This is a genomic window from Pseudolysinimonas kribbensis (genome assembly GCF_039531715.1).
GTDB lineage: Bacteria > Actinomycetota > Actinomycetes > Actinomycetales > Microbacteriaceae > Pseudolysinimonas > Pseudolysinimonas kribbensis.
Window position 1 is genome coordinate 461,978 of sequence record NZ_BAAAQO010000004.1, and the last position, 57,671, is coordinate 519,648.

The following is a 57,671-nucleotide window of genomic DNA, read 5'->3' on the forward strand; positions in this document are numbered from 1 at the left end:
GCGGCGTCGACCTGCAGTCGGTGGTGCGCGCGGCCATCGGCCAGCTGGCGCACACCTCCACGAGCGGCGCGTCGACGATCACGATGCAGCTGGTGCGGCAGCTCCGCTTCCAGGCCGCGGCGAACGAGGTCGGGGTCAGCGACGACCAGCGCCGCGCCGACATCCGGGCCGCCGTCTATCCGGATCTCGGCCGCAAGGTCGAGGAGATGAAGTTCGCCATCGGCCTGGAGAAGAAGTACAGCAAGCCCCAGATCCTCGACGCCTACCTCAACATCGTCGGGATGGGCGGCAACACCTACGGCGTCGAGGCCGCCGCCGAGCAGTACTTCAGCACCACCGCCGACAAGGTGACGATCGCGCAGGCGGCGAGCCTCATCGCGATCGTGCAGAACCCGAGCAAGAACAGCCTCGGCGACCCGCACAACTACGCCGACAACCAGGCGCGGCGCAACGTGATCCTCGGGTTCATGGAGGCGGCCGGCTACATCACGCACGCGCGGTACCTCGAGGCGAAGGCGCAGAAGGTCGACGCCAAGTACGTCAAGCTCTCGGCGCCGAAGCGGGGATGCCTCTATGCGACGCCCGGCTACCAGTTCATCTGCGATCTCGCGGATCGCACGATCAGGCTCGGCGAGGTGCCCTCCATCGGCGACACCCCCGAGACCGCGGTGCAGGGCCTGAAGCAGGGCGGCTACAAGATCTACGTCTCGGTGCAGCCGGCGATGCAGGATGCCGGCAACGCGGCGATCAAGCACTTCGCGCCCGCGAACGAGACCCGCTTCGCGCTCGGCGCGGCCGCGGCCACCGTGCAGCCGGGCACCGGCCGCATCCTCATGGAGGTGCAGAACAAGGACTTCAGCAACCTGCCGACCGACCCGAAGCTGAGCCCCTACGACCGGTCGCGCACGCAGACCACGACCGCCATCAACCTCGCGGAGGACGCCGCGCACGGCGGCGGCAGTGGCTACCAGCCCGGTTCGAGCTACAAGCCGTACACGCTGCTGTCCTTCCTCGCCGCCGGGCACACCCTCGGCGAGACGTTCAACGCGAGCGTCACGCAGTTCCAGCCGAGCAAGTACCCGGCATCCTGCGCCCCGAACGGCGGCCCGGTGTACAAGGTCACCAACGACGAGGCCAACGAGGTCGGCCCGATGACCGTCACCCAGGGCACGGCCCGGTCGGTGAACACGATCTTCATGCAGATGGGCGAGAAGGTCGACCAGTGCAAGACGGTGGCGATCGCGAAGTCGCTGGGCGTGCACAACTCGAGCGACACACCCGACCACCCGGACCCGCTGGGGACCCTCCCGAGCTGCGTCATCGGCGCCTGCCAGACCATCGCCCCGATCACCCAGGCCGCCGCCTACGCGGCCCTGGCCGACGGCGGCACCTTCTGCGAGCCGATCATCGTCGACAAGGTGGTGGATGCCGAGGGCAACGTGCTCGCCGGCCAGGACGGGGCGTGCGCGCCGTCGCCGCTTCTGACCCCCGACGTCGTGAACACCGCGGTGTACGCGATGCAGCAGGTCTTCGTCGGCCGGGGCACCGCGATCCTGGCGAACCCCAAGGACGGCACGACCTACATGGGCAAGACCGGAACCACCGACTTCTCGCACCAGACCTGGACGGTCGGCTCCTCCCGCTTCGCCTCGACAGCGCTCTGGGTCGGCAACATCATCGGCCCCCCGGGCGACCCGGCTGCCGAACAGCAGCTGCGCAAGATCTGGGTCGGAGGCATCCAGGCGGCCAGCCTGCGCAACAACATCTTCAAGGCGATCGCGCAGGCGATCGACGCGCAACCGGGCTTCAGCGGCGGCAGCTTCCCGCCGCCGGCGCCGGACCTGCTCGGCCATCGCACCGCGCCGCCCAGCGACGGCGGGGGCACCCCTGCTCCGGGCGGAGGCGGCGGCACGCCCGGCGGTGGCGGCGGCCACGGAGGTGGCGGCGGACCCGGTGGTGGCGGCGGCGGACCGGGCGGTGGCGGACCGGGCGGTGGCGGCGGCGGACCGACCGGCGACCCGACCCCGCCTCCCCCGCCGGACGGCGGAGGCGGCTAGGACCGACGGAAGCAGCTTGTTTCCGCTACCTCACCGTACGAGCCCCGTGTCGTTCACAGCGGGAGCGCATGCTTGAACGGCGTATCCCGCAAGACGCCTCCGTCAACACGGAGCGGATAGCGTTCCTCGAAGAAGCGGAACCCCGCACCGTACTCGTCATCACGCGATCGCGTGTACGCGGCCTCCCGCCTTGCGAAGTCGACCTCATTCGTCGCGTACGAATACTGCACCATCGCCCAGGACGCCATGCCTTCGTAAATGAGGCCGTGATTGCCTGGGCCGTACTTCGCCTCGATCGCCTGCTCGTTCCAGTTGCGGTACTGCCAGATGTGCGTGAGTTCATGCGCGATCGTCTGAATGCTGGGCAGCTTCGGCGATCCGTTCTCGATGTGCAGCTCGTATCCACCGGTGGTCTGGGAGGCGAAGCCGAGCACCCGCGCATCGAACCCCGGCGTCGGCTGGTACGTCTCGTTGGTTCCGCGAGCGATGGCCTTCGCGTTTTCCATGCGCACCGTGATCCCGACACTGAAATGGATGTCGAAGACGATCTCGAGGTTGCGCCGGACTTCCTGATAGATCGCGACGAAGCCCTCATTCGTCGTGACGACCGTGCGGGAGCAAGAGATGCAGCGCTCGCGACCGTCCTGTAAAAGGTCGTATTCTCCGCCCATCAGGGGCCGTGCGCAGAAGTCGCAGTAGTTCGCCGTGCCGGGCTCGAAGGCGAGTTCTTCGCCGGCACGGCGCTTGACAGCGGCTCGGGACTGTTCGAGGTAGTTTTCGCCGAACCCCTTCGGCTGCAGGTAGGCGAGAGCGGCGGTGCCATCGAGAGAGCGGGCCGGCTCAATGCCGCCGTACTCCAGATAACGCTTCGGATCGATTTTCACGGTCATGCGTCGGATCCTTCACTCGGGGCGGCCGATGCAGGCGGGCGCGCCCTCCTCGTCCGACGAACGACGGGCGCATCGTCGGGTGCCGCCGCCTCGGCCACCGGCTCGGGGCTCGCCACAGGCTCCGGCACAGGTTCCGGCACAGGCTCGTGGTCCACAAGCTCCGGCCCCGGCACAGGCTCCTGGTCCACGGGTTCCGGCTCGCCGATCGACCCCTCCGCGCCCCGACCGCCGAACAGCCGACGCAGCAGCCGCCCGAGCGCGGTGAACGGCCACAGGAGCGCCCGGAGGAACCGCCCCCGCCGCCGACTCGGTGGCGCCGGCCGATCCACTCGGGGAAGCACCGGCTCGGCGTCGCCCGACGGCTCGGGCTCGGGCGGCACCGGAGTGTCTCGCCACAGTAGATAGTCCGTCACGATCTCGAGCAGCCGACGCCAATTCCGTTCGACGGCGACGACGAGGCCGAGGTCGACGAGGCTGTCCTCGACGATGAAGATCGAATCCGACCGCCCGTCGACCACGACGTCGTCGAGCAGGTCTCCGCTCTCGTCCTCCGGGTCCGGGGTCAGCGCGGTGACGTACTCGTGGGCGTTCGGGAAGACCGACACGAAGATCTCATTCAGCACCGTGACGATCGTTCGCCGGGTCGTCGGGTCGATATCCGGCAGGCGAACCTCGAGCACCTCCTTGTGGTGGTACTCCCGAATCGGCACGTCATCGACGCCGATCCGATGCGCATCCGCGAGCGCCGACCTGCTCGGCATCTCGAGATAGCCAGTCGTCGCCACCGTGATCGTCGCGAATGAGCGGATCAACTCCACGCGGCTGGTGTGCAGCTGCCCCTCGGCGTGCGGGCGCTCCTCCACCCGGTCGACCGTCAGACGCGATCCGGCGATCGGATTGACCTCGAAGTCGCCGAGCGTGAAGGTGCGGATCTGCTTGTACACCCGGCGGTCCCGGATGTGGTCCGCCGCACGACGGAGGACGACACCGTCTCGATGACCCGCGTTGCCGATGGACTGGACCTCGTAGTACTTGCCACCGTGCGTGAGGAACTGCCCGGGCAGCATCGCCTGATGGACGTGCCCATAGAGCAGCGCCCCGATGTACGACGAGTTCTCCCGCTCGTCCTCGACGAAGAAGTACGCGGCGCGAAGGTGCTGCAGGATGCCGTCCAACTCCGACGACGGCTCCACCCGGAATCGAGTGATGACCCGATCGTCGTCGACCGCCTCCCGTTCGGAGAGAATCCGGATGTCGTCGACCCCTGTGTGCTTGGCGACGAGGGTTCTGAAGAGGTCGACGGGCGACTGCTGGTCATTCGTGGGATCGACCTTCGCGTCGTCTCCCTCCTCTTGGCCCGAGACGATCACACCGAGGATCTGCAACTGCTTCGCGAGCTCAGACTCGTCGACGTCGAACACGAGCATCGCGAGCAGGAGCCGCAGGATGCCGTTGCGCTCCGTGCGCGCAAAGTCGGGGACGATCGACGGGATCGCCTTCGGGTCTGCAGCGAAGATCTCACGGTTGGCGACCATGTAGTCGCGCAGCAGGTAGTCGCCGGAGACGAGGTTGACGAACCCCTCGGTGCGGGCGCGTGTGCCGTAGAGCCGCAGCGACTCGAAGACGTTGTTGATGTCGTCTTCGACCACGAGGAACTGCCGGTCGGCCCGCTCGACGCTCCAGGGGCTCGCCACCGGGATGATCGCCTCTTCGAGCGCCGCCTGGGTCAGGTCCAGCTCGGCGAAGGCGTTGATGGTGGCGTAGTACTGGCCGGCGAGCCACATCATGTCCCGGACGGGGAAGCGGTCCGCGCCGACCCACGCCACCCGCTCGACCTGGTACTTGAGCGCGACCGCGGCGATCTCCGTCCCGACCCCCAGGTATCGGGTGATGGCGGGGAGGATCGCTGTGTGCATGCTCGGGCCGTCGGCCTGCCAGACCATTTCACTCGTCGCACCGGTCGGCAGAGCCGACGCGACCACGTCGGCGAGTTCGACCCGGAGAAGGTGGCTCAACGCGTCGACGAGACCGTCATGATTCCGATCGAATGCCGCGAAGACCACGTCGCCGCGCCGACCGACGCGTTGCAGCACGAGTCCGAGGCCGAGCTGTCCCGTGGCGAGCAGCCGCGACGGCTCGGCAAGGATGACGTACTCGACCTGCCCGAGGAAGCCGTCGTGAGCCTTCAGCAGCTCGACATTGTGCAGGTCCGCGAAGCGAAGCACACCGACGTCGAGGTCGTCCCGCGGGGTGCCGCCGAGCACCTCGACCGCCCACAGGTCGGTGATGCCGGTGATCGATTCGAGCCCCGACGCAATCCAATCGCGATAGTCATCGGTCGCCGCCTCGCGCCCGGCGACGATCAGGACCTTGCGATGCTGCAGCAGGTGATAGTGCGCCGGGAATGTCAGGTATGCGGTCAGGTCACCGTGGAACGGGTTCGCGATGACGACGCTGCGTTTACGCAGCAGGGCGATCGAGGCATCCAGGAGGTTCACGTCGAGCTCCTGGCCGTTCGCCCTGAGCCGCTGGAAGTAGGCGCCCGCGAGCATTTCCATTTCGCCGGCCGGCTCGTCGAGGAGGCGGTCGATCCTCGAACGCGAACGGGTCGCATCCAGGGTCGACAGGCTCAGCTCCTCGGCAAGAACCCGGTCGCCGAACGCGGCGTCGAGGACACGGCGCAGCTGTCCATAGTTTCCGACTCGAGTGGCGTGGTCCTCCTCACCCAGGATGTCGGTGACGTATTCGTCCTTCGTCACTCCGGAAAGGAACCAGACGAGCTCCGCGATCACAAGCGTCACGACCGCCGGGTACGCGATGGCTCGCGAACCGGGCCACGTCGGAAACGTCGTGATGAGAGCCGTATAGGCGACGGTGACGACGATGGCCCCGGCGAGAAAACCCCGGTAGAGGCCTCGCAGGTTCGCGGCGGACGACCGGACGAACCACAGGTCGTAGTCGGCGTCCCAGGCGTAGACGCCCTCGACCACGCGGCGACCCAGGAATCCGGGGTCGCGGAGCACTCGGGCGATGACGGGCTTGAGCCCGAGCTTCAGCACGAGGAACACCAGGATCACGAGCAGGTTCTCGAGGAAGTACAGCCACACCGACGAGTACCAGTCGCGGATGCCTGGGATCAGCCGCATCAGCCACGCGAGCCATCCGTCGAGCCAGTCGTTGGCGCGATAGAGGACGATCATCGCGATCACCGCGTAGACGACGGCGACCGCGGGCATCGGGAACTGCCGAACCCTCGCGGCCTTCGCCTGGTTGCCTGCCCTCAGCGCGAGCAGGGCGACCAGGAGCGGCAGCGAGGCGAACAAGTGCTCGAGGAACAGGATGAGCGTCACTCGGTGACCTCGTTCGTCGACTCGTCGGGATCGGCGCGCTCGAACAGCGGCACGCGTTTGACGACAACGCGCGCGATGAAGTCATACGGGGCCCTGACCAGCTCGCCTGAGGTGTTGAACGGCACGGTGATTCCTGCCGGCAGGGGCAGCTGCAGGAGGCGGCGCATCCTGTACCGATTTCCGAGATCGAAGGTGCTGAGGTCGCCGTCCACCTTCTGCACGACGGGGGTCGCCCCGAGGGAGGTGATCAGGCCGCGCTCGAACTCCATCGCGCGATTGATCCGCAGCTTGAGTTGCTCGAGGTCCTGCAGCCGGGCACGCTCCTGATGCTCTCTGACGGCGGAGCCGATCAGGAGGGCACGCGCGCGCATGTAGGTGGAGAGGTCGGTGAGATATCGGCCGAAGATCGCCGCGCCGCCGTGCACCTGCGTACGCACGCCCTTGAGATCCCGGTTGAGGTCCCGGATCTGCGCGACCAGCCGGGCGCGCTGCACGACGAGGGCGCCGACGCCTCCGGCGAGCAGGACAACGAGACTGAACAGGGCGACGAGGGCAGCATCGCGCAGCGCGGCGGAGGTACGGCTCGTGGCCGTGCCGATGAGGTACGGCAGCAGGCCGATCACCCAGGCGGCGAGGACGACGCCGACCGCGACGCCGATGGTCTTGGCGTGAAGGCGGTTGCCGATCGTGCGGAGGATCGTGCGATGGTGCCGCTCCATCATCCGTCGCACGGCCTTCTGGTCGAGCAGGTCCGCGGTCGCGGGCGAGGCCAGAGCGGTGACGCGTCGGGAGAGGTCGTCCTCCAGGTCTTCCCGCTCGTAGCGGGTGAGCTCGACCCCGTTCGCGGGGACGACCTGCGCCTTGAGTCGAGCGTCGTACACGGCGGCACCGAGCACGCGGCGCGGCTTGCGCAGCAGAATCTCGGTTCGGCTCACGACCTGGGTGTAATCCGCCCACCAACGCGAGGACTCGCTGAAGGGCACATCGGTAGCCAGTGAGTAGCCGTCCACGGGGGCGGCGGTCGACTCCCCCAGCGAGTCGAACTCGACCGGGATCTCCTGCTCGACGAGGAGGGTCGCGATGTCGGTGCTCGGACGCCGCCCCGGCCTCCTGAAGAGGCCATCGATGCGATCGCGCACGCTGCCGAGTCGGCTGAGGTGCTCGTTGATCGTCGTGATCAGAGCGTCTCGGTCGACCTCGATGTCGAGCCGGTAGACGTGGTCGGCCTGGAAGGCGCTCGGCGGCAGGTCGTTGACCGACACGCTGAGCACCGAGAGCCAGAAGCGCATGAGGCTCTGCTCGTAGTCGGAATGCTCCTCGTCGACGAGGTCGTAGACCGCAAAGCGCGTGCCCGACGGATAGTCGTTCCGCGCCACGAACTGCGACGGCACCTGACCGAGGTCCGTCGACCACGCCGCGCGGAGCTGCGCGTGAGGATCACCCTCCGGCGGCCGGCGGGTCGAGACGAAGATCACCTCGGCGGGCCGGTTGCCGCGGAAGTCGTACGCCGCCTTGAGTTCCTCGTGCTGCGCCCGCTCATCCGGCGAGTATTCGACCTCCCGGTAGTGGATCTTCAGGTCATGCACGCCGGCAAGCATCGTGCGGACCTCGGAGGGCGCCGGGGGCGGCTCACCCGGCCCGGCGAAGTCACTGGCACGGCGCTCGATGCGGGCGCCGGTCGGCGCATCCGGGTCCTTGTACGAGTAGACGGCCTCGAAGTCCTTCGCGCCCATGGGCGGATATCCGAGCAGCATGTGCGCAAGGCGGACGAGCCGGTGGGGTGATTCCTGGAGCGACAGACGCACCGGCCTCAGCTCGTTGTCGAGGTAGTCGAACGGGTTGTCCGGCTGGGCCGCCTCGACGCCGTCCTCTTCCGGGCTCTCGACGACGACGACCCGCCACTCTCTCCGGCCCTTGATGATGCGGCGGATTCCGGGGAGGACGTCATCGACGGCGCGCGCACGCGGCGACTCGTTCCAGTCGGCGAACGCGAGCAGTCGCTCCTCTTCGAACGGCTCGAACAGAGTCTTCGCCTGCGCGAAGATCCGTTTGGCCCCTCCCCGGAGCAGGATGACGGTGAACACGGTGCGGCGGCGCCCCGTCAGTCCGCGGCGAGCAGTTGCTTGTCGATGGCCCTCACGTCGGAGCGCAGCTCCGGTAGCGGCAGGTCGATCAGCAGGTCGCCCAGCGCACCGATGATGATGCGCAGCTTGCGGTTGAAGTAGCTTCCGCCCTTCTCGGTGAACGCCGCCATGTGCGAAGTGAACTGCTCGAGCTGCTGCCGCAGGACCGTCTCGAGCACCGCGTACCGCTGGTCGCCGTCCTCGAGCCGGAACACCTCCTCCTGGATAAGGAGCAGGAAGTTCCGACTCATCGCTGCGAGGTACTCCTCCTGGAAGTCGTCTTTCGGCACCGAGACGGCCCAGAAGGCGGCGATGTCGAAGATCGTGACGGGAGCATCCGGGAACGACGGGACGATCTGCCGCAGCTCGGTCAGATCGACGCCCGCCGCGAGGTCCTGCCCGAACGGGCTGCTGGCGTAGTCCACCGCCGACGTCACTGCCAGCGTGGCCTCGAGCATGCGGTCCACCGCCTCCGTCAGCCGGGTGACGGCGACCGGATCGATGGTGAGCGCATCGACGACCTCGTAGAACTGGTCGCAGGGCGTTCCGTTCGAGACGATGAAGTCCTGCTCCGGACCGGTCAGCGGCTTGTAGCGGTAGATCGTCCCGCTGCCGACGGACTTCTCCCGGATGATGTGGCCGTGCACCAGGCCCTTGAGCAGAGCACGGTGGATCTCGGTGAGCTGCCGCGCCTGGCTCCCCTCGTCGAGGTCCGGCATGGCGGCGATCGTGTGCCAGCGGCGATCGATGTGCGGCGTGATCACCTTCGTCTCGTCGACGGACGGGCGGATCTGACTGACCAGCCGGAAGTACGCCGTGAAGTACTCGCCGGCCGCGAGATTCTCCGTCTGATTGACGCGCGCAGGCGAGAACTTGGAGAGATCACGGGCCCGGATGCCGTAGATCGCGTTGTAGAAGAGGATCTCCTGCTTCGAGATCTCATCGTCCGGCTGGCCGCCGTAGTTGGACAGGTGCTCGTTGATGAGCGCCTCGCGCTTCGAGCCGGCGTCGAGCTTGATCGCCGGATTGAATGCGCACGCGAAGATCGGGTGCCGGTCCTCGCCGAGCGGCGACTCGATGAACGGCGCCGCGAGCGCCTTCACGGCGTTGATCTCCCGGATGACGTAGTGGCGGATGTTGTCCTCCTCCACGTTCCGGGTGTGGGCTCGGTACTCCCGGTCGAGCGCCTCGATGATGTCGATGTCCAGGGTCGCGGCGCCCTGCTCCCGGAACTTCTTCACGAAGTGCTGAACGATCGTGCCCGTGTACAGGTCCTGGAAGAAGTTCTCGTCCTTCTCGTCCGTGATCGCCGCGTACTCGCGCACCTTGCTGAAGATCGCCTGCGACAGGTCCGCGTCGGCGTTCGCACTACCGCCCTTGTACAGCACCGACTTGCCGATGTGGTCGAGGCTCTTCGAATCCGCGTACACGAAGCGCGTCGTCGAGCCCTTCGTGTTGTCGTAGGCGGTGTGGAGCCGATCGATGTCGCTGCCGAGCCGGTCGAGATTCTGTCGCAGGTTGTCGAACAGTTTCTCGAACGCGTCGGAGAGGCCCTTGATGTAGCCGATGGCATCCCGCAGCACCTCGGAGAGCACTTCGGCGTTTCCGAGATCGCCGACCTTCTTGAGGTAGGTGGCGAACTTGTCGGTGAGATCCCGCTGCCATCCGTCCTGCCGGTTGGTCACCCGCGAGACGAACCCTCGCTGCCGCGCGAGCAGCGACTCCGGTCCTTCGATCTCGTCGGTCGACGGATCGTCGAAGGCCTGCTTCTCGAAGTCGCGGAAATAGCCGTGCAGCTCGTTGAGCTCGATGTCGACCGTGGCCTTCTGCTTCTCGAGCAGGTCGAGGAGGTTGTAGAGGAAGTAACGGGCGGAGACGGGGTGGATGAAGCCGTCGCCGCGCTGGTTCTTCAGGTAGGTCTCCAGCGCGAACGGCTGACCAACGTTGGCGCCGCGGGTGTCGGTTCCGAATAGCGAGTACGCCGTGATACCCGCGTTCTCCTGGGCGTGCCGCTCCACGAGGTCGTGGTACTTCTTCAGGTCGAGATAGCGCTCGTAGTACTCGGCGGCATCCGCGCCGAGCTCGGCGATGTTGGCCGAGAGCTGCGCCTTCAGCTGATCGTCGGCGTCGTTCTTCGACCGTGTCTCGAGGTAGCCCATGAGCCCGCTGAGGTACATGAACCACTTCTTGCCGATCTCGGTGACGCCCTCTGGGTCCTTGAGGACGGCCTGATCCTTGATCGACCGCGCGAACGGGTCCTTCTCGCCGTCGGCCTTGGTGTCGACCGTCTGCGGGAAGACCTTCTCCAGCTTCAGATCCGCAACGCTGAAGCCCTTGTCCTGCTGATCGCGCACGCCGGCGAGCTGGCCCTGGAATGCCTCATCGAACTTGAGCCAGTCGCGGCTGACCGCGGTACGCAGCCAGGTGTACGCGAAGTACTTCTCGACGTGACGCGCAGGGTAGACGAGCCGGGAGGCGCCGGCGCCCGCGTAGCGGTTCCGGCCGTTGTTCTTGATCACCTCGCGCAGGGTGTTGTCTTCGGAGGAGTTCGAACGCTTCGACATCGGGCCGATCGACTGCGTGTAGATGCAGGTCGCGGCGTGGTCGAGCAGGTCGCCGAACGAGGTGAGGCTGCCGCTCGTGCCCTGTGCGTCGAACAGGAAGCAGAAGTCATAAGGCATGGCGTTGATCGGCTCAACGCCGTCGCCGCCGATGGTGGGGAACTCGAACTTGAGGCCGCGATACTGCGGCGGCAGCGTGTTGTCGCCCTTCATGAGGAAGGCGTCGAGCTCGCGGATCGTCGCGTAGGCGTTCACCTTGAGGTTCTGCTGCTCCTCGGCACCCGGGATGACGTCGTAGAACACGTCGGGCTGGAGGAAGAAGCCGCGGGTGATGGCACGCAGGTGCGGGAACTTCGCCTTGAGGTAGCTCGACAGGTACATCGCGACCGAGAGGATGAGCCCGGAGCCGGTCCCGCCTGCCAGCGACGACGTGATGATCACGCGAAGGGCCTGCTCCTGGTTGTCCTTGTCGACGCGGAACAGGGTGTCGATGGCGTCGCGCAGCGGCGCGAGTTTGCCGCTCTTCAACGTCGTGTCGAACGCCAGGCGCGAGATCGCGCGAACCTGGGCCGCGCCCTCGGTGAGCGTCTTCCGGTTGAGCATCTCATTCACGGGGAACCAGTTGTCACGAGCGTTGGTGTTGACGGTGAGGTAGTCGCCGACGGTGTTCACCGTCGAGGTCTGCACCGTGAAGACGCCCGGGTTCTTGTCCTTGATCTCCCGGAGCTCGTTGATGTCGGTGTCGAACACGACGTAGGCGATCCGGCTCTCCTGCGGAGACGCGGATTCCCGGACCTTGTCGGCGACCCTGGCGACGATCTTGGATCCGGTACCGCCGAGACCGAGGATCAGCGTGGGAGCGATGGGCATCTTGGTTCCTCTTTCATTGGGCCTCGCGCATCACGCGTTCGGCGCGCATTCGTACTTCATGTCCGTGGTCTGTGCGGTGATGAGGCTGCCTGCGCCGAGGCGCGGCGAACGGGTCATGTCCTTGTCGAAGCGCGTGCCGTTGACCTCGACGGATTTCTCGGGGCGGTGGGCACTCGCCAGAGCCTTCCAGTTGGTGACCTCCCCGGCGCCCCGGCCGACGGCCTTGAGCTTGAGCCGAGGGAATCCGGCGGTTCCCGGCGCGTAGCGGAACGTCGCGCGATCGGCGACAAACGGCAGCAGCCGATGACCGAGGCTCTTCTTGAACTCTCCGCGGCTCTGGCCGGACGGCATCCCGAACGTTCTCGGGCGCGCGTTGATGTGCGGAGACGACTTGAACCGGCGCGAGAAGCGCTTCTTGAAGATGTAGCCGGCCAGGATGATCAGGCCGAGCCCGATGAGGATCCACTTCCAGCCGTCCTGGGAAAGCCAGTGCAGCATCCGGTCCCAGAGCGAGAGATCGTCGACCAGCCGCACGTCGGCCGTTCCGGTGGCCCGCTTGACACCTTCGTCGTACGTGTAGTCGGCGACGAGGCTCAGATGCACGGGCTGTGAGGTGTTCACCGAGTACGTGTCGCCATTCGACGGGACCGGCGTGAGGGTCAGCGCTCCGGGGGTCGCGCCCTTCTTGACGGTCCACCGGATGCCGGCCGCGGGGGTCGCGTGCACCTGGAAGGACTTCGGGTCGATCGCGGCCCATTCCTGCGGCGTGACCGCCTTGCCTCCCGCATGCGAATAGGTGGCGGTGATCTTGGCACCCGACCCGAGGGAACTGACCGTCAGCTTGCGGGCGTCGATCGCGATGGTGCCTTGCTCCGGCGCCGGGTAGATGTGCTGCTTGATCTCCGCGTGGGCGGCAACGTCGCCGAGGTACGTTCCGTCGACGGTGACCGTCGTGTCACCCGCCGAGAGTTCGTACTCCGCTCCGCTGTCGAGCGTGGGCTGAATCACGTCGCCGTCCTCGCTCATGCTGGCGTGAACCGCATGACGGCCCAGGAGATCGGTGTGCTCCTCGGGAATGATGTTGCAGTCGGCGTCCATGAAGCCGTACTCGATCTTGTACTTGCCCGCGACGATGGCCTTGCCCTTCGGGATCGGCTTATTGGTCGACGGGTCGATCCAGCTGACGCCAAACTGCACGCGGGGTATGTAGTAGAACGTCGTCTGCGAGGCGCCGCCGACGTCGAAGTACGTCTGATCGGCGGGAACCTTCCCGACGGTCGCGACCTGACCCGTCAGGCCGGCGGCCGGCTTCGCAGTGACGGTCGCGTTGTCGGCGCTCACCGGGGGGTTGGACGGCTGCGGGATCGTCACGGGCTCGGCGAGCAGATCGAGTGGCTGATCCTGGTCCTTGCCGCTTTCCGGAGTGCCAATCTTGGCATTCCCCTGCGCGAGCACCAGCACGGTCTCGAGTTCGATGTCCGGATCGATCGTCGTGCCGCTTCCGCCCATCGGTTTGAGCTGGGCGCGACCGAAGATCTGGTTCGCGAGGTCTGCGGTCTTGCCGAGGATCTCGCTGATGTTGTCCGACGCCTTCGCCGGGTGGAACCCCGGTGCCGAGGCGAGCGTCGGCGCCCCGGCTCCGGCCCCGAGATACCCGACGTCGAAGGTGTGGCCTGCCGTGCCGAGCGACTTCGACCAATTCGAGAATTCTCCGCTGGTCGCCGTGTGATGGTCGAAGGCCCCGTCCGAGAGCAGCACGAGCCAGCGACTCTGGGCCTTGCTCCGGGCGAGGTCGTCGCGAGCCGCCGGCACGGCATCCCACGGCGTCCCGCCGCCGTGCATCTGGATCGCATTGATCGCGTCGACGTTCGCCTGGCTCGGCCCCGACTTGGTGCCCTGGATCGTCTTGGCGACGGCGCCCTTCTGCGACAGAAGCAACACCTTCATCTCGTCGGTGGGGCCGAGCATCGCGGCGAACACCATGAGCGCGTATTTGACGTACGACCACCGCTGCGGGCTCGGTGCGATGAACATCGATCCGGAGTCGTCGAGCACGACGTCGATCTCGTGCGACTTGGACACCGTCGCGGGGACGCTCGAGCAGATCTTCGCCGCCTTGTTCGCGACCGATCCCGCCGCCCCGAGAGCCGGATGCGGAGACAACGCGGTCGCATTGGCGGGCACCGCGACGCTGGAGGCGATCAGTCCGAACGCCACCACAACAACGCCGACGGCCCGTATCAAGCGGGCGCCGACGGCGGGCACTCCACTCACGGGTTCCACCACTCGGTGTATGCGCCCATGTCGTAGCGACGAGCGCTACTCGGGAAACACGGGCTGGCGAGACGCTATACCTTTGCCATGAAACGAAGCAAGCGGAGCGGAGGCGACGATGAACCGGGGAGGCGGGCTCTGGACCCTCTCCGCGCGCGGCTGGTTCGGCGTGTTCGCCGCCGTCATCGCGGCCCTGCTTATCTGGGTCTGCGTCAGTACGGCGCAGCCCAGCGCCTCCGCGGTCGGCAGCCCTGGCGCCCAGGTTCCGGCAGCTCCGGGCACCTCCGGCTCAGGCACCGACCCAACCGATTCCTCGCCATCCCCCGCGCCCACGCCATCCGGTCTCTCCATCGTCGAGCCGCCTCGTTTGGGCAAGACCGCCGTCCAGGTGCTCGCCCTTCTGCCGGTGCGCAGCCTCGACTCCGGCGCCGGCTACCAGCGCACCCAGAAGTTCGGCGAGGCCTGGATGGATGTCGACGGCAACGGATGCGACACCCGCGACGACATCCTGAAGCGCGACCTGAAGGACATCGTGCTGAACGCGTGCAAGGTGATGTCGGGTGCGTTCATCGACCCGTACACGGGCAAGCCGATGACGTTCACCCGCGGCAATGACACGTCAGCGTTCGTGCAGATCGACCACATGGTGGCACTGCTGGACGCCTGGACGACCGGTGCGCAGGAGCTCAGCCAGGACCAGCGCCAGCGCTTGGCGAACGACCCGACCAACCTTCTCGCGGTGAGCGACCGCACCAACCAGCAGAAGAGCGCCGCCGACGCCGCCTCCTGGCTGCCGCCGTTCGCGGCGATCCACTGCGAGTACGCGGCGCGGCAGATCAGCGTGAAATACGCGTATGGCCTATGGGTGACCAGGGCTGAGCACAACGCCCTGGCCGCCGTGCTCCGGTCGTGCCCCGACCAGCCTGCGTACCGCTCGTCGCTGGGCACGTCGGTCACCTCGAGGACGCCCACCCCGACCGCATCGCCGACCAACGTGCGGGGACTCGTCGGCGGCGGCACCGGAACGGCTCCCTACTACGACAACTGCTCCGCCGCCTACGCAGCGGGCGTCAGCCGGATTGCGCGAGGTGCGCCCGGATATCGCGCCGAGCTCGATCGCGACGACGACGGGATCGCCTGCGAGGGGTAGGCGCGGTTCCCATTGGAGCGCTCGTTGCCACGACGCGCGAGGAGCGTCATAGAACGACTGACGCCGTGTTGGCCCTCGCGGTGATTGCCGCAACGCCACGATGCGCTCGGTGACGGGTCGCGAGTTGGCCGAGGCAACCCGCCAGATCAGACGCGCCGATAGCATTCGTCGGGTGTCGTCGCTCATCGCGTGGCTGGACGCTTCGTCGGAGGAGCAGCGGCGAATGCGCGAGATCGTGCACTTCTTCACGGACCGCGAGAGCAGGGATGAACTCGGGCTCGGCCAGATCCGCGATGCCATCTCGGATGGGCTGTTCCCCGGCACGTCGACGCTGCTGACCCGCGCGCGCTATCTGCTCTTCGTCCCCTGGTGCTTTCAGCTCGCCGCCGGCAAGGTTGATCCCGCGACGGCTGCGGACAAGTTCGAGCGGCGCCTCATCGATGAGCTGCGCGACTCGGATGACTTCGCCGGCCTGCTCGGACTCCAGCGTGGAACGGCGCTCAAGACGCTACCGTCGGTCGTCTACTGGACAACTATCCGCGCCTACGGGGTCACCCGAGATGGAGTGGCCAGCCGCGATGAAGCTCTCGAGTGGCGCTCGGATCAGGCGGTCGGCGACGACGACACCGCGACGACCACCTCGCCTTGGTCGAGCACCCTTCCTGCCATGCCGGAAGGCTTCCCGACCAACCTGACCCGTGGATTTCGGCTCACCCGCGACGAAGCAGGCTGGCTGCGGGACCGCATCCTCGAACGAGCGCCCGGAACCTTGATGTCCCACCTCGCCGAACAGCGTCCGGACTCCGCGAGCTCAGCCCCGTGGTTCGACGAGGCCGCTCTCCGCGTCACGGGTGAACCCACTGCGCTGCTCCACCAGGCGCGCGCGTTTTCGACCACGATGCACGGCGCCGCGCTCCTCTACAACCTGCTGCTCGCCGAAGAGTATGAGGCGGCCGGATTCACGTCGGTGACTGGCGCGGTTGACGACTACCGCGCCGCTTTGCTCAGTTGGGAAGAGCAAGCCGCGGCGGCGCGCATCGCCGACTGGCGCGTCGACGAGCTGTGGAACTGGATGGCGGGAGCCGCCCACGTGCACGTCGTGCCACGCACCCGGCGATTCGTCGACGAATGGGCGCAGCTCGTACGCAGTCAAGGTTTGCGCGGAACCGCGGACGACGCCGATGCTCGCACGTTCATCCGCGAGCGCGAGCGTGCGCACAAGGGCTCGGGGCAGGCGCGTCTCGGCAACCGCGAGCGCCTCGCGCTGTGGCAGGGCAGCTCCGGTGCCGGAGCGCTCGTGTTCCGGTGGCCGCAGGTGCGACGCATCCTGATCGACATCCACGATGGGCTCGAGTCGGATGCTTGAGCCGCAGTCCCGCGCGACGCTTACCGACCAGCTGCGACCTCCTGCCGGCTTCGCCCTTGAGCACGCCGTCGGCACGACCTTCACGCTGAGCCTCGACTCTGCACTCGCCATCCCGTTGGCATTCGCCGCACAACGACTCGCCGTCGACGATCCGATCGGGGTTCTCGACGCGGTCCGCCGCGCGGCATCCAGGATCGACATCTTCGCCCAAGCAGGGCAGGTGTCGATCGCCACACCGGCGACCGACCTCGTGGCGTTCCTCGAACCGATGGTGCATCCGGTCGGAGTGCGAACGGGGATCTTCCATCCCAAGATCTGGTTCCTGGAGTACTCACGCGGGGAGGAGCGCGCGTACCGATTCGTGTGCTCGAGCCGCAACCTCACCGCCGATCGCAGCTGGGACACGGTCGTCACACTCGACGGGGTTGCCGGAGGCGGCGGGGAGGCGCGTACGCGAAATCTGCCGCTGTCCCGCTTGCTCCGTGCCATGCCCGACCTTGCGGTGATCCCACTCACCTCGACGCGGCTCGCCCGCATCGAAGCGCTCGCCACTCAATGGGAAACCATCGAGTGGGAGATGCCCGATGATGTCAAAGATGTCGCCTTCCACGTCTGGGGCAACGGCCGGCGACCCGAGCTCGACGTGAGCGGCAAGCGTGCGCTGTTGATCTCCCCCTTTGTGTCCGACGCGGGCCTCGCCGAGCTTCGCCGCGGTACTCGTACCGACTCCCATCTGGTCTCACGCGCCGAAACACTGAACGTGCTGACCGAACAGCCGAAGCTCGAGACCTGGGTGCTCGACGAGGCGGCGGATCCGCTCGACGACCAGCCCGCCCAGGCAGAGGCGCTGCACGGGTTGCACGCGAAGGTGTTCGTCTTCGATCGCTGGGATGGCGCCCACGTGTTCATGGGTTCGCTCAACGCGACCGACGCTGCCCTGCGTCAGAACGTCGAGGTGCTCGTCGAATTGACCGGCAACCTCAACAGGCTCGGTGTCGAAGCGACGCGGACAGCCCTGGGTTCGCTCATCACGCCTCACATCCGAACCGCCCCCGACGACACCGCCGATGACCAGGTCGCCCTCCGACTCGAGGGCGCACTGCGACGAGTCGCCACGATCCCGTTCCACGCTCGAGTGCGCGCCGGCGATGCGTACTCCGTCGAAGTCTGGACCGAGGCACCGCCCAAGATGCCCGACGAGATCGACGTGTCGTGGCACCTCTTGACGAGGCCGGCCACCGTCATTCCGGGTCTCCCCGGTAGCCCGGAACAGCCGAGCGTCGTAACGAGGCTGGAACTCGCCGACGTGACGCCGTACGTCATCGTCACGGCGCGCCAGGGCGACGTCCGCCGGACGACCGTGGTGCTCGCCTCTCTCGAGGGCGACCCCGACGATCGTCGCGAAGCCGTGCTTGCCCGACACCTCAGCACCCCCGGCGCGCTCCTCCGCCTCCTCATGCTGATGCTCGAGCTCGCGGGCGTCTCGATCGACGCCCCGGGGGGCGGCGTCGGCTGGAGCCGTCTGGGTGCCGGCGCGGATGGCTCGGGCCTGTTCGAGGCATTGACACGGGCCGTCGCCTCTGAGCACTCTGCGCTTCCGGATGTCCAACGCATCGTGAGATACGTCAGCGAGCACAAGCAGGAGGCGCTTCCCGACGGCTTCGCCGAGCTGTGGCGCGTGGTCTGGGCCGCGTACAAAGCACGCGCCGGGGTATCGAATGGTTGACGTCGATGTGGCGGAGGTGCTGTCGGGGCTGAAGGGCTTCCAGCGCGACGCCGTCGAGCACGTCATCGACCGGTTCTACCGCGCGCCCGACGGTGAAGGCGCTCGCCGGTATCTGATCGCCGACGAGACCGGACTCGGCAAGAGCATCGTCGCGCGGGGCGTGATCGCTCGCGCGATCGAGCACTTGGAGACCGTCGACGACATCGACCGAATCGACATCGTCTACGTGTGCTCGAACAGTGACCTCGCGTCGCAGAACTTGCGGCGCCTGAACGTCACCAAAGACTCCACCCTGCCCACGTCAACTCGTCTCACCATGCTCGCGCGCGACGCGCGGAGGCTCCGGGCACCGCACACGGGCACCGGCAAGAAGGTCAACCTCGTGTCGTTCACGCCCGCCACGTCGTTTGAGACTGGAGGAGGGTGGCGCACCGGCAACCGCGAGGAGCGCGCCCTGATCGCACTGATCCTCGACCGGCTCCTCCCCGGAGGCAAGCCGGAGGCACGCGCGACACGCATGCTGTTGCAGCGACCCGTGCGCACGCTGGAGAGCTTCGTTTGGACGGTCGAACGCCTCCAGGCAGAACTCGGCGGCGAGATCGACGAGGCGATCCTCGCCGGCTTCGAGAGGCTGGCGAGAGACGATCTGCTCCCGCGCTTTCAGGAACTTCGAGACGGGATGCGCGGCAAACGTCGCGTGTCGGACGAAATCCGCGAACAGATGCTCGACCTGACCGCAAGCATGCGACAAACCCTGGCGCAGGCGAGCGTGGACACGCTGGAGCCAGACCTCGTGATCCTCGACGAGTTCCAGCGCTTCCGCGATCTGTTGGATCCGCAGACCGGGCCGGCCGCGGAGCTTGCTCAAGTGCTCTTCGACCATCGGGACGCGAGGGTCCTGCTATTGTCGGCCACCCCTTACAAGCCGTTTACCGGGGGCGACGAGAGCGGTGACGACCACTGGCGCGACTTCTTGGCGACGATCCGATTCCTCGCCGGCCGCGACGAGTCGGCCGTTGACGACGTCCGTTCGGCGCTCGACGGGTACCGGAATGCGCTCCTGACCGGCGGTGATGTTCACGCCGCCGCCAGCGAGGCTCGGCGTGCGCTGCTTCCGATGATGTCCAGATCTGAGCGACCCCTCGTGCAGAACTCGTTTCGGGAACGTGACTTGGACGTCTCGACGCCGACGGTCGAAGATCTCATCGAATTCGCCCGCCTGCAGGCGTTCGGCTCGGAGATCGAGGCGCCGATCGACATCGAGTACTGGAAGTCGATCCCGTACTTCGCGAACTTCATGGACGGGTACAAGCCGGGAGAACGCACGCGTGAGCGCTTCGGTACGCCCGAGGGAATCCGAGCGGAGGAGCTGCTCGCCGGCGCTCGCTCCCTCGACCAGACCACGGTGGCGAGCTTCGGGGAGTTGGACTTGGGGAACGGCTATCTGCGCGCGCTGGCCAAGGAGACGGTCGGTCGCGGATGGTGGCGAATGCTCTGGATGCCACCGTCCATGCCGTACCTCCAACCCGGTCCCATCTACGAGTCGCTTCGTGATGTGACCAAGCGCGTCGTGTTCTCGGCCTGGTCGGGCGTTCCGACGTCTGTTGCCTCATTGCTGTCGTACTGGGCTGAGAGCCAGGTGGCCCGGGAGTCGGCGGGCCTCTTCAGCGAGAACACACCCGCCGCGCGTCAGGCGGTGAGTGAACGCCTCGTCTACCCCGTCACCGCGGGAGAGGTCGGCGCCCTTTCGACCCTGTCGCTGTTCTGGCCGCATCCGGGTCTCGCAGCCATCGGCGACCCTCTTGCCGCCGCACGGGACGCCGGAAGAACCGTGAGCGCATCTGAGCTGGAAACCCGTGCTGCGACACTTCTCGCGGGCGCCGAAGCTTCGCAACCGTGGGATGCCTTCTTCTCTCACCCCGCCGCGTTTCCAGTCGGCGGAGACCCTCGAGCTCTCGTCGCCGATGCGATCGGTGCCGGCGACGACGCTGAGGTTGGCCTGATCCGTCACATCGAGAGCGCACTCGAACGGATGGCCGGTGCCTCGCAGGTGAGGTCACACCCCGATCTCGCCCGGCTCGCCGCTCACGCTCCCGGTGTGATCGCCTACCGGGCTCTTGCGCGGGTGGCCGGCACCGACGTCTCCCCCACAGCGCTCTGGGCCGCCGCATTCTCGATGGCCAACTCGCTGCGCCGGCTGTTCAACCGAACGGAGTCGATTGCGCTCCTCGTTGGCATCTACGGACAGGACCAGCCCTATTGGGACGCGGTGCTGAAGTACTGCGCCGACGGGAATCTGCAGGCGGTGCTAGATGAGTACGTCTTCCAGCTGAAGAGCGAGATGGGTCGCGACGAGGTCGAGGACGCGTCACTTCAGGTCATTGCCGAGAGGTGCGGGAGCGCGTTACGGCTCCGCACCGTGAACTACGACGCCCACGACACGACATCGGAGCGTCAGGTCATCCGGTTCACGACGCGATTCGCGCTGCGTTATGGCGGACGGAACGCGGAGACCGACGAGAAGTCGGGCGTGCGGCAGGGAGAGGTCCGAGCAGCGTTCAACAGCCCGTTCGCGCCGTTCGTGCTGGTCTCCACGAGCGTCGGCCAGGAGGGCATCGACTTCCACTGGTGGAGCCACGCGGTGCTGCACTGGAACCTTCCCTCCAACCCCGTCGACTTCGAGCAGCGCGAGGGCCGCGTCAACAGGTTCGCCGGTCACGCGATCCGTAAGAACGTCGCGAAAGCGCATTGGGCCGATGTGCTCGCCTCAGACCATCGCGATTCGTGGAACGCGGCGTTCTCGGCCGCCACCAGGTCACCGGCCGCACGCGAAAACGGCGAGTTCGCGCCGTGGTGGGTTTATCCGGGCGGCGCATCGATCGAACGCATCATCGCGAAATACCCGCTCAGCCGGGAGTACTCGCGCATGGAGCGCCTCCGCGAGTCGCTTGCCCTCTACCGACTGACCCTCGGTCAGCCGCGGCAGGAGGATCTCATCGCCCTGCTCGAACAGCGCGGAGTGGATGGCGCGTCCGCTCCTACGATCGACTTGCGCCCGCCTGTTCGCGATACCTAGCCTCGGCCGTGCCGCTCGTAAAAGTCCCGCGCCAGCAGAGCGAGGATGCCTTTCTGGACCGCCGCGCTGCCCAACACCTGAGCACTCATGCTGCTGAAATTGGCGTCCGAATCAATGACGGCGTCCAAGAACGCCGTCGACAGGTCGGGGCTCGCGATGAACTGCTCGAACGTATTCACCCGTGCCTGCTCGCGCAGCGTCGAGCTCTCGTCGAACTTGCCGCCCAGGTAGCCCGAGAATCCGACCATGTCGGCGTCGGTCAGGCCGTCACCTTCGAAGAGCGTGTTCATCGTGTCGATGAGTTCGCCCAGCCGCACGAACTCCGGGTCACGGGCCGATCCCGAACCCGCCGCCGTGAAGGCGGCCAGCGGCTCACCCTCGCCCGACAGTTGCAGGTCTTCTGCCTCCTCGGGCCGCAGGTTGTAGTGCGTCAGGGCCACGCCGTCGAGGTCGATCGAGGTGTTCACGATGCCGTCACTGATCAGCGGCGCCAGCAGCCGGTAGAAGATCGACCGCTTCTCCAGCCCTGTGTCGTGGTAGTCGATCAGCTGCCCGAGAAAGTCGTATGCGCGGATGTAGCTGTTCAGGTCGCGGCGAAACAGGTCCAGTTGCTCGATGCGCGAAGCGTCGCCCGCCTCGACCGCCGCCGTGTACTGGCCGGCGAAGCGCTGCTTGGCCGGCGTCATCCATTTGGTGAGGATGCTGTTGTCTTCTTCGCGCACGAACGCTGCGGCCGCGCCCTCCACCTCCGACTCTTCGTAGATGAGCGCCTGGTCGAGCTTGTTGCGCAGGTCGTGGATCACGTTCGGGTCCGACACCTCGGCCAGCGTCGCGACCCGGTAGTAGGGCTGGAAGTCGGCAAGGATGAGCGCCGGATCGTTGACGAAGTCGAGCACGAAGGTCTGATCCTTGCCGGTCGCGACCCGGTTCAGGCGCGACAGAGTCTGCACGGTGGTCACGCCCGAGAGCTTCTTGTCGACGTACATCGCCACGAGCAGCGGCTGGTCGAATCCGGTCTGGAACTTGTTGGCGACGATCATCACCTGGTAGTCGTCAGACGCGAACGCCGCAGGCAGACGACGCCCGCGCAGCCCGGGGTTCATCGAGGTCTCGTTGAACGGGCCCGGCCCCGACTGGGGGTCGGTCACATCGCCCGAGAACGCCACCAGGGCATGCAGCCCCACATACTTCTTCGCCGCGATGTACTTGTCGAACGCGAGCTTGTACCGCACCGCCTCGACACGGCTGGCCGTGACCACCATCGCCTTTGCCTGCCCGTTCAGCCGCCAGGCGACGTTGTCGCGGTAGTGCTCGACGATCAGCGCCACCTTCTGCGCGATGTTGTATTCGTGCAGCCGCACCCACCGCATCAGCGCTTTGGATGCCTCCGACCGGTTGACGATCGGGTCGTCGCTGTCGTACTCCACCCCGGTGTTGAGCTTGAACGCGAGCTTGTATGGCGTGTAGTTCTGCAGCACATCGAGGATGAACCGCTCTTCGATCGCCTGCTGCATCGTGTAGAGGTGGAACGGCTTCGGCAGCCCATCCGACCCGGGTCGCCCGAACAGCTCGAGCGTCTTCGCCTTCGGGGTGGCGGTGTATGCGAAATAGCTGACATTCTTTGCGTCGGCCTTCTCTGCCATCTCGGCGGCGAGGATCGCCTCGATGTCGATCTCGCCGCCATCTTCCAACGACGCCAGCTCGTCGGGCGACAGCACCTGCTTGAGCTTCGCCGAGGTGGTGCCGGTCTGCGAGGAGTGCGCCTCATCCGCGATGATCGCGAAGCTGCGTCCGACCAGCGCGCCCGATTTCCGAATCTCGCTAAGCGCGAACGGGAAGGTCTGAATCGTCACGATGATGATCTGCCGACCCTCGGCCAGCGCGGCCTTCAGCTGCGCAGATTTCGAGTCGCCCGTGCCGCGGGTGATCGGCACGACCACGCCGGACTTGTGGTCGATCTGGTAGATGGCATCCTGCAGCTGGTCGTCGAGCACGGTGCGGTCGGTGACCACGATCACCGAGTCGAACACCTTCTTGCCGGTGTCGTCGTGCAGCGTGCTGAGCTGGTGAGCGGTCCAGGCGATCGAGTTGGTCTTGCCCGATCCGGCCGAGTGCTGAATCAGGTAGGTGTGCCCGGGCCCCTCGACCCGGGCCGCCGCCACGAGCTGGGTGACCGATTCCCACTGGTGAAAGCGCGGGAACAGCAGCGACTCCTGCACGGTGACTTCGCCCGTGACCGGGTCGGTCTCTTTGCGCGACGACGCGTGCAGAAAGCTGCCGATGATGCCGAGCCAGGCATCCCGCTGCAGCACCCGCTCCCACAGGTACGAGGTCGGCGATCCGTTCGGGTTGGGCGGGTTGCCTTTGCCGCCGTCGTTGCCCATGTTGAACGGCAGAAAGACGGTTTCGGCGCCGGCGAGGCGGGTCGTCATCCACACTTCCGAGTTGGATGCCGCAAAGTGCACCAGCGCCCGCTTGCCGAACGCGAGCAACGGCTCGGTTTTCTTGGTGACCGGGTCGCGCGGCGTGCGATCTTTGCGGTACTGGATGACCGCATCCTGCACGGATTGCGTGAAGTCGGTCTTGACCTCCATCGTCGCCACCGGCAGCCCGTTGACGAAGAACACCAGGTCGAGACTCTTCTGGTTCGAGGCGGAGTAGAACACCTGCCGCATCACCCGCAGCCGCACCTTCGCGTAGCGTTCCAGGCTCGCCGGGTTCAGCTGCTGCGCCGGCTTGAACTGGCACATGTCGAAATGGGTGGAGACATCGGTGAACCCGCGCCGCAGCACGTTGAGCGTTCCGCCGCCCTGAGCGAACGGCTTGTCGAGTGCCTGCACCAACCGGCCGAGCAGTTGCGCCTGCGCCTGCTTTTGATCACCGGATGCCGGCAGCCGCTCGGTGAGCGCCTCCGGTTGGGTTTCGTCCAACCAGGCGAACACGTCATCCGGATACAGCGCCCGCTGCTTGTCGTAACCAGTGTCGTCGTGGGAGTAGAGCCAGCCATGCTGCTCGAGGTATTCGCAGAGCTCGTCCTCGAACCAGAACTCGTGCTGCTTGCCCATCTACGCGAGCCCTCTCACGTCGATCTTTCCGGTCACCGCCGCGCTGATCAGCGCCTGCCGCCGCTCCTTGAGCACGTCGATCATCTCGCGCGCCTTCGCCGAGAGCGCGTCGATTTTGGATGTTTCGTGGTCGAGATAGTAAGCAATGCGCCTCTGCTCAGCTTGAGGCGCCACTGCGATTCTGATCTCACGAAAGTCCTCATAAGACAAGTTCTGCATGCTGGAACTGGTGCCTACTCGCAGCGAAGAAACCTGATCCCGGTACGTCGCAGTCTGGAGCCACCAATAAAGCCAACCCGCATCCGCACGCTCGAAACTGAGTTGCCAGATCTTGTCGGAGAGGTAGAGGTTGGGGGCGGATTCCCGTACCAGCGCTGCAGCACCGACACGCTCCGGGGAGTTGGCACGGTTCACTAATATTGAGCCGCTCTCGACCGGAGTGGTGACTCTGGATATGTCAGCTTCGATCACTGTCTTGTTCTCACTAGGGACAAAGACCCCGGTTGAGACGCTACTGGTCTTGAGCACTCCGACCTCGTCACCTTCTGCAGGCACGTCCATCGCATTTACGCTCGTGCCGGATGCTTGAGATCGAATGAGTCGCTTTAGCGAACTCAACCTCCAGGACCTAGGCACTGCGCCGAGCCACACGACGCCCGAATCCTTCATCGGGGCGTTCGGGTCGAGGCCCTTCGTGACGGCGTGGGAGATGACGGCTTGGCGACGCTCCGCAAGCGTTTGGATGAGTTGCTCCTGCTTGCCGATCAGCGCGTCGATCTTCGCCGTCTGCGCGTCCAGGTAGTCGGCTATCTGGCGCTGAACATCGAGAGTTAGGTCGGGGACCTCAAGGTCCCCGACGACGGAAGGCTCCACGCGCTGATGGCTTCTGGTGACCGATCTAGTGTTCGCTGAAAACCACTGGGTCGACTGCGCCGACGACATCGCGTACGCCAGGTAGGGCCCATGAACCAATCGGGGGCGGAATACTACAAACTCGCTGGACGAAATCGTCGGCACGTCGCCATCCGACGGAACTATATGGACGCGGGACTTTCGCGGATTCAGCTTGGACACCAAAATGTCGCCTGCGCGCACCACGAGTTTGCCGCTCTCGATCTCAGATGCCAGCTCGCGCACCGGACTCCCGGTCGCTTCGAGCGCTGGGATAGAATAGTGGATTACTTCTCCGCTTATGGAGGTGGGGTCAACCGTGTCACGGGAGATGGGTGCGACGTATTTCGCTCTCACGCCTCCACCTCTCGCAGCAGTTCGCTGATCTCGCGCACGAGGCGCTCCAGGTCGGCATCGATCTCTTCGAGGGGGCGCGGGGGCACGTACTTGTAGAAGTGTCGGGTGAAGGGGATCTCGTAGCCGATCCTGGTTTTCGACTCGTCGATCCAGGCGTCCGGGGCGTGCGGGAGCACCTCGCGGGCGAAGTAGTCGTGGATGCCCTCGCCGAGGGGCACGTTCTCGGTGTCGCGGAGTTCGGGGTCCGGCTCGGGGGCGCCCTTGGCATTGGTGATGACGGGCGCGGTGTCGTCGCGTTCTGAGAGGGCCGACAGCAGGGATTTCAGTTGGGCGGCGGTCAGGGTGAGGTCGGCATCCATTAGGGCCTGTTTCAGTTGCTTGGTGAAAGCCCCGAGATCTGTGGTGGTCTCGATACGCGCCCGTGGCGCTACTCGACCAGCTAGGGACGAGAGGGGCTTCGCGGTCAGAGCGGTCGCCCAGCGCTCGGGGGTGAGCGCCCAGTTCAGGCGCAGCGGGCGCTCGACGGTGATGGTGCGGTAGCCGAAATCGTCGTTCTTGAACGTCTTCGAGACGTCGGACTGGTTGAGGCTGCCGTAGAGCTCCACGATGGTCTCGATGTCGTCGGTGCCGAGCTCTTTGCGCTTCGAGCCCAGGGACTTGCGCATCTTGTGCGAGAAGCCCGTGCCGTCGATCAGCTGCACCACGCCGCGACGTTCTGGGCGCTTGTCGTTGTCGATGATCCAGACGTAGGTGGCGATGCCGGTGTTGTAGAACATGTCGGTAGGCAGGGCGATGATCGCCTCGAGCAGGTCGTTCTCAAGCAGGTAACGGCGGATCTCTGACTCACCCGACCCGGCAGCTCCGGTGAACAGGGGGGAGCCGTTGAGCACGATGCCCGCTCGGCCGCCGCCCTTTGCCTTCGGACGCAGCTTCTTCACTAGGTGCAGCAGAAACAGCAGCGAGCCGTCAGAGACCCTCGGCAGGCCGGGGCCGAAACGACCGTTGAAACCCTGCTCGTCGTGCTCTTTCAGCACGGCCGGCTTCTGCTTGTTCCAGTCGACGCCGAAGGGTGGGTTCGAGAGGCAGTAGTCGAAGGTCTGGCCGCTGAAACCATCGTCGGTGAGGGTGTCGCCGAGCACGATGTTGTTGATGTCCTGACCCTTGATCACCAGATCGGCCTTGCAGATGGCGTACGACTCGCCGTTGATCTCTTGCCCGAACATCACGAGTCGGGCTTGGGGGTTCTGGCCGTGCAGGTATTCGTCGGCGGTCGAGAGCATGCCGCCCGTGCCCGCCGTGGGGTCGTAGATGGATCGCACGACGCCCGGCTCGTTGAGCGCCTCTGTGTCGGGCTCGAGCAGAACGCTCACCATCAGACGGATCACCTCGCGCGGCGTGAAATGCTCGCCCGCCGTCTCGTTCGAACTCTCGGCGAACTTGCGGATCAGCTCTTCGAACATCAGGCCCATCTCGATGTTCGAGATCGCACTCGGGTGCAAGTCGACCGCGGCGAAACGCTGGGTGAGCAGGTAGAGCAGGTTCTCGCCATCCAGCTTCTGCAATTGCTTCTCGAACTCGAACTTGTCGAAGATGTCGCGCACGTTCTCGCTGAAACCGTGCACGTAGTCGAGCAGGTTCGCCCGGATGCCGGCCGCGTCGCCCAGCAGGCTCTTCAGCGTGAACTTGCTGGTGTTGTAGAAGTTCTGGCCTGCCGCTTTCGTCAGGAACACGGATGCCCCGGGCCCGTCGCCGCGCTTGCCCGCCTCGTCGAGCACCGCCTGCTTGCTCGGCTCGAGCACGCAGTCGAGGCGCCGCAGAATCGTGAACGGCAAGATGACGCTGCCGTACTGGTGCGGCTTGTACGGCCCGCGCAGCAGGTCGGCGATCGACCAGACGAAAGCGGCGTTGTTCTGTTGCGACATGCAGTACATCCCCACGACGCGCCACCCGTTGTGGCGCTCGTTCAGAGCCTATTCATCCGGGCGGTTCAGGCGGGGTCAGCCACCCGAAGAACGCGGAACAGATTGTATCGTGTAGCGTTACGCGATACGCTGGAGCATGATCAAGAGCTTCCACCACAAGGGACTGGAAGCCCTCTACACCACGGGAAGCAAGCGAGGCGTCCAGGCCGACCACGTCGCGAAGCTGACTCGAATCCTCACCGCGCTCGACGCGGCGCACGCCCCGGAAGATCTTGACCTCCCCGCTTACCGGCTCCACGAGCTGAAAGGCCGCGAAGCCGGGACCTGGTCGATCAGGGTCAATGGAAACTGGAGAGTCACGTTTCGGTTCGACGGAACCGACGTGATCCTCGTCGACTACCTCGACTATCACTAGGAGGAAACGATGATGCACAATCCGAGCCATCCCGGAGTGATCCTCCGAGAGGACGTGCTGCCCGATCTCGGCGTCACCGTGACCGAGGCCGCCGAGGCCCTCGGAGTGTCTCGGGTGACGCTGTCGCGGGTGCTGAACGGGCGGGCGAGCGTGAGCGCGAATCTGGCGATGCGGCTCGAAGCTGCCGGGATCTCGACGGCACGGTTCTGGCTGGACGCCCAGACGAACTACGACCTCGCGCACACTCGGCGTCCGCGAAAGGTGACGCGGCTGGTCGCTGCGTAACCGGGAGGAGGCGGGCCTTCTCGTGTCGGTGGCCGGTGGGAGACTGACACGCTCTCCACCCGGAGGCGCCGAAGGAGCCGAGTCCCATGTTCATCCGCGAGCGCGACCGCGTCGTGATCAGCAGCGCCAGCGACATGAGCGCCGCCGCGGAGTGCGAGTGGGCGCTCATGCGGCGGCTCGACGCGAAGCTCGGGCGCATCATCGCCGTCGAGGATCCGGATGACCCGATGCGCGTGCGCGCGGGTCTGCTCGGTGGCGAGCACGAGCTGCGGGTGCTGCAGCGCTACCTCGACGAGCTCGGTGAGCACTCCCCCGGCACGCCCGGCGGCGTCGCCGTGCTGGAGTCGGTCTCGGCGCGCGACGACGACGCACTGGCCGGTGCACACACGCAGACCCTCGCCGCCCTGCGCGACGGGGCCGGGGTCGTCTACCAGGCCGCCTTCGCGACCGACGAGTTCGTCGGGTTCGCCGACTTCCTCGTCCGCACCGACGACGGTGCCTACGAGGTCTACGACACCAAGCTCGCCCGGCGGGCGAAGATCACCGCGCTGCTGCAGCTCGCGGCGTACGCCGACCAGCTGGAGCGGCTCGGCATCCCGACCGGACCGCGCGTGCACCTGCTGCTCGGGGACGGCAGCACCTCGACGCACCGGCTCACCGACATCGCGCCGGTGTTCGCGGACCGCTGGGCGCGGCTGCGCTGGATGATCGCCGAGCGGGTCGCCGCAGCCGAGGCCATCGCGTGGGAGGAGCCCGGCTACGCGGTGTGCGGGCGCTGCGCGGAGTGCGCCGCGCAGGTCGAGGCGACCCGCGACGTGCTGCTCGTGGCGGGGATGCGGTCGACGCAGCGGATCCGGCTCGCGGAGGCCGGCATCCGGACCATCGACCAGCTCGCCGCCACCGACGAGCCGGTCGCGGGCATCGGCGCGGGAGCGCTCGCGGCACTGCGCGATCAGGCCCGGATGCAGGTCGCCGGCGAAGGGAGCGCGATCACCTCGCGCGTGCACGACGCCACCGGCCTCGCCGCCCTGCCCGAACCCCACACGGGCGACATCTTCTTCGACTTCGAGGGCGACCCGCTCTGGACCGACGGCGGCGGCGGGCCGACCAGCTGGAACCTGGAGTACCTGTTCGGCGTCATCGAGCACGAGGGCGGCGAGCGCGAGCACTTCCGGCCGTTCTGGGCGCACGACCGCGCGGAGGAGAAGCGCGCCACCATCGACTTCCTGACATACGTGCGCGACCGGCGCCGCCGACATCCGGGCATGCACATCTACCACTACGCCGACTACGAGCGCAGCCACCTGCAGCAGCTGTGCGCCCGGCACGGCGTCGGCGAGCAGATCCTCGACGAACTGCTCGAGGCGGGCGTGTTCGTCGACCTGTACCCGATCGTCAAGCGCAGCATCCGGATCTCCGCGAACTCGTACAGCCTCAAGAAGGTCGAACAGCTCTACATGGGCGACGAGCTGCGCACCGGCGACGTGACCAACGCCGCCGACTCGGTGCAGCAGTACGTCGACTACTGCCAGGCCCGGGATGCCGGCCGCACCGAGGAGGCGCAGCGCCTGCTCGCCGAGATCGCCGACTACAACCGCTACGACTGCGTCTCGACCCTGCGACTGCGCGACTGGCTGCTGGGACTGGCCGACGCGCACGGGGTGTCGCGGCGTCCCGCGATCGATCCGGCCGAGAGCCGACGGGATGCCGAACTCGCCCGCCGCGAGGACGCCGCGACCGCGGCGCTGCTCGCGCCGCTCGACGGCGTCGCGGCCCCCGATCGCGACGCCGACCAGACCGCGCTCGCCCTCGCGGCCGCCGCGATCGAGTACCACCGCCGCGAGGACAAGTCGTACTGGTGGGAGCACTTCAACCGCGAGATCGCGCCGGTCGAGACCTGGGAGGATCAGCGCGACGTGCTCGTGGTGCACGACGCGCGCGTCGCCACCGACTGGGAGCCGCCCGCCGGGCGCCAGTCGCTCTGGCGACGCACCGTCACCCTGGCGGGGCGCCTGACGCCGGGCAGCGGGCTCGGCGAGAGCGACGACCCGTTCGTCATGTACACCGACCCGGCACCCGAGGGGTGCGGGATGACGCTGCCCGGCCAGCGCGGCGAGCACTCCCGCACGAGGGTGCTGTCGATCGGCGTCAGCGCGCGGGCCGAGGCGGACACCGTGGTGACCCTCGAGGAACGCGGTCCGGCGCCGTGGCCCCAACTGCCGATGGCGCTCACGCCGAAGCCGCCGATCCGCACAGCCGCGCAGCGCGAGGCGATCCTCGAGTGGGGCGAGGCCCTCGCGGCGGCGCTGCCGGGCCCGCCCGACGGGGCCGCGCTCGACATCCTGCGCCGCCGTCCGCCGCGCATCGACGGCGGTCTCGCGCGCACCGGCGACGCGGTCGCCGACATCGTCGCGTCGCTGATCGCGATGTCGGACTCCTACCTCGCGGTGCAGGGGCCGCCCGGGTCGGGCAAGACCTATGTCGGCGCCGCCGTCATCGCCGCGCTCGCGCGCCGCGGCTGGCGCATCGGGGTGGCCGCGCAGTCGCACGCCGTCGTCGAGAATCTGCTGCGGCAGGTTCTCGCGAACGGCGTGCCGCGAGGCCGCGTCGGCAAGAAGCCGGGTCGCGGCGAGGAGCAGCGCGCGGTGCCGTGGACGCGGCTGGCGAGCAACGACGACATCCCGCCATTCCTCGCCGCCACAGGCGTCGTGCTCGGCGGCACCGCGTGGGACTTCGCGAACCCGAACAAGGTCGGCCGCGGCGCGCTCGACCTGCTCGTGATTGACGAGGCCGGCCAGTACTCGCTCGCCAACACGATCGCGGTGGCGATGGGCGCGCGGCGACTGCTGCTGCTCGGCGACCCGCAGCAGCTGCCGCAGGTGAGTCAGGGCGTGCATCCGGAGCCGATCCAGACGTCCGCGCTCGGGTGGCTCTCCGACGGACACGACGTGCTGCCCGACGAGCTCGGCTACTTCCTCGCCGAGTCGCGGCGCATGCATCCGGCGCTGTGCGCGGCCGTGTCGTCGCTGTCGTACGAGGGCCGGCTCGGTGCGCATCCCTCGACCGCGCTGCGCCGGCTGGATGGCGTGGAGCCCGGACTGCATCCCGTCGCCGTGCCGAGCGCGGATCGCTCGGTCGAGTCACCCGAGGAGGCCGCCGCGATCGTCGACCTGCTGCGCTCCCTGGTCGGGCGAGGGTGGTCGGACCCTGGCGCCGGCCGGAGCGACACGCAGCTCGACGCCGACGACGTCATCGTGGTCGCCCCCTACAACGCGCAGGTGGCGCTGCTGCGCGGCGCCCTCGACGCCGCCGGCTTCACGGCGACCCGCGTCGGCACGGTCGACAAATTCCAGGGCCAGGAGGCGCCGGTCGCCATCGTGTCGATGACCGCGTCGTCGGCACTCGACGTGCCGCGCGGCATCGACTTCCTGCTGCTGCGCAACCGCCTCAACGTCGCGATCTCACGCGCGAAGTGGGCCGCCTACCTCGTGCACTCCCCCGCGCTGCGCGATTACCTGCCCCACCGGCCGGAGGGGCTCGCGGCGCTCAGCGGTTTCATCCGGCTCGCTGATGCGTCGCCGAGGGACTCCGCCGTCAGACCGCTGCCCCGACCCTGAGGTGCGCGTCGACGAACCCTGCCGCGCGGTCCAGCGCTGCGTCGCCCTCGTCGAGGATCGCCGCGAACGCCTGGAACACGTGCGGAACGCCGGGGGTCACGTCGAGGATCACCGGCACGTCGTCGTCGGCCGCCTTCGCGGCCAGGCGGGTGGCGTCGGCCAGAAGCACTTCGTGGGAGCCCACCTGGATCAGCAGCGGCGGAAGGCCGGTGAGGTCCGCGAAGATCGGGCTCACCAGCGGGTCGGCGGCCGACGTGCCCGACCCCGAGAGGTAGTCGCCCGCACGGGTGCGGATGGCGTCGAGCGTGATGTTCGGGTCGGCGTCCGCCTTCGTCGTGAAGCTGTCACCGGAGGCCGTGAGGTCGGTCATCGGCGAGAACACCACCGCGGCGGCAGGCATCCGGAGCGCGGACGCCTTGCCGGCCACCAGCAGTTCGACCGCGAGGTTGCCGCCGGCGGACTCGCCCGACACGATCACCTCGGCCGGGTCGGCCTCGTCGAGCAGTGCCCGGTACGCGGCGGTCACGTCGTTCAGCGCCGCGGGGTACGGGTGCTCCGGCGCCAGACGGTAGTCGACCGAGACGGCGCGCATGCCGGTCCTTCTCGCCAGGCTGGAGGCGAGCCCGACCGAGCCCCGCGCGGACCCGACGGCGAAGCCGCCGCCGTGGATGTGGAAGATCGTGCCGCGCGGGGTGACGCCGTCGAGGTCGATGAAGGTGACCGGCACACCACCGAGCTCGCCCGGGGTCATGCGTACGTCATCCGGAAGCGGCTGCGCGGTGAGCATCTGCTCGAGGAGCGGTCGCTGGACCGTGACGTCACCCCCGAGGTCGAAGGGGGCGTCGCGGAGGATGCGGTGGACGAGGTCACGCTGATCGGATGTCATGGCGATACATTAGCACTAATTTAGTTAGCGATGACTTAGTTGCTCCTGAGGTAGTTTGGGGCGTGAGAGAGGGAGGGCGCCGATGGAGGGCCTGCGCAAGGTGTTCGACGACCTGATCCGGTTCGAGACGATGCTGTGGGGCGCGATCGACACGGCTCTCGAGACGGAGAGCGGACTGACGCTGTCGACCTTCAACCTCATGTGGATCATCGACTCGACCCCGCAGTGTCGGGTGTACGACATCGCGGAGGCGCTCGCGATCACCGTCGGCGGCACGAGCCAGGCGGTCGACCGGCTCGAGAAGGCCGGGTACAGCATCCGGCGGCCTCACCCCGACGACCGGCGCTCGTCCATCGTCGAGCTGACCCCGGATGGCGTGGCCGCGTTCCGCAAGGCCGAGCCCGTCTTCGATCGCGCGCTCGCCCGTCTCATCGGGGAGCCGCTGTCCGCGACGGAGCTCACCCACCTCGCGGGCGCGCTCGAGAAGCTCAGAGGCGTCATCGCCCGCTGAGACGCCGGCGCGACATCCTGCCCGCCTACCTCGGCTCGAGCGGATCCACCGCCGACACGCCCAGAGCAGAGGCGGCCTGCGCCATGGCGAGGTCGTGCGTGACGAGGCACGCCTCCGGCCCCAGGAGGGCGCACGTCGCCAGATGGATCGCGTCGAGGGACTTCACGTGCGGCTCGATTGCCGCAGCGGCGTTGAGAACGCCGTCGTCGATGCTGATCAGCGCGATCCGGTCGATCACGGGACGAGCGCGCGAGGTCGGCAACCCTTCCCGGCGGAGCACGCGAGAGAGCTCCAGCTGAAGCAGGGTCGAGGAGTAGATCGCCTGCCCCCCGACGTCAAGCCATTCCGCGGCCCGAGCGGAGCCGCCGGGCAGCATGGCATGGAGCGCAACGGATGAGTCGAGGTAGTAGCGCGTCAATGGTCGCCCCTCGACTCGGCAAAGAGCGCATCGATCTCTGCCGGCGAGTACTCGCGGCCGGCAGAGTCGTCAGCAGCGGTGATCCAGGGCGCGGGCTCCTTCTTCGGCTCCGCGATCCGCCCGGCGAGGCGCAGTTGCTCGACCGGATCGACGAGCGCACCGATCGCCTCGATGCGCCAGCGCGGGACGCCGCGCTCCGTCACCACCACGGTCTCACCCGCATCGACTGCGGCAAGCACGTGCGCGGTCTGCTGGTTCAGTTCACGCTTGCTGACCGATCGCATGCGAGCAATGTACTACCGATGTCAGACATACGTCAGTACCAGGAGTCGATCCGCGGCGGCCGCGTCGACGCCAGCATCGCCGTCGCGCGGTCCAGGGCACCCGGCCCGCGCTCGACGACGCGGCCCGCTGCAGCGAGCGTCCGAGCGCTCGTCCCGCCGCAGAGCATCGCACCGAGTTCGACGACGCCGAGTTCGAGGTCCCCACTGTCGGCGACCTCCCCAGCCGCCGCGATCACCGTGCCGGCGGTGGATGCACGTGCCGTCCAGGTGCCGCTCGCGAACCCCAGGTCGTCCGTCACTTCGAACGAAACCTCCCCTGGCACCTCGTACGCGCGCGCCTCGAGCACGCGCTTCACATCGAGCACCCGCAGGTACTGCATGTCGAACGGCCGCACCTCGACGGCGCGGAAGTTCGACACCATCCACCGCACCGGCTCGTCGGCCGAGCCGAGGTCGTAGCGGGTCGTCGACACGAGGTCCATCTCGACGAAGAAGCGCCACAGCGCCGCGTAGGCGTCATCGGTCTCCGCGATCAGGTTGACGATCTGCGCCTCGTGGGTCGTGAAGTCCTGCTCGCTGGTGCCCTCGTTGATCGTGTAGAGCGCCATGCCGCGCACCCCGCCCGACGCGTCGCGGTACTGCACCGCCTGCCGCCCGGCCGACTTGTCGCCCTCGTAGGTGATGTAGCCGGCGGCCTGGTCCCAGCGCATCGCGAACGGGCGCACCTGACCCGGATCGCGCAGCCGGGTGCGCTCGAAGAGTGCGGGAGCGGCATCCCGCCACTGACGCACCGGAATGAAGTCGAGCCGGCCCTCGGGCTCGCGGCCGGTCCAGGTGAGGCCGCGCGTGCTGATCCGGTACTCGGCGGCGAGCGCGGCGACGCCGAAGCCGTAACGCGCGTAGATCGACGACTCCGTGACCGTGAGCATGGCGACCGGCACATCGAGGCCGCGCGCGGTGCGCAACTCGGCCTCCATCATCTGGCGCTGGATGCCGCGCCGGCGGTGGGTCTGCGCGACCGTCACACCGCTGATCGCCCAGGCGTCGATGTCGCGCTGCCCCGGCAGGGTGAGCGGTCCGATCCACGAGTTGGTCGTCGCGATCGGCGTCAGAGGGTCGGCGCCGGAGGGATCGTAGACGGCGCTGTTGCGGCGGTTCTGCGCGAACTCCGCGATGTGGGCGTCGAGAGCGGGCTGCTGCATCGTGCCGCCGAGGAAGCCGCGCGCCTCGGCCAGCACGTAGCGCTCCATGGCGTCACGGTCATCCGGATCGACGACCCGGAACTCGTAGCCCCGCTCGGCCAGGATCGCCCGGGCCTGCTCGTCGATCGGCGCGGTGCGGAAATCCTGCGTCATCCGGTCAGGCTACGGGGAGCGTCCGACGGCGTCACCCGAAAGCGGGGCACCCGGACTCGGGGGGGAACGGCGTCGCACACGAGGGATCCTCGTGAGGTGGGGGATCTCCGTCAACGCGTGCCCGCGCAGTCTCTGATCGAGAAGTTGCTGAGCGAGTGGGACGCCGGACGCATCCATCCCGGGCCCTCGGGCCAGATCGTCATCGATGACGAGGCACGCGGCTGGTACGACGGCGTCCTCGGTGAGCGACAGACCGCGCTCGAGCTCTCCCTGCTCGGACCGGAGTGGACCATCCTGCACTCGATTCCCATCGGCGAGCGCGGCACCGACATCGACCACCTCGCGATCGGACCCTGCGGCGTCTTCGTCATCAACTCCAAGCGACACCCCGGCAAAACCGTGACCGCCGGCGGTCTCGGGATGCGGCTGGACGGAATCGGGGTGGGCCACGTGTCCTCCATCGCTCGACAGACCGCCCAAGTGGAGGGTCGTCTCAGTTCGCGGTGCGGGTTCGCGGTGCCGGTCGAGGGCATCCTGTCGTTCGTCGACGTACGCCGCATCGTGATCAAAGCGCCGCTCGGCGAGAACGGGACGAGAATCTGGGCGGTACACGACAGCCAACTGTCGACGACTCTGCACGGCCCCCGCGTGATGAGTGACGAGCAGCTGGCGCGCCTGGTGAGCGTCGCATCGCTACCGGGCACCTGGTCGAAGTCGACGGTGTCCTCGCGGCCGGGCGCGCACCTGATCCAGGAGTTCGCCGCGCTGGAGCAGGAGGTGGACCCGTACCTGGAGTCTCGGGGGGCGGACGCGCTCGTGTCCTCTCAACCCCGCCTTCCGCGGCAACCGGCGCGGGCGACCCGACCCCGGCGCGGCCCGCGCACGACGACGGCCCCCTCACGACGTGGGAGCGATCTCATGCGGAGGGCGATCGTCGGCCTCGTGACCGCGTTGGTGACCATCATCGTCGGGATCATCGCCCTCGAGATGATGGCGCACGCGCTCGTCGCGGCCACTCAGGTGCCGACGATGGTCCCGACGACCACCCCGACCGCGACGGGAACGCCGGGTCCCGCTCCCTGACGGGTCTGCCGGTCGAATCCCCGCTACTTCACGGGGGTGACGGCGGCGAAGGCCACGATGAGGACGCTCGCAAGCGAGATCGCGGCGATCGCGAGCATCCCGATCGCCAGCAGGCCGAGGCGGCGGCGCAGGTGCGTGACCGGCACCGTGAAGCGCGCCACGAACATGAGGGCGTAGATCACCACGTCGGCGATCGCCGCCGCCCACGGCAGCCAGCGCGGCGGCAGGCCGGTGACGGCCTCCGGGATCAGCACGCCGACCGCGATCGCGGTCAGGAGACCGCCCACGATGAGCCAGATCAGGCCGGTCGAGAAGGTCAGGGCCGGCTGCTCGGTCATCCGGGTCTCGTCGTGCGGCTCGGGTCGGTCGGCGTCCATGGGTCCCAGCCTGTCAGGAGCGGCGTCGCGTGCAACCCTTCGCACCGCACCGCCCTAGGGTGGAGCGCGATGTCGCTGCGTGTCGTGCACCCCGAAGACCAGCCCGACGGCACCTACCGCCTGAGCGGGCGCGCGATCCGGATCTGGACCCGCGTGCTCGTGCTGGTCATCGTGATCGGTGTCGTCGTCGGGGGCGCGGGGCTGATCGTGGCCGCTGCCGTCGACTCCGAGGTCCTGGCCATCGCGGGAATGAGCACCCTCGGTGCGGCGATCCTGCTGCCGCTCCTGCTCGGCGCTTACCTGGGCGGCGAGTCGCTGGCCCGGTTCGGCGGGCTCGTCGGCCTCGTGCTCGTCGCCGGCATGATCGTGGGCGCCACCGGCTCGGTCATCGGCTCGTGGATCGCCTGGCTCGGCCTCGCGCTCGTGCTGCTCGCGACGGCCGGCTTCTTCGTCATGGGATTCAGCCGGCGCGTGCCGATGTCGATCGGCGGGGTGCACGTGCATCCGCAGCGGCCGCGCGACCTCGTCTACATCGTGGTCGGCATCCTGGGCGCGGGCGCGATCATCGCCTCGTCGTGGGTCGGGATCTGGCTGCTCGTCGTCGGCGTCGTGCTCGAGAGCGTTCCGATCACCTGGGCCACCGTCGCCGAGCGGCACTCCGGCCTGCACGTCGCGCGTCAGCAGGCCCGCAAGCCGGTCAGCCCTGCCGCGTCGCCTTCTCGAGACTCATGAACAACACCACGCGGTCGGCCTTGTTCGCCGGCGGCTGCTCGTCGGGGTTGCCGTACCACTGGCCGAGTTCGACGTAGAACGCGCCGGTCGGGTCGGGCTCGGCCTTGACGAGGCGCCCGCGCACCTCGAGGTAGCGCTCCGGGTTCTCCGGGTCGAGCACCGAGATCGCCATCGACGGGTTGGCCTGCAGGTTGCGGTACTTGCCGCGCTTGGTCGTGTGCGTGAACTTCAGGTGCTCGCCGTCGAACTTGAACCACATCGGGTTCACCTGCGCCGTGTTGTCGGGGCGCACCGTCGCGAGGTGCACGAACAACGGCAGGTGGAGGAGGGGACGCAGGTCTTCCGGGACGACATCGATGCTCATTCCGCCATCCTCGCTCACCCCAGGTGAGCCTGCTTCCACCGCAGCACCCGCCGCGCGGCGTCGTCGACCTTCGCGCGGAACGCCGGGTCCGTCCCGGCGCGGGCGAGCACGGCATCCACCATCTGCGCCCACACCCCCGTGGGGTGCGACACGAGCACGAGGTCAACCCCGGCGGTGATCGTCCGGATCGCCCGGTCGCCCGGCGCCACCGACGCGACCTGCACCGCACCCGACAGGTCGTCGGTGATCGTGATGCCCGTGAAATCGAGGGTGTCGCGCAGGATGCCGACCACAGCCGGCGAGAACGCGGCCGGCTGCGAGGGGTCGATCTTCGCGTAGATCGCGCTGGAGACCATCACGACGTCGACACCGCTGTGCGCGAGCCGCCCATACAGCCGCACGTCGGGCGAACTCGCGTCGATCGTCGTGTCGGTGACGCCGCTGTGCGTGTCGGTGTTGGCGGTCACGTGCCCGAGACCCGGGAAGTGCTTCGCCGCCGCGAGCACGCCCGCGTCGCGCAGACCCGCCGCGAACGCCGCCGCGTGGGTCTCCACCGCAGCCGCGTCCGACCCGTACTCCCGCTGGAACACGCCGATCGGCGGGTTCTGCGAAGCGAACCCCGGCGGCACGATGTCGGAGACCGGGGCGAGGTCGAGGTTCACGCCCGCCGCGTGCAGCTGCGCACCCCACCGCTCCGCCGCGACCAGCAGCTGCTGCGGACTCATGGCGCCCTGGTCGACGGCGGTCGGCATCCGGTCGAATCCGGGGCCCTGCAGCACCTGGACCTCCCCGCCCTCCTGGTCGGTGGAGACGATGAGCGGGATGCCGTCCCCGCTCGCCGCCTGCGCCGCCCGGCCGACGGCGGAGTTGGCCTGCACTCCCGCGAGGGAACGGCCACCGAGGAAGACGCCGCCGACGTGGCTGTCCCGGATCGCCGAGAGGGCGTCCGGGCCGAGCCCGGTCGTCGGGGTGCCGACCACGAACAGCTGGCCGACCTCCTGCTGCAGCGTGAGCCCGGCGAGCGGGTCGGGCGGCGGCGTCGGGGTGGCCGTGGGGGTCGGCGTGCGATGGCTCGGCGCGGGGTGCCCGGCGGCGCACCCGGCGAGCGCGACGACCGCGATCACGAGGATCACGACCATGCGCCGGCGCATGGTCCATGGTGGCGTAAAAAGCCGGCCGACGCGCCGTCAGACGAAGCGCGCCGCCGCCTGCACGCGCGTGCGCACCTCGAACAGGTCGGTGCCGCCGATGCCGACGCCCGGGATGCCGCGCCGCACGAGGTCGGCGAGCCGCGGCCGCTCGACGACCAGGGCCGGCATCCCCTTGACCGAGCCGAGCGACGTGACGCCCTCGCCGGTGCCGCCGTCGGGCACGACGATCACGAGCGAGGTGAAGCGCACCCGCGCCGCCCGGGCGAAGTGCCGCGCGCGCTGCGCGAGCTCGTGCACGGGACGCTCGTCCCGCGCGAGCGCCGGCCCGACGAGCTCGCCGCGACGCACCGAGACCGGCTCGCCCCAGTCCTCGCTCAGCATCGCCCACAGCCCGGTCGGCCCGAGCACGACGTGATCGATCTTGCCGCCCGCCCCCTGCGGCGAGGCGCGGAGGGCGCCCGCGGCATCCCCGTCGGTGCGCACGTCGTGCCACACCGTGAAGCCGATGCCGAGCGTCGCGAGCGCGCGCGCCGTGTCCTCCTCGGCCACCGCCTGGGCCAGCAGATGCCGCAGCTCGCGCGGCGCCCGGGCCAGCAGCCGCGGGTCGTACGGGTCGGGCACCTCGACCCCGCGCCCCACCCATTCGTGCAGCAGCACCAGGAACTGCTCGCGATACCAGCCGCCGGGGTGCCCGTGGCTGCGCGCCGCCGGACGGGTGCCCTCCCGGCGCGGTGCGGCCGGCGCCCAGGTGCGGTCCTCGGTGCTCGCAGGCCGCGCGCCGCGGTCGTAGGCGGCTCGCGCGTCGGCGGTGCCGATCAGCTCCCACGCGCGCTGCACGCGGTCGAACTCGAGGGCCGCTCCCCCGGTGTCCGGATGCGTCTGCCGCAGACGACGGCGGTACGCCCGGCGCAGCTCGTCGTCGGTCGCGGTCGCCGCGACGCCGAGCACCTCGTACGGGCTCGCGGCGAGCGGGCTGTCGGGCACCCGATCATTCTGCCGGGAACAAGGTGAGAGCGCGTCGAGGACGGCCGCGGGGCTACGAGTCGAGCTCCCTCAGCAGCTTCTTCGTGGCGTCCTCGATGTCGTCGTGGCCGTACTGGCCGGCGCGGCTCTCGAGCGAGATCACGGCGCAGCGGTGCAACCGCGAGTAGTCGCCGTACGGGAAGCTGTAGCGCTTCTTCGTCTCCTCCGGCTCCGAGCGGTCGATGCCGAGGTGCCAGAGGGCGAACTCGTCCCATCCGTGCTTCTCGAGCCACGCGTTCTCGTCGTCGGTCGACGGGGAGTGCTCGCTCCAGTCGTCGCGCTCGTCCTTGACCGTGCGGCCCTTCGCGATGAGGTCGCGGGCGTGTTGCAGAGCGTCCTTGTTCAACGTGATCGCCATGGCCCGACGGTAGACACGGCTCCGGATGCCCGGCCCGCTTACTCAGCGAACCTCCGGCGCGTGCCCGCGACCCGCGTCGGAGCGCGCGCGTAGGCTCGAATGCATGCGCACGCCACCGAGCCTGGAGGTCCTGCGTGCGGAGGCGCAGGACGAACTCGGCACGGTGATCGAGGAGCGCCTGCGCGGCGGCGAGGACCCGTGGGCGTTCATGCACGAGATGCCGACCGTCGACGAGATGGTGGTGCTGCTGCTGCACGCGGAGCTCGCCCCGGACGCGACGACCACCGACGCGGCGCTCGACCGGGTGGTGGGCGCGTACCCCGCGCTGCGACCGACGGTCGACGACCTGCGCGACCGGCTCGACGGCATCCGGTGGCCGGTGTGAGCGCCGCCCTCGCGGTGCTGTGGTTCTCGCCCGACGGCGAGCGCACCCTCGGCCACGAGCTCGTCGATCCCGCCGCGCCGCTGCTGAGCGCACTCGATCTGTCGGCGACGCGCGGCGACGGCATCTTCGAATCCATCAGCGTCGGCGACGGCCACCCGCAGGCGCTCGAGGCGCACCTCGCCCGGTTCGCGCGCTCGGCCGCCATGCTCGATCTGCCCGCACCGGATGCCGGCGCCTGGCGCGCCGCGATCGTCGCCGTGGCGGGCGCGATCGACCCGGTTCCCGAGTCGTTCGTCAAGATCGTGCTCACCCGCGGCATCGAGGGCGGCGGCGTGCCGAGCGGATGGGCGTACGCCACAGCGTCGCCCGACGCGAGCGCGGCGCGCACCCGCGGCATCCACGTCGTGATGCTCGACCGCGGGGTGCGGCACGACGTCGCGCAGACCTCGCCGTGGCTGCTGGCGGGCGCCAAGACGCTGAGCTACGCGGTGAACCGGGCCGCCGTGCGGGAGGCGGCGCGGCGCGGCGCCGACGACGTGGTGTTCGTCTCGAGCGACGGCTACCTGCTCGAGGGGCCGACCGCGAACGTGGTGCTGCTGCGCGACGGCCGGCTGCTGACGCCGCCGCTGGACGCCGGCATCCTGCCCGGCACGACGCAGGCCGATCTCTTCGACTGGGCGCCGACCCGACGGCTGGAGCCGGTGTACGAATTGCTGCGACCGCAGGACCTGCTCGATGCCGATGCCGCCTGGCTCGTCTCGAGCGTGCGCCACGCGGCGCCGATCCGGGCCGTCGACCACGCCGAGGTGCCCGTCGATCGGGAGCTCTCCGACGCGATGAACGCGTTCCTGCGCGGGCGCACGGGCTGACATACGAAGACCCCCGGGCCGAAACCCGGGGGCCTTCAGTAACGATCCGGCGGACCGGCCCAAGGGCCGAGCCACGCCCCGCGACGCCAGGCCGAGAGCCCTACGCCACGGTGCACCGCTCCCGTGCCCGATGGTTGCCCACCGGACCCGGATGCGGCCCCTGCCCCGCGGCTTGCGCCACCGGCTTCGGGGATCGCCGTTTCGGTTGCCCCAGCATGCTCCCGGCCCGGACCCCGCGCAAGACGTGAACTCTCGCTAGATGGTTGAGGGTTGTGAGCGCTTAAAGTACTGGCGGCGGCGCCTCGTCCGCGCGACCGGTTCTACCCCCGTATCGCGGTCCGCGTCATCGACGAGGCTGCCGCCGCCGCTAGTCCCCCGACTAGTGCGAGACCCAGATTACGCAGGAAGACGAGCCCAGCGCATGTCCCCAGAGGGGGTGTCCGCCGCGTGGGGGACAAATCGGGGTACAAGGCCGGCGCCTGCTTCCGTCTCCGTCTCGGACCGCGGGCAGACGAAAGGCCCCCGATCGCCGCGTTCCACTCGGCTTGCGCCGAACGGTTCGTCGAGCCCCGGGGGCCTTTCTGTTACTGCTCTTGATCAGCCCATCGGACTCATCTCCTTCAGTGGAGACGACGTTACTCGTCCCTGAACGGAGCGCAACGGGTCAACCCTCGCTAGATGGTTGAAGGTTGCTCGCTCCTACCGGATCGCGTCGCGCAGCAGGGCGACGAGCGCCTCCAGCTGCACCGAGCCCTCGGCCGAATCGTCGGCCGTCGCGCCGTCCAGAGCCCGCGCCGCGAGCCCCGCCTTGGCGTCGATCAGCTCCGAGATCCGGCCGTCGAGCGTGCCGGCGGCGATGATCCGCCAGGCCGTCACGGGCAGCTCCTGCCCGATCCGGTGCACGCGGTCGATCGCCTGCGTCTGCTCGGCGTTGGTCCACGACAGCTCGGCGAGCACGACGTTGGAGGCGACCTGCAGGTTGATGCCGACGCCGGCCGCGGTGAGCGAGCAGACGATGACCGAGACCTCGGGATCGTTGGTGAACGCGTCGAGCGCCGCGGTGCGGGCCTTGGGCGTCTGATCGCCGCGGATCGACACGGTCTTCAGGCCTGCGGCGCGGAAGTGCGCCTCCGCGGTGTCCATCACGTCGATGTGCTTGGCGAAGAACACGACCTTGCCGACGTTGCGCGCCAGGTTGACGGTGTAGTCCGCGGCCGGCGTGGCCTTGGCCTGACCAATGCGGCGCACCATCGTGAAGACGTTGTCGGCGCCCTTCGCCCCCGAGGTGCCGTCGCCCCCGGCCGACCTGGTCTCCTCCAGCTCCGCTGCGGCGACCAGCCGGATGGCGTCGTCGCGACCCAGCTCCGGACGCGCCGCGGTGAGACGACGGTAGCGCTCGACCAGGCGCGCGACGAGTGCGGCCTCGGCGGCGCGGATGGAGCGGCCGGCCTCGCCCTCGAGCTCGACCGGGATGTCGGCGATGCGCCGCGCCGGGATGTCGGCCGCGACGTCCTCCTTGCGGCGGCGCACGATGCCCATCTCGACGACGGCCTCGCGGGCGGCGCTGAAGAACCCGGGCTCGCCGGGATCGAGTTCGGTCTCCTCGAGCCGCTGCATGAGCTCGGGCAGCGGCTTCTTCTCGTCGATCCAGCCCAGATACTGCCAGATCATCCGGAAGTCCTCGATCTGGTTGATCAGCGGCGTGCCGGTCAGGGCGATGAACAACGCCTTCGGCGAGGTCGCCCGGATGCTGCGCGAGAGCGCCTGCACATTGCGCGAGCGCTGCGACTCCTTGTTCTTGATGAAGTGCGCCTCGTCGACGATCATGCCCTTGAACCCGCGGCGCGAGAGCCACGCGACGTGGCGGTCGAGCACCTCGTAGTTGACGATCACGATGTCGGCGAACGCGTCGATGTCGTCGCCGTCGCCGTTGACGATGGTGGCGCTGCGCTGCGGCACCCACTTCTCGACCTCGCGCGCCCAGTTGACCTTGACGACGTTCGGCACGACGACCAGCAGCGGGAACGCGTGCGCCACGTCGGCCGCGAGCAGCGCCTGTGCGGTCTTGCCGAGGCCCGGCTCGTCGGCGAGCAGGTAGGTGCGGTGGCCCTCGCGCGCACTCTCGACGAAGCGCGCCTGGTGGATCATCAGCTCCAGCCGTCCGGGCGTCTCGAGGGTGCGGGGCGCGGGCAGGCGCATGCTCGCCGCTCCCCCGCCGAGCTCGAACGAGCGGAACAGCGGGTCGATGAGCTCCCAGTTGGCCAGCCGGCCGCTGGTCGCCGGCTTCGGGGCCACGGCGCTGAAATCCGGCGCGAGGAACGGGTTGGCCATCTGATACTGCTTGACCGATTGCGGCACGACCTGGCGCTCGACGGCCTCGTCCTTGGCGGCCGGTTCGGTCACGACGATGAGGTCGTCGGGGCTCAGCTCGGTGCCCGCGTCGAGCAGCATCGCCCGGCGCAGCTCCTGCGCGGCCGTGGTGAGCGGGGCCGTGTCGGTGAGCAGCGGGATGAGGCTGGAGTCGCGGGCGACCGTCTTCGCCATGATCGTGGCGATGCCCTCGAGCCGGGTCACCTCCTTGGTGCGCTCGGCGTCGGTGAGTCCGGTGTCGGACTTGATGCGGGCGCGCTCCTCACGCACGAGCGCCGCGACCACGCGGAACCGGGTGCGCCCCGAGGGCCCGACCTTGCCGCGCTGCGCGGCGTTCTCGATCTCACGCACGGTGCGCGCGAGCACGGGGATGATGCCCGTCTCGTCCTGGTGGGCGCGGCGACGCGTCGCAGGACGGCGGGTCGCGTTCTTGCGCTGACCCGACTTCTGGCCGGATGAGGCCATTGCTCTCCTCGAGCGGATGCTGTGCGACGGCGAGCCGCCGCGGACTGTGGATGCGCGGCCCGTGTCTCTCGCGAGGCGGAGCCCCCAGACCCCGGCTTGGCCGGTAGGGGAATGCGCACGACTATTCTAGCGCACGGTCAGGCGCCGGGGTCCTCCGGCTGCAGACCCGTGGGGAACGGGTTGCGAGCGCCGACCTGCTCCAGCTGGTGCCAGTACGGGTAGATCGGCGTCACCGCGCTCGCGCGGTCGAGCCGGTGCAGCTGCTCGGGCGTCAGCGACCAGCCGATCGCGCCGAGGTTCTCGCGCAGCTGGCCCTCGGTGCGCGCGCCGAGGATCACGCTCGACACGGTCGGGCGCGAGAGCACCCAGTTGATCGCGATCTGCGGGATCGTGCGACCCGTCTCCTCGGCGAGCCCGTCGAGCACGTCGACGATCCGGAGCAGCTGCTCGTCGTCGGTCTTCTCGGTCTCGCCCCGCACCGCCAGCCGGCTGTCGGCCGGGCGCGGCGCCCCGCGACGGATCTTGCCGCTCAGCCGGCTCTGCGCCAACGGCGACCAGACCACCGTGCCGACGCCCTGATCGACGGCGAGCGGCATCAGCTCCCACTCGTACTCGCGTGCGGCGAGCGAGTAGAACGCCTGGTGCGCCACGTGCCGGGCCCAGCCGTGGCGATCCGATGCGGCCAGTGACTTCATGAGGTGCCAGCCCGAGAAGTTGGAGGCGCCGATATAGCGCACCTTGCCCGAGCGCACGAGCTCGTCGAGCGTCGACAGCACCTCGTCGACGGGGGTGATCGCGTCGAAGCCGTGCAGCCAGTAGACGTCGATCCAGTCCGTGTCCAGGCGCCGCAGGCTGGCCTCCACCGCGCGCAGGACGTGGAAGCGCGAGCTGCCGACATCGTTCGCGCCCCCGCCGGTGCGCCCGTTGAGCTTGGTGCCGATGAGCGCCCGGTCGCGACGAGACCCGAGCGCCGTGCCGAGCACCTCCTCGGAGCGGCCGTCGGCGTAGACGTCGGCGGTGTCGAAGAAGTTCAGGCCCGTGTCGAGCGCGATGTCGACCAGGCGCCGGGCCTCATCGACCTGCACGTCGCCCCAGGATCCCGCGCCCGATCCGTTCGCGAACGTCGCGGTGCCGAACGAGAGCGCCGGCACCATGAGCCCGGATGCCCCCAGCCGTCGGTACTCCATCTCGCCATCGCTCACGGCCGGGCATCCTCCCGCTTGGCGGGGACCCTGACGAGGATCGCGCACGCGATGAACACGATGACCGCACCGAACTGCCCCGCGACCCACCACTGCCCGTGGAAGTCGAACGGGAAGACCGGATTCCAGATGACGAGGACGGCCGCGAGCAGCGGCAGCGCCCACCACGTGCGGCCCTGGATGGCGAACCAGCCGACGATCGCGGCGAGGATCGCGGTCGCGTACTTGATCACGATGAACGTGTCGACGTCGAGCAGGGCGAGACCCGCCAGCACGACGATCGCGCCGAGCAGACCGGGCGCGAGGGCCATCCGGCGCGACGTCGGGCGACCGTAGCGGTCGTCCGGGCGCTTCGACCCGGGGCGGGACGGCGGCGTCCTGGCCGGCCGGTTGGCGGGTGACGACGCGCCCCGCCCCAGCGGCACGCCTCCGGCGGGGGGTCGACCCTTGCTCATCGGGATTCAGGATAGCCGCGGGGCGCTGAGCTCAGGCACGTCAGGCGGGGTGCCGCTCAACCACCGAGGTTCCGCATCGGGCGCCGCGCCGGCCCCTCCAGCACCGAGCCGTCGGGCGCGAAGCGGGAGCCGTGCGCGGGGCAGTCCCAGCTGAGCTCGAAGTCGTTCCAGGTGACGATGGCGCCGAGATGCGGGCAGATCGCGCACAGTTCGCGGGTGGTGCCGTCGACCGTGGAGACCGCCGCGGGCCGGAACCCGTCGCGGCCGACCTCGCCCATCCCCTCGAGCGGCGACCCGCCCACCGGCCGGGCGAGCGCCCCGAGCCAGCCCTTCGCGTACCAGAGCGCGACTGCCGCGTTCTGACCGACGCCGTCGGCGACGGTCTGCGGCAGGGTCGGTCGGCGATGCAGCACGCGCTGCCACGGGGTGGGCTCCCAGCCCCCGTCCGCGCCCAGGATGTCGCTCACCAGGGTGAGCGCGGTGGCGACACCGTTGGTCATGCCCCACTTCGAGAATCCGGTCGCGAGGTAGATGCGCCCGCGACCGCGCGGCAGCCAGCCGACGTAGGGCACGCCGTGCGGCGCCACATGATCCTGCGCGCTCCATTCGGCGACCGGCTCCGCGCCCGGCCAGTGCACCGCGGTCCAGGCGGCGAGCTCGTCGGCGGCGGCGCGCGGGCTCGAGCGGCGTCCGACCGGGTGCCCGAACCCGCCGGTGAGCAGCAGCGGTCCCGAGGTGCGCACGCTCCGCGTGGGCTGCTCCACGTCGAGGAACATGCCGTGGGGCCGCTGGTCCTCGGCCACGCGCCAGGCCGCCGCGTAGCTGCGCTGCGCCGTCACCTTCGCGAAGTACAGGCCGCGGTCGAGGATCGGCGCGCCGGTCGCCAGCACGACGCGGTCGGCATCCATCGGCCCGGAGCTCGTCAGCAGCTCGGCCGGCGAGCTCGCGTGCACGGCCCGCACCCGCACGCCGTCGACGACGAGGCCGCCCGCGGCGCGGATCGCCTCGACCAGGGCGGCGACCAGTGCCATGGGGTCCAGCTGCGCCTGATCGGCGAGCCGCACGGCGCCGGTGGTGGCGAAGGGCAGGTCGACGCGCGCGACGAGCTCGACCGGGATCCCCACGGCGCGGGCCGCGCGGTACTCGGCCTCGACCCGTGCACGACCGTCGCGCGTCGTCGCGTAGCTGAAGGCGTCGCGACGTTCGACCGGGATGCCGGCCTCGTCGCAGAATCCGAGCAACCAGTCGAACGCGGCGGCCTGGCTCTCGGCGTAGGCGCGGGCGACCGCGGCGATGTTGCGGCTGCGCACGTGGTCCGACTGCGTGCCCTGCAGGCGCGACACCTTCGCCGTGGTGCGGCCGGTGGTGCCGTCGCCCAGTCGGCGCGCCTCGAGCACGGCGACGCGCTTGCCGGAGCGGGCGAACAGCAGCGCGGTCACGAGGCCGGTGATCCCGCCGCCGATGATGGCGACGTCGACGCGTTCCGCGTCCGGGAATCGATCGGTGGGGATGTCGGGGGCGGACTGCTGCCAGAGCGAGGGATGCGCGTCGGTCTCCATGTCAGCACGCTAGGGGCGTTGGGCTATCTCCCCGCGGACTCCCGGCGACCTACCATCGAGGCATGAGCGACGCCGCCGCCGACGATCCCGCCGTCGGCCGGCTGCGCGCGCTGCTGCGCATCCCGACCGTGTCGCGCATCGACGGCTCCGAGGATCGCGCGGCGTTCGCACGATTCCGGTCGACGCTGCGCGAGCTGTTCCCGCGCGTCTTCTCGGGGCTGGAGGTCGAGACGGTCGCCGACGACCTCGGCGTCCTGCTGCGCTGGCCCGGCCGCTCCCCGGGCGACGCCGCCGTGCTCATGGCGCACTACGACGTCGTGCCGGCCGACGAACCCGGATGGTCGCACCCGCCCTTCGCCGCCGAGCTCACCCCCGACGGCGACGACCTCCGGCTCTGGGGCCGCGGCGCGATCGACGACAAGAACGCGGTCGCGGGGGTGCTCGAGGCGGTCGACGCGCTGCTCGGGGAGGGGTTCGTACCCGAGCACGACGTGTGGCTGACCTTCGGGGGCGACGAGGAGGTCATGGGCCACGCGGCCGCCGCCGCTGCCGCCGCGCTACGCGAGCGCGGGGTGCGCGCGCGGCTCGTGCTCGACGAGGGCGGCGCGATCGTGCAGGGGCAGTTCCCCGGGATCACCGAGCCGACCGCCGCGATCGGGCTCAGCGAGAAGGGCGTCGCCGCGGTGCGCCTGAGCGTGCACCAGGCGGGGGGCCACAGCGCGCACCCGCCGAGCGACGGACGCACCGCCGTGACCCGGCTCGCCGCCGCCGTCACGGCGCTCACGCGACCATCGCGCACGGTGCTCCCACCCGTGCTGCCGGCGATGTTCGCGGCCCTGGCGCCGCACGCGCGCGGGATCGTCGGGTTCGCGTACCGGCATCCGCGGCTCATGCGACCGCTGCTGCTGCGCGCGATGCGCACGGGCAGCGACGAGACGGCCGCGATGATCCGCACCACGCGCACGGTGACGCAGCTGCGGGGGGCCGCCGCGGCGAACGTGCTGCCGGAGTCGGCGTCGGCCATCGTGAACCTGCGCGTCGCGATCGGCGAGCGGCTCGACGACGCGGTCGACGACATCCGGCGGCTCGTCGGGCCGGATGTGGAGGTCGAGGTGCTGACCGGCGGCGATCCGGCGCCGATCTCGCCCGCCTCGGGACCGGGCTGGGAGGCGCTCGTCGCGGCGCTCGCGTCGTCGCATCCCGGGGTGCTGCCGGCGCCGTACGGGATGCTCGGGGCGACCGACGGGCGGCACTTCACGGGCATCGGGCCGGTGTACCGGTTCTTCCCGTTCGAGCTCAGCAACGCCGAGCTCGGCGGCCTGCACGCGATCGACGAGTCGATCCGCGTGTCCTCCTACCTCCGCGGCCTCCGCTTCTACGAGGAGCTCCTCCGCCGCCTCTGAGCGCGAGTGCCCAAAAATGACCAGTCGCCAGGTCGGCGACTGGTCATTTTTGGTCACTCGGCGGTCCTAGAGGAGGGACTTCGTGTGCCAGACCGTCTTCGTCTCGGTGAAGGCCAGGATCCGCTGCAGGGATCGGGATGGCACACCCGGCTCCGGCGACACGATCCGCTTGAGCGTGTCCGCCGCCGCGATCTCGAGGTCGACCCAGTCGAGCGCGCCGGCGCCGCTGAGGTCGAGCGCGTTGACGTCGGCATGCGCCGCGAGCCAGGGAGCGATCTCGGCCGGCGATCCGGTCAGCACGTTGACGACACCGCCCGGCACATCGCTCGTCGCCAGCACCTCGGCGAGGCTGATCGCGCTGAGCGGATGCGCTCGGTCGGCGACCACCACGACGGTGTTGCCGGCGACGAGCGCGGGGGCGACGGTCGCGACGAGGCCGAGCAGGCTCGCGCCCTTCGGCTCCTGGGGCGCGACGATCGCGACGACGCCCGTCGGCTCCGGCACCGAGAGGTTGAAGTACGGCCCGGCAACCGGGTTGCCGGAGCCGGCCACCTGCGTGAACTTGTCGGTCCAGCCCGCGTACCAGACCCAGAGGTCGATCGCAGCATCCACCTGGGCGGCGGCCTGCAGGGCGGTCGCACCCTCCGACGCGCGGATCTCGTCGGCGAACTGCGCCCGCCGGCCCTCGAGCACCTCCGCGATCCGGTAGAGCACCTGGCCGCGGTTGTAGGCGGTGGCGCCCGCCCAACCGCTGAACGCGGCGCGCGCGGCGACCACGGCATCCCGCGCGTCCTTGCGGGAGGCGAGCGCCGCGTTGGCGAGGAACGCGCCCTTCGGGGTCACGACCTCGTAGGTGCGCCCCGACTCGCTGCGCGGGAACGCGCCGCCGATCGCGAGCTTGTAGGTCTTGGGGATGCTCAGCCGATCCGCCATGGTCAGTTCCCTGCCTTCAGGTAGCCCGCGAGGCCGTGCCGGCCGCCCTCGCGGCCGTAGCCGGACTCCTTGTAGCCGCCGAACGGCGAGGACGGATCGAATCGGTTGAACGTGTTGGCCCAGATCACGCCCGCGCGCAGCTTGTCGGCGACGGCGAGGATCTTGGAGCCCTTGTCGGTCCAGATGCCCGCCGAGAGACCGTAGGGCGTGTTGTTGGCCTTCGCGATCGCCTCCGCCGGCGTGCGGAACGTCAGCACCGAGAGCACCGGCCCGAAGACCTCCTCGCGGGCGATCGTCGACGACGTGGAGACGTTGTCGAAGATCGTCGGCGCGAACCAGAACCCGTTCTCGGGGATCTCGCACGGCGCGCTCCAGCGCTCGGCGCCCTCCTGCTCGCCGATGTCGCTGAGGCTCCGGATGCGGTCCAGCTGCTCGCGGGAGTTGATCGCCCCGATGTCGGTGTTCTTGTCGAGCGGGTCGCCCATCCGCAGCGTCGTGAGGCGCTGCTTGAGCCGGTCGACGACCTCCGCGTGCACGTTCTCCTGCACGAGCAGCCGCGAACCGGCGCAGCAGACGTGACCCTGGTTGAAGAAGATGCCGTTCACGATCCCCTCGATCGCCTGATCGATCGGGGCGTCGTCGAACACGATGTTGGCGGCCTTGCCGCCGAGCTCGAGCGTGACCTTCTTGTGGGTGCCCGCGACCGTCTTCGCGATCTCCCGCCCGACCGCCGTCGAACCGGTGAAGGCGACCTTGTCGACGCCCGGATGCCGCACCAGCGCCTGTCCCGTGCCTCCCGCGCCCGTCACGATGTTCACGACCCCGGCCGGCAGGTCGGCCTGCTGCACGATCTCGGCGAACAGCAGCGCCGTGAGCGGCGTCGTCTCCGCCGGCTTCAGCACGACGGTGTTGCCGGCGGCGAGCGCCGGCGCGATCTTCCACGCGAGCATCATGAGCGGGAAGTTCCACGGGATGACCTGCGCCGCGACCCCGAGCGCGCGCGGGTTCGCGCCGAGCCCCGCGTAGTCGAGCTTGTCGGCCCAGCCGGCGTAATAGAAGAACCACGCGGCCACGAGCGGCACGTCGACGTCGCGGCTCTCCTTGATCGGCTTGCCGTTGTCGAGCGACTCGGCCACGGCGAGCTCGCGGGCGCGCTCCTGCACGAGCCGCGCGATGCGGAACAGGTACTTGCCGCGATCCGCGCCCGACAGGCGCGACCAGGTGCGGTCGTACGCGCGGCGGGCGGCGGCGACCGCGAGGTCGACGTCGTGCTCGTCGGCGGTCGCGATCTCGGCGAGCCTCTCCTCGGAGGCCGGCGAGATCGTCGAGAACGGCTCGCCGTGGCCGTCGACCCAGCTGCCGTCGATGAACAGCCCGTAGCTCGGACGCAGTTTCACGATCGCGCGCGACTCGGGCGCGGGTGCGTATTCCAGGAACGACATATTCGGTCCCCTGCTCTCAGTCGATGGTGACGTAGTCGGGGCCGCTGTAGTGGCCGGTCGAGATCTTCTGGCGCTGCAGAAGCACGTCGTTGAGCAGGCTCGAGGCGCCGAACCGGAACAGGTGCGGCTGCAGCCACTGCTCCCCCGCGGTCTCCGCGACGGTCACGACGTACTTGATCGCGTCCTTCGACGACCGGATGCCGCCGGCCGGCTTCACGCCGATCCGCTCGCCGGTGAGCCGGTACCAGTCGCGCACCACCTCGAGCATGAGCAGCGTGACGGGCAGCGTGGCGGCGGGCGTGACCTTCCCGGTGGAGGTCTTGATGAAGTCCGCACCGGCGAGGATCGCGAGCCAGCTCGCGCGGCGCACGTTGTCGTAGGTGGTCAGCTCGCCGGTCTCGAGGATCACCTTGAGGTGGGCGAAGCCGCCGTCGTCGCGGCGGCACGCCTCCTTGACCGCCACGATCTGCTCGAACACCGTGCCGTAGTCGCCCGCGAGGAACGCGCCGCGGTCGATGACCATGTCGATGTCGTCCGCGCCGTTCGCGACCGCGTCGCGCGTGTCGGCGAGCTTGACCGGCAGCGAGGCCCGGCCGCTCGGGAAGGCGGTCGCGACGGCCGCGACCGAGACGAGGCCGGCATCCGGATCCCCGTGGGCCGCCCCGAGCGCGTCGATCGCCGCCGGCACCATGTCGCCGTACACGCAGACCGCGGCCACCCGCGGCGTGCTCGGGTCGGACGGGTCGGGGTTCAGACCCTTCGCGACGAGGGAGCGCACCTTGCCGGGGGTGTCGGCGCCCTCGAGGGTCGTGAGGTCGGTGAGCTTGATGATCGTGTCGAGGGCCCAGGCCTTCGAGCTGGTCTTGATCGAGCGGGTGCCGAGGCCGGCCGCGCGCTGCTCCAGGCCGACGGCGTCCACGCCGCTCAGCCCCTCCAGGTGCAGCCGCAGGCTGCGCTCGGTCAGATCGCCGCCCAGCACGCGCACCGCGCGCTCCGCCGGGGCCAGCGCCGTGTGTTGCATCGTCATGAGTCCTCCAGGAGCGCTCGTGCGGTCGTGTCGTCGGTGATGAGGACGGTGCACAGCCCGCTCGCCACCGCGGTCCGTGCGATGTCGTGCTTCGCGCGCCCGGCCACCACGAGGATCGCCGTGTCGGCCGCGCGCAGTCCGTCGAGGCCCAGTCCCACGGTACGCGCGTCGAGCGCGGGATCGACGATGTTGCCGTCCGCATCGACGAAGCGGCCGAGCACGTCGCCGACGGCGCCCTTGCGCACGAGCTCGGCGACGTCGTCGGTGCTCACGTACCCGCTCTCGACCAGCACGGAGCGATCGTCGGCGGCACCGGCCGTGAAGAGGTACGCGGATGCCGACCGGGCCCGCGCGAGCGCGTCGGCGACCACGCGATCCGCCTCGATCGCACGCTTGGTCTGGATGCGCTCGAGGATCGCGGGGCTCGGCAGCAGCACGACCTGCCCGTCGGCGCGCTGCGCGATCGTCGCCGCCGTGGAGGCGGCGGTGCCCGGTCGGCGGTTGAGCGTCACGCCACCGTTGATCTGCACCACCGTCACGCCGTGCGCCCAGCCGGGCTGCAGCCGGTCGGCCACCTCGGCGAGGGTCCGGCCCCAGCTGACGCCGAGCGTGCGCGGCACCGGCCGCATGGCCGCCAGGTGGTCGGCCGCCGCCTGCGCGACCCGTGCCAGGGTCTCGGCGTCGTCGCTGTCGGTGGGGTCGTCCGGTGCCGGCACGACGACGGCGTCGGCCAGGCCGAAGCGCTCCCGCAGCGCGCGCTCGACGCCGAGTCGCCGGGCACGCGGGTGCACGATCTCGATCCGCACGATGCCCTGCTCGCGCGCCTGGGCGAGCAGCCGCCCGACCTTCCAGCGGGACAGCTCGAGGAGGGCTCCGACCTCGTCCTGGGTCCTGCCCTCGTCGTAGTAGAGCTCGGCGACCCGCACGGCCGTCAGCTCCTCGTCCTCGTCCAGCACCGGCATCTCGCGTCCAGCGTACGACGCGTTCTACACATGTGGGTGGCCGTGCTCAGATGAGCAGGCGCCATCCGTCGCGGGCAGCGGATGCGGGCGTCACCCCGCCGACCGGATCGCGGGCGCCTCCGCCCGCCAATCGACCGGGTGCCCGCGCAGCAGATCCTCGAGACGGTCCAGCAGTTCGTCGGGGTCGCCCACCGGCCCCGTGAACCGCAGGAGCGTCGAGGTGCCCCGCGTCCCGCCCGCCACCTCGTCGGACGAGAAGGTCAGCTCGCCGAGCCCGGCGATCCGCACCCGCAGCAGCTCCGGATCGCGCCGCTCGAGCACCTCGACCCGGGGCTCGCCGCCCACGAGCCGCAGCTCGGGGTCGAACCAGCCCTCGACGAGCACGGGGTCGACGAGCCCGTCCCAGACGATCGCGCGCGGGAGATCGACGACGCGTTCGACGGTCCGGATGCTCACGCCAGCGACACTACGCTGAGCCCGTGACGACGGCCCTCGCGATCGATCTCGGCGGTACCAAGGTGGATGCGGCGCTCGTCGCCGACGACGGCACGATCGACGAGGCCTCCCGCACCCGCCGCCCGACGGGCCGCGATCGCTCGGCCGAGGAGCTCGCGGATGCCGTGCGCGAGGCCGTGCGCGGCGCCCTCGCGCAGCTGCCCGCCGGAGCCGAGCTCGCGGGGGCCGGGATCGGCTCCGCCGGCCCCATCGACATCCCGCGCGGCGCCGTCATGCCCTACAACCTCACGCCGTGGCACGGCGGGTACCCCCTGCGCGACCTCGTGCAGGAGCTCGTGCCGGACGTGCCCGTCACCCTCCGCATCGACGGGCTCTGCATCACGCTCGCCGAGCACTGGGTCGGCGCCGCGCGCGGCGCGGACGACGTCCTCGGGATGATCGTCTCGACCGGTGTCGGCGGCGGCCTCATCCTCGGCGGGCACACCATCCCGGGCCCGACCGGGAACGCCGGCCATATCGGCCACATCGAGGTCGCGGGCTTCGACGATCCGTGCACGTGCGGCGGCAGCGGCTGCCTCGAGGCCGTCGCCTCGGGGCCCAACACGGTGCGCTGGGCGCGGGAGCGGGGATTCGAGGGCGCGACCGGGGAGGACCTCGGCCGCGCCTACGCCGCCGGTGACGGGATCGCGGTGGCCGCCGTGCGCCGCGCCGGCACGGCGATCGGGCGCGCGATCGCATCGGCGTCCGCGCTCCTCGACCTCGAGATCGTGGCGATCGGCGGCGGCTTCGCGAACGTCACGCCGGACCTGTTCGAGTTCATCCGGGAGCCGATCGCCCAGCGCGTCAACTCCGCCTACGTGCGGCGGGTGCGCGTCGTGCCGTCGATGCTCTCCGGCGACGGACCCCTCATCGGAGCGGCCGCCCTCGTGCACCGCTCCGAGCTCGTCGGTTAGGCCCCGGCCCCGCGGCCAGGCCTACGCGACGGGCGCGCCGGTGCGCTCGGCCAGCTCGTCCTCCACGGTCCGCCGCCGGGCGAGCACGAAGATCGCCGGCACCGCGAGCAGCAGCGAGAGCAGCGCGAAGACGAGCGGGGCCGTCCAGCCGCCCGTGGCCGAGCGCAGGATGCCGACCACGAGCGGTCCGGCCGCTCCGGCCAGGTAGCCGATCCCCTGCACGAATCCGCTGAGCGCGACGGCGCCCGACTGGGTGCGGGTGCGGTCGCCGATGAGGAACAGGCACAGCGGGAACCACAGCGCCCCGAGCCCGCCGATCACGACCCACAGCACGGGGATGCCGGGCGCCACGAGCAGGCCGCCGAATCCGACGATCGACAGCGCGAACGCGAGCACGATGAGCGGGCGCACCGACCGCAGGCGCGACGCGAGCACCGGCGTCACGATCGAGACCGGGAAGCCCATGATCGCGAACAGGGCCAGCAGTGCGCCGCCGGTGCCGGCATCCACCCCCGAGACGCCCTGCAGGATCTCGGGCAGCCAGCCGAAGACGATGTAGGCCGTGATCCCCGACGCCGCGAACATGCCGGTGAGCGCCCATGCGATCCGGGACCGGACGAGACGCGCCTCCAGCGCCGGCTCCGGACGCTCGGCGCCCGGGTCCTCGGGGTCGACGAGCGGACGCCGTCGCAGCACGACCAGCTGCGCGATCCACGGCACGGCGGCGACGACCGCGCCCGCGGCCCAGACGCCGAGCGAGACACGCCAGTTCGACGCCGCGGCGATCGGGATGCCGAGCAGCGCCGGCGTGGTCGTGCCGATCGCGAGCATGGTCGCGTACACCGCGGTGATCGCCCCCACCCGGGCCGGGAAGTAGCGCTTGACGACGGGCGGCAGCAGTACGTTGCCGATGCCGACGCCCAGCAGCGCAAGCCCGCTGCCGACGACCAGTACGGAGGCGTCGGAGGCCAGCGCCCGCGTCAGGTGCCCGGCGACCATGAGCACCAGGGCCGCGACGAGCGCCCCCTCGAGCCCGAGCAGCCGGGCCACGAGCGGACCGAGGATGCCGCAGATCGCGAACGCGACGGGCGCGAGCGAGCCGATCACGCCGACGAGCACCGGCCCGAGGGCGATGTCGTGCTGGATCAGGTCGATCAGCGGCGAGACGGCCGACACGGCGCTGCGCAGGTCGAAGGCCACGAGGACGATCCCGACCAGGGCGAGGATGCGGCCCCGCCACGGAGCCTCGAGAGCGCCGCTCACCGCAGGATGCCGCGGATCGTCGCGTCGTCCTGGCGCAGCGCCGCCATGAGCTGCTCGACCCCGTCGAACTTGACCATCGGACGCACGTGCTCGACGAACCGCAGCTCGATCGTGCGACCGTAGAGGTCCTGGTCGGTGTCGAACAGGTGCGCCTCGGCCTGGTGCTCCGGCACGCCGTCGAACGTCGGGTTGTTGCCGATCGAGACCGCCGCTCCGTACCCGACGCCGTCGACGATCGCCCAGCAGGCGTACACGCCGTCGGCGGGCAGCAGTCCCTCGAGCCGCGCGGGGTCGAGGTTCGCCGTCGGATAGCCGAGCTCGCGGCCGACCCGGTCGCCGCTCACGACCACGGAGCGCACGGCGGGCGGGCGGCCGAGGAGCCGACCCGCCTCGCGCACGCGCCCCGCGGCGATGAGCTCCCGGATGCGCGTGGACGAGACGCGGCCGGCTTCCCCGTCGGCGCGCACGTCGTCGATGAGCACCACCGCGAAGCCGAGCTCCGCGCCGAGGGTGCGCAGCAGCTCCACGTCCCCCGAGCCGCCGACCCCGAACCGGAAGTCGGCGCCGCACAGCACCGCCTGCGCGTGCAGCGCGTCGACGAGCACGTCGCGCACGAAGTCCGAGGCGGTCTGGCGGCTGCGGGCCAGGTCGAAGCGCAGCACGAGCGTGGCATCGACGCCGGCATCGGCCAGGAGCTCGACCTTCTGCGCCGGGCTGACGACGTCGGGCGGGCACGCCTCGGGGCGCAGCAGGCTGACCGGATTGCGGTCGAACGTCACCACGCTCGCCGTGAGCCCCCGCTCGTCGGCGAGCTCGCGCAGTTGCGCGATCACGGCGCGATGGCCGAGGTGCACACCGTCGAACTTGCCGATCGTGACCGCGGACGGGCCGAAGCCGGCCGGCACCTCCGCGGGAGAGCCGAAGACGTGCACGTCAGCCCTTCGCGACCCGGCTGCGCGCCAGCCACAGCAGGCCGAGGATCGGCAGCACGAGCGGGATGCCGAGGTACCCGGCCCCGTAGGTGCTCCATACCGTCGCGGTGCGCCCGAACGGGTCGTTCGCGTGCAGCCCGAGCAGGTGCGGGGCGAGCACGGTGATCGTGCCGACCACGAGCACCCCGAGCAGCTCCGCCGAGATCGTCACCCAGGCCAGCCGTCGCCAGCGGGCCGCGATCGCGACGGTGGCGACGACGTAGACCACGCCCGCCAGGAGCGAGAGCAGGAAGGCGACGGGCGCCTCGTCGAATCGGTCGATGATCTGGAAGATCGAGCGCCCCAACGCGGCGAGAGCGAGGATCGCGTACACCGCCACCAGCACCCGGCCGACGCCGGTGCCCCGACGGCGTGCCGACTGCGTCGAGGCATGCGGCTGCTCGGTCACGGGCATGGTG

General features: G+C 69.3%; 44 protein-coding genes. 15 read left to right on the forward strand and 29 right to left on the reverse strand.

The window, feature by feature from the left end; all coding sequences use genetic code 11:
- A partial coding sequence (locus ABD285_RS12860) for a transglycosylase domain-containing protein (protein WP_344202887.1) occupies nucleotides 1-2,057 on the forward strand: 2,057 nt, incomplete at its 5' end.
- Nucleotides 2,058-2,110: 53 nt separating this feature from the next.
- On the opposite strand, the gene ABD285_RS12865 is transcribed toward ABD285_RS12860, so the two are convergent.
- Genes ABD285_RS12865 through ABD285_RS12885 form a run of 5 tightly spaced genes read right to left on the reverse strand, consistent with a single transcriptional unit; the run spans nucleotide 2,111 to nucleotide 14,068 of the window.
- Nucleotides 2,111-2,947: a hypothetical protein gene (locus tag ABD285_RS12865; RefSeq protein ID WP_284255198.1), complete on the reverse strand. Its 837-nt coding sequence runs from the start codon at nucleotides 2,945-2,947 to the stop codon at nucleotides 2,111-2,113.
- Nucleotides 2,944-6,297, reverse strand: a complete 3,354-nt coding sequence (locus tag ABD285_RS12870; RefSeq protein ID WP_344202889.1) for a hypothetical protein — start codon at nucleotides 6,295-6,297, stop codon at nucleotides 2,944-2,946. Before ABD285_RS12870 ends, ABD285_RS12865 begins: the two co-directional genes overlap by 4 nt.
- Entirely contained in the window at nucleotides 6,294-8,381 is a 2,088-nt protein-coding gene (locus tag ABD285_RS12875) for a hypothetical protein (RefSeq protein ID WP_344202891.1), read from the reverse strand. Before ABD285_RS12875 ends, ABD285_RS12870 begins: the two co-directional genes overlap by 4 nt.
- Nucleotides 8,382-8,398: 17 nt before the next feature.
- Nucleotides 8,399-11,851, reverse strand: a complete 3,453-nt coding sequence (locus ABD285_RS12880; protein WP_284255193.1) for a tubulin-like doman-containing protein — start codon at nucleotides 11,849-11,851, stop codon at nucleotides 8,399-8,401.
- Between the two features lie 30 nt (nucleotides 11,852-11,881).
- Nucleotides 11,882-14,068, reverse strand: a complete 2,187-nt coding sequence (locus ABD285_RS12885; RefSeq protein WP_344202893.1) for a vWA domain-containing protein — start codon at nucleotides 14,066-14,068, stop codon at nucleotides 11,882-11,884.
- A 175-nt stretch (nucleotides 14,069-14,243) separates the two neighbouring features.
- Between ABD285_RS12885 and ABD285_RS12890 the strand changes: the two genes are divergently transcribed.
- The 4 genes from ABD285_RS12890 (at nucleotide 14,244) to ABD285_RS12905 (ending at nucleotide 21,443) form a co-directional block, all read left to right on the forward strand.
- Nucleotides 14,244-15,275: a GmrSD restriction endonuclease domain-containing protein gene (locus ABD285_RS12890; RefSeq protein ID WP_284255188.1), complete on the forward strand. Its 1,032-nt coding sequence runs from the start codon at nucleotides 14,244-14,246 to the stop codon at nucleotides 15,273-15,275.
- Between the two features lie 172 nt (nucleotides 15,276-15,447).
- Nucleotides 15,448-16,641, forward strand: coding sequence for a DUF6361 family protein (locus tag ABD285_RS12895; RefSeq protein ID WP_284255187.1), 1,194 nt, complete (start codon nucleotides 15,448-15,450; stop codon nucleotides 16,639-16,641).
- Nucleotides 16,634-18,367 (forward strand): phospholipase D family protein, encoded by a 1,734-nt coding sequence (locus ABD285_RS12900; protein WP_344202896.1) that lies wholly within the window; start codon nucleotides 16,634-16,636, stop codon nucleotides 18,365-18,367. The genes ABD285_RS12895 and ABD285_RS12900 overlap by 8 nt, the downstream gene beginning before the upstream one ends.
- Nucleotides 18,360-21,443, forward strand: coding sequence for a helicase-related protein (locus ABD285_RS12905; protein WP_344202898.1), 3,084 nt, complete (start codon nucleotides 18,360-18,362; stop codon nucleotides 21,441-21,443). Before ABD285_RS12900 ends, ABD285_RS12905 begins: the two co-directional genes overlap by 8 nt.
- Here ABD285_RS12905 and ABD285_RS12910 read toward each other — a convergent pair.
- From ABD285_RS12910 to ABD285_RS12920, 3 genes are all read right to left on the reverse strand, one after another.
- On the reverse strand, nucleotides 21,440-24,508 hold the full coding sequence (locus tag ABD285_RS12910; RefSeq protein ID WP_284255181.1) for a type I restriction endonuclease subunit R: 3,069 nt from the start codon (nucleotides 24,506-24,508) through the stop codon (nucleotides 21,440-21,442). The genes ABD285_RS12905 and ABD285_RS12910 overlap by 4 nt on opposite strands.
- Complete coding sequence (locus ABD285_RS12915) at nucleotides 24,509-25,645, reverse strand: restriction endonuclease subunit S domain-containing protein (protein WP_284255180.1); 1,137 nt, start codon at nucleotides 25,643-25,645, stop codon at nucleotides 24,509-24,511.
- Between the two features lie 107 nt (nucleotides 25,646-25,752).
- Nucleotides 25,753-27,678: a type I restriction-modification system subunit M gene (locus tag ABD285_RS12920; RefSeq protein WP_344202901.1), complete on the reverse strand. Its 1,926-nt coding sequence runs from the start codon at nucleotides 27,676-27,678 to the stop codon at nucleotides 25,753-25,755.
- A 136-nt stretch (nucleotides 27,679-27,814) separates the two neighbouring features.
- Between ABD285_RS12920 and ABD285_RS12925 the strand changes: the two genes are divergently transcribed.
- The 3 genes from ABD285_RS12925 to ABD285_RS12935 all read left to right on the forward strand — a co-directional run bounded on the left by ABD285_RS12925 (nucleotide 27,815) and on the right by ABD285_RS12935 (nucleotide 31,995).
- Nucleotides 27,815-28,093, forward strand: a complete 279-nt coding sequence (locus tag ABD285_RS12925; protein WP_344202903.1) for a type II toxin-antitoxin system RelE/ParE family toxin — start codon at nucleotides 27,815-27,817, stop codon at nucleotides 28,091-28,093.
- 9 nt (nucleotides 28,094-28,102) lie between these two features.
- Nucleotides 28,103-28,378 (forward strand): HigA family addiction module antitoxin, encoded by a 276-nt coding sequence (locus tag ABD285_RS12930; protein WP_284255176.1) that lies wholly within the window; start codon nucleotides 28,103-28,105, stop codon nucleotides 28,376-28,378.
- Between the two features lie 86 nt (nucleotides 28,379-28,464).
- Nucleotides 28,465-31,995 (forward strand): TM0106 family RecB-like putative nuclease, encoded by a 3,531-nt coding sequence (locus ABD285_RS12935; protein WP_344202905.1) that lies wholly within the window; start codon nucleotides 28,465-28,467, stop codon nucleotides 31,993-31,995.
- On the opposite strand, the gene ABD285_RS12940 is transcribed toward ABD285_RS12935, so the two are convergent.
- Nucleotides 31,973-32,881 carry an alpha/beta hydrolase gene (locus ABD285_RS12940; RefSeq protein ID WP_284255174.1) on the reverse strand — a complete coding sequence of 303 codons (909 nt, stop codon included), beginning with the start codon at nucleotides 32,879-32,881 and terminating at the stop codon, nucleotides 31,973-31,975. The genes ABD285_RS12935 and ABD285_RS12940 overlap by 23 nt on opposite strands.
- A gap of 82 nt (nucleotides 32,882-32,963) precedes the next feature.
- Here ABD285_RS12940 and ABD285_RS12945 point away from each other — a divergent pair, with 82 nt between their 5' ends.
- Nucleotides 32,964-33,392 carry a MarR family winged helix-turn-helix transcriptional regulator gene (locus ABD285_RS12945; RefSeq protein ID WP_284255173.1) on the forward strand — a complete coding sequence of 143 codons (429 nt, stop codon included), beginning with the start codon at nucleotides 32,964-32,966 and terminating at the stop codon, nucleotides 33,390-33,392.
- Between the two features lie 25 nt (nucleotides 33,393-33,417).
- Here the strand turns inward: ABD285_RS12945 and ABD285_RS12950 are convergent, their stop codons facing one another.
- From ABD285_RS12950 to ABD285_RS12960, 3 genes are read right to left on the reverse strand one after another with little or no spacing between them, the layout of a single operon-like run.
- On the reverse strand, nucleotides 33,418-33,810 hold the full coding sequence (locus ABD285_RS12950; RefSeq protein ID WP_344202907.1) for a type II toxin-antitoxin system VapC family toxin: 393 nt from the start codon (nucleotides 33,808-33,810) through the stop codon (nucleotides 33,418-33,420).
- Nucleotides 33,807-34,094 (reverse strand): type II toxin-antitoxin system Phd/YefM family antitoxin, encoded by a 288-nt coding sequence (locus ABD285_RS12955; protein ID WP_284255172.1) that lies wholly within the window; start codon nucleotides 34,092-34,094, stop codon nucleotides 33,807-33,809. Before ABD285_RS12955 ends, ABD285_RS12950 begins: the two co-directional genes overlap by 4 nt.
- A gap of 32 nt (nucleotides 34,095-34,126) precedes the next feature.
- Entirely contained in the window at nucleotides 34,127-35,449 is a 1,323-nt protein-coding gene (locus ABD285_RS12960; protein ID WP_284255171.1) for a GNAT family N-acetyltransferase, read from the reverse strand.
- Nucleotides 35,450-35,566: 117 nt separating this feature from the next.
- Between ABD285_RS12960 and ABD285_RS12965 the strand changes: the two genes are divergently transcribed.
- Nucleotides 35,567-36,532: a nuclease-related domain-containing protein gene (locus tag ABD285_RS12965; RefSeq protein WP_344202910.1), complete on the forward strand. Its 966-nt coding sequence runs from the start codon at nucleotides 35,567-35,569 to the stop codon at nucleotides 36,530-36,532.
- A gap of 23 nt (nucleotides 36,533-36,555) precedes the next feature.
- On the opposite strand, the gene ABD285_RS12970 is transcribed toward ABD285_RS12965, so the two are convergent.
- Nucleotides 36,556-36,909: a hypothetical protein gene (locus ABD285_RS12970; protein WP_284255169.1), complete on the reverse strand. Its 354-nt coding sequence runs from the start codon at nucleotides 36,907-36,909 to the stop codon at nucleotides 36,556-36,558.
- Nucleotides 36,910-36,978: 69 nt separating this feature from the next.
- Between ABD285_RS12970 and ABD285_RS12975 the strand changes: the two genes are divergently transcribed.
- Nucleotides 36,979-37,641 (forward strand): hypothetical protein, encoded by a 663-nt coding sequence (locus ABD285_RS12975; RefSeq protein ID WP_284255168.1) that lies wholly within the window; start codon nucleotides 36,979-36,981, stop codon nucleotides 37,639-37,641.
- On the opposite strand, the gene ABD285_RS12980 is transcribed toward ABD285_RS12975, so the two are convergent.
- Genes ABD285_RS12980 through ABD285_RS12995 form a run of 4 tightly spaced genes read right to left on the reverse strand, consistent with a single transcriptional unit; the run spans nucleotide 37,607 to nucleotide 40,537 of the window.
- On the reverse strand, nucleotides 37,607-38,005 hold the full coding sequence (locus ABD285_RS12980) for a PPOX class F420-dependent oxidoreductase (RefSeq protein ID WP_284255167.1): 399 nt from the start codon (nucleotides 38,003-38,005) through the stop codon (nucleotides 37,607-37,609). The genes ABD285_RS12975 and ABD285_RS12980 overlap by 35 nt on opposite strands.
- Before the next feature lie 14 nt (nucleotides 38,006-38,019).
- Nucleotides 38,020-39,156, reverse strand: coding sequence for a glycoside hydrolase family 3 N-terminal domain-containing protein (locus ABD285_RS12985; RefSeq protein WP_344202913.1), 1,137 nt, complete (start codon nucleotides 39,154-39,156; stop codon nucleotides 38,020-38,022).
- A 36-nt stretch (nucleotides 39,157-39,192) separates the two neighbouring features.
- A complete protein-coding gene (locus tag ABD285_RS12990) occupies nucleotides 39,193-40,140 on the reverse strand; it encodes a J domain-containing protein (RefSeq protein ID WP_284255743.1) in 948 nt (315 codons plus the stop codon).
- 52 nt (nucleotides 40,141-40,192) lie between these two features.
- Nucleotides 40,193-40,537 (reverse strand): hypothetical protein, encoded by a 345-nt coding sequence (locus ABD285_RS12995; protein WP_344202916.1) that lies wholly within the window; start codon nucleotides 40,535-40,537, stop codon nucleotides 40,193-40,195.
- Nucleotides 40,538-40,640: 103 nt separating this feature from the next.
- Between ABD285_RS12995 and ABD285_RS13000 the strand changes: the two genes are divergently transcribed.
- Both ABD285_RS13000 and ABD285_RS13005 read left to right on the forward strand, forming a co-directional pair.
- Nucleotides 40,641-40,922 carry a tryptophan synthase subunit alpha gene (locus tag ABD285_RS13000; RefSeq protein ID WP_284255165.1) on the forward strand — a complete coding sequence of 94 codons (282 nt, stop codon included), beginning with the start codon at nucleotides 40,641-40,643 and terminating at the stop codon, nucleotides 40,920-40,922.
- A complete protein-coding gene (locus ABD285_RS13005; protein ID WP_284255164.1) occupies nucleotides 40,919-41,791 on the forward strand; it encodes an aminotransferase class IV in 873 nt (290 codons plus the stop codon). Before ABD285_RS13000 ends, ABD285_RS13005 begins: the two co-directional genes overlap by 4 nt.
- Before the next feature lie 699 nt (nucleotides 41,792-42,490).
- Here ABD285_RS13005 and ABD285_RS13010 read toward each other — a convergent pair.
- From ABD285_RS13010 to ABD285_RS13025, 4 genes are all read right to left on the reverse strand, one after another.
- A complete protein-coding gene (locus ABD285_RS13010; protein ID WP_284255163.1) occupies nucleotides 42,491-44,626 on the reverse strand; it encodes a DEAD/DEAH box helicase in 2,136 nt (711 codons plus the stop codon).
- Between the two features lie 137 nt (nucleotides 44,627-44,763).
- Complete coding sequence (locus ABD285_RS13015; protein WP_284255162.1) at nucleotides 44,764-45,828, reverse strand: aldo/keto reductase; 1,065 nt, start codon at nucleotides 45,826-45,828, stop codon at nucleotides 44,764-44,766.
- On the reverse strand, nucleotides 45,825-46,283 hold the full coding sequence (locus ABD285_RS13020) for a DUF6804 family protein (RefSeq protein WP_344202918.1): 459 nt from the start codon (nucleotides 46,281-46,283) through the stop codon (nucleotides 45,825-45,827). Before ABD285_RS13020 ends, ABD285_RS13015 begins: the two co-directional genes overlap by 4 nt.
- A 56-nt stretch (nucleotides 46,284-46,339) precedes the next feature.
- Entirely contained in the window at nucleotides 46,340-47,842 is a 1,503-nt protein-coding gene (locus ABD285_RS13025; RefSeq protein WP_284255160.1) for an FAD-dependent oxidoreductase, read from the reverse strand.
- Between the two features lie 62 nt (nucleotides 47,843-47,904).
- Between ABD285_RS13025 and ABD285_RS13030 the strand changes: the two genes are divergently transcribed.
- Nucleotides 47,905-49,245 (forward strand): M20/M25/M40 family metallo-hydrolase, encoded by a 1,341-nt coding sequence (locus ABD285_RS13030; RefSeq protein ID WP_344202919.1) that lies wholly within the window; start codon nucleotides 47,905-47,907, stop codon nucleotides 49,243-49,245.
- Nucleotides 49,246-49,311: 66 nt separating this feature from the next.
- Here ABD285_RS13030 and ABD285_RS13035 read toward each other — a convergent pair whose 3' ends face one another.
- The 5 genes from ABD285_RS13035 to ABD285_RS13055 all read right to left on the reverse strand — a co-directional run bounded on the left by ABD285_RS13035 (nucleotide 49,312) and on the right by ABD285_RS13055 (nucleotide 54,065).
- Nucleotides 49,312-50,178: an aldehyde dehydrogenase family protein gene (locus ABD285_RS13035; RefSeq protein WP_284255156.1), complete on the reverse strand. Its 867-nt coding sequence runs from the start codon at nucleotides 50,176-50,178 to the stop codon at nucleotides 49,312-49,314.
- A 2-nt stretch (nucleotides 50,179-50,180) separates the two neighbouring features.
- Nucleotides 50,181-51,620 carry an aldehyde dehydrogenase family protein gene (locus ABD285_RS13040; protein WP_284255155.1) on the reverse strand — a complete coding sequence of 480 codons (1,440 nt, stop codon included), beginning with the start codon at nucleotides 51,618-51,620 and terminating at the stop codon, nucleotides 50,181-50,183.
- A gap of 16 nt (nucleotides 51,621-51,636) precedes the next feature.
- Nucleotides 51,637-52,647, reverse strand: coding sequence for a deoxyribose-phosphate aldolase (gene deoC / locus ABD285_RS13045; protein ID WP_284255154.1), 1,011 nt, complete (start codon nucleotides 52,645-52,647; stop codon nucleotides 51,637-51,639).
- Nucleotides 52,644-53,609: a sugar-binding transcriptional regulator gene (locus tag ABD285_RS13050; RefSeq protein ID WP_284255153.1), complete on the reverse strand. Its 966-nt coding sequence runs from the start codon at nucleotides 53,607-53,609 to the stop codon at nucleotides 52,644-52,646. The genes deoC and ABD285_RS13050 overlap by 4 nt, the downstream gene beginning before the upstream one ends.
- 90 nt (nucleotides 53,610-53,699) lie before the next feature.
- Nucleotides 53,700-54,065 carry a hypothetical protein gene (locus tag ABD285_RS13055; protein WP_284255152.1) on the reverse strand — a complete coding sequence of 122 codons (366 nt, stop codon included), beginning with the start codon at nucleotides 54,063-54,065 and terminating at the stop codon, nucleotides 53,700-53,702.
- Nucleotides 54,066-54,088: 23 nt separating this feature from the next.
- Here ABD285_RS13055 and ABD285_RS13060 point away from each other — a divergent pair, with 23 nt between their 5' ends.
- Nucleotides 54,089-55,018, forward strand: coding sequence for an ROK family protein (locus ABD285_RS13060; protein ID WP_284255151.1), 930 nt, complete (start codon nucleotides 54,089-54,091; stop codon nucleotides 55,016-55,018).
- 21 nt (nucleotides 55,019-55,039) lie between these two features.
- Here ABD285_RS13060 and ABD285_RS13065 read toward each other — a convergent pair whose 3' ends face one another.
- Genes ABD285_RS13065 through ABD285_RS13075 form a run of 3 tightly spaced genes read right to left on the reverse strand, consistent with a single transcriptional unit; the run spans nucleotide 55,040 to nucleotide 57,667 of the window.
- Nucleotides 55,040-56,281 carry an MFS transporter gene (locus ABD285_RS13065; RefSeq protein WP_344202924.1) on the reverse strand — a complete coding sequence of 414 codons (1,242 nt, stop codon included), beginning with the start codon at nucleotides 56,279-56,281 and terminating at the stop codon, nucleotides 55,040-55,042.
- Nucleotides 56,278-57,213 (reverse strand): bifunctional riboflavin kinase/FAD synthetase, encoded by a 936-nt coding sequence (locus tag ABD285_RS13070; protein ID WP_284255148.1) that lies wholly within the window; start codon nucleotides 57,211-57,213, stop codon nucleotides 56,278-56,280. Before ABD285_RS13070 ends, ABD285_RS13065 begins: the two co-directional genes overlap by 4 nt.
- A gap of 1 nt (nucleotide 57,214) precedes the next feature.
- Entirely contained in the window at nucleotides 57,215-57,667 is a 453-nt protein-coding gene (locus tag ABD285_RS13075) for a hypothetical protein (RefSeq protein WP_284255147.1), read from the reverse strand.
- Nucleotides 57,668-57,671 lie beyond the last annotated feature (4 nt).

What these genes read in the sequence shown, in the direction of transcription:
- ABD285_RS12955 (WP_284255172.1), bottom strand. Translation starts at nt 34,094, where the DNA reads ATGCGATCGGTCAGCAAGCGTGAACTGAACCAGCAGACCGCGCACGTG.
- ABD285_RS12920 (WP_344202901.1), bottom strand. Translation starts at nt 27,678, where the DNA reads ATGTCGCAACAGAACAACGCCGCTTTCGTCTGGTCGATCGCCGACCTG.
- ABD285_RS13020 (WP_344202918.1), bottom strand. Translation starts at nt 46,283, where the DNA reads ATGAGCAAGGGTCGACCCCCCGCCGGAGGCGTGCCGCTGGGGCGGGGC.
- ABD285_RS12985 (WP_344202913.1), bottom strand. Translation starts at nt 39,156, where the DNA reads ATGCGCCGGCGCATGGTCGTGATCCTCGTGATCGCGGTCGTCGCGCTC.
- ABD285_RS12900 (WP_344202896.1), top strand. Translation starts at nt 16,634, where the DNA reads ATGCTTGAGCCGCAGTCCCGCGCGACGCTTACCGACCAGCTGCGACCT.
- ABD285_RS13040 (WP_284255155.1), bottom strand. Translation starts at nt 51,620, where the DNA reads ATGTCGTTCCTGGAATACGCACCCGCGCCCGAGTCGCGCGCGATCGTG.
- ABD285_RS12910 (WP_284255181.1), bottom strand. Translation starts at nt 24,508, where the DNA reads ATGGGCAAGCAGCACGAGTTCTGGTTCGAGGACGAGCTCTGCGAATAC.
- ABD285_RS12945 (WP_284255173.1), top strand. Translation starts at nt 32,964, where the DNA reads ATGGAGGGCCTGCGCAAGGTGTTCGACGACCTGATCCGGTTCGAGACG.
- ABD285_RS12970 (WP_284255169.1), bottom strand. Translation starts at nt 36,909, where the DNA reads ATGGACGCCGACCGACCCGAGCCGCACGACGAGACCCGGATGACCGAG.
- ABD285_RS12975 (WP_284255168.1), top strand. Translation starts at nt 36,979, where the DNA reads ATGTCGCTGCGTGTCGTGCACCCCGAAGACCAGCCCGACGGCACCTAC.
- ABD285_RS13025 (WP_284255160.1), bottom strand. Translation starts at nt 47,842, where the DNA reads ATGGAGACCGACGCGCATCCCTCGCTCTGGCAGCAGTCCGCCCCCGAC.
- ABD285_RS12890 (WP_284255188.1), top strand. Translation starts at nt 14,244, where the DNA reads ATGAACCGGGGAGGCGGGCTCTGGACCCTCTCCGCGCGCGGCTGGTTC.
- deoC (WP_284255154.1), bottom strand. Translation starts at nt 52,647, where the DNA reads ATGACGATGCAACACACGGCGCTGGCCCCGGCGGAGCGCGCGGTGCGC.
- ABD285_RS13075 (WP_284255147.1), bottom strand. Translation starts at nt 57,667, where the DNA reads ATGCCCGTGACCGAGCAGCCGCATGCCTCGACGCAGTCGGCACGCCGT.
- ABD285_RS13050 (WP_284255153.1), bottom strand. Translation starts at nt 53,609, where the DNA reads ATGCCGGTGCTGGACGAGGACGAGGAGCTGACGGCCGTGCGGGTCGCC.
- ABD285_RS13000 (WP_284255165.1), top strand. Translation starts at nt 40,641, where the DNA reads ATGCGCACGCCACCGAGCCTGGAGGTCCTGCGTGCGGAGGCGCAGGAC.
- ABD285_RS12995 (WP_344202916.1), bottom strand. Translation starts at nt 40,537, where the DNA reads ATGGCGATCACGTTGAACAAGGACGCTCTGCAACACGCCCGCGACCTC.
- ABD285_RS12935 (WP_344202905.1), top strand. Translation starts at nt 28,465, where the DNA reads ATGTTCATCCGCGAGCGCGACCGCGTCGTGATCAGCAGCGCCAGCGAC.
- ABD285_RS12940 (WP_284255174.1), bottom strand. Translation starts at nt 32,881, where the DNA reads ATGACATCCGATCAGCGTGACCTCGTCCACCGCATCCTCCGCGACGCC.
- ABD285_RS13035 (WP_284255156.1), bottom strand. Translation starts at nt 50,178, where the DNA reads ATGGCGGATCGGCTGAGCATCCCCAAGACCTACAAGCTCGCGATCGGC.
- ABD285_RS12880 (WP_284255193.1), bottom strand. Translation starts at nt 11,851, where the DNA reads ATGCCCATCGCTCCCACGCTGATCCTCGGTCTCGGCGGTACCGGATCC.
- ABD285_RS12925 (WP_344202903.1), top strand. Translation starts at nt 27,815, where the DNA reads ATGATCAAGAGCTTCCACCACAAGGGACTGGAAGCCCTCTACACCACG.
- ABD285_RS12980 (WP_284255167.1), bottom strand. Translation starts at nt 38,005, where the DNA reads ATGAGCATCGATGTCGTCCCGGAAGACCTGCGTCCCCTCCTCCACCTG.
- ABD285_RS13030 (WP_344202919.1), top strand. Translation starts at nt 47,905, where the DNA reads ATGAGCGACGCCGCCGCCGACGATCCCGCCGTCGGCCGGCTGCGCGCG.
- ABD285_RS13010 (WP_284255163.1), bottom strand. Translation starts at nt 44,626, where the DNA reads ATGGCCTCATCCGGCCAGAAGTCGGGTCAGCGCAAGAACGCGACCCGC.
- ABD285_RS12930 (WP_284255176.1), top strand. Translation starts at nt 28,103, where the DNA reads ATGATGCACAATCCGAGCCATCCCGGAGTGATCCTCCGAGAGGACGTG.
- ABD285_RS12865 (WP_284255198.1), bottom strand. Translation starts at nt 2,947, where the DNA reads ATGACCGTGAAAATCGATCCGAAGCGTTATCTGGAGTACGGCGGCATT.
- ABD285_RS12960 (WP_284255171.1), bottom strand. Translation starts at nt 35,449, where the DNA reads ATGACGCAGGATTTCCGCACCGCGCCGATCGACGAGCAGGCCCGGGCG.
- ABD285_RS12905 (WP_344202898.1), top strand. Translation starts at nt 18,360, where the DNA reads ATGGTTGACGTCGATGTGGCGGAGGTGCTGTCGGGGCTGAAGGGCTTC.